This window comes from Sphingobium xenophagum NBRC 107872 (genome assembly GCF_000367345.1).
GTDB classification, from domain to species: Bacteria; Pseudomonadota; Alphaproteobacteria; order Sphingomonadales; family Sphingomonadaceae; genus Sphingobium; species Sphingobium xenophagum.
In genome coordinates this window covers 1-54579 of record NZ_BARE01000001.1, presented here as the reverse complement: position 1 = coordinate 54579, position 54579 = coordinate 1, and the positions used below count along the sequence as shown (strand labels likewise).

The following is a 54579-nucleotide window of genomic DNA, read 5'->3' as shown; positions in this document are numbered from 1 at the left end:
CGCGGGCGGGGCGTCCGGGTCGGGCGGCCCAGCTGCGGGACCATACGCTGATCGGCTATGTACCCGAATTCATCTTCTCGCCCGAACTGGATTATCTGGACGAGGTGGAGGCGGGGCTGGAGGCGACATTGCGATCGACCAGCATCATCATGCAGCAGCGGATGATCGCCGAAGGGGCGGGGATCGGCGTTTTGCCCGACTTTATCGGGCGGCGCGACCCGGCGCTGGTGCAGTTGATGCCCGATCAGGTGGAGATCGTCCGCAGTTTCTGGCTGGTCATGCATGGCGACCTGCGCAAGCTGGCGCGGATCGCGGCGGTGGCGCAATGGCTGCAGGAGCGCATCGACACATTGTCCGGCCATCGCGATGGACATTCGCTGGGCTGAAGGTTCCCGACCGGCGGGCGACACCACCGGGCGGAAATCGCTCATAAAGCCAATCGACGGCGCGGCTCTGGCTCGTTAAGGGAGTCGGGATGGATAGAGAGCGGTCGCATTTCGCCCATGCAGCATAAGCCCAAGCGGAGCCGGGCAATCGCGTTGCCGCGCGCGGAGTTTCGCGCCCGCGCCACCGAATATCTCGATTTTCTGGCGGCCTGGGTGCAAAAGCCGCGCCAGACCGCTTCGGTCGTGCCGAGCAGCCGCTATCTGGCGCGCTTGATGGTGGCGCAGATCGACCCGACCGATGGCCGGGTACTGGAGCTGGGCGGGGGCACGGGCGTGTTTACGCGCGCGATATTGGGGACCGGCCTGCCGCCCGAAAAGCTGGAGGTTGTGGAGATCAACCCGGCCTTCGCGCGCGGTTTGCGGCGGCATTTTCCCAATGTTTCGGTGCTGGAAACCCCCGCGCAGATCGTGTCGACGGCGGCGGCGGGAGAACCGGGCACCTATCAGACGGTGGTGAGCGGCCTGCCGCTGCTGGCGATGGACCGGCACGTGCATTACGACATTTTGTCCGAATCCTTCCGCATGTTGCAGCCGGGCGGCAGTTTCGTGCAATTTACCTATTCGATGCGCCCGCCGGTGAGCCGCGACGTGATCGACGCGCTGGACCTGGATGTCGAGCGCGCCGGACAGACGGTACGCAACTTTCCGCCCGCAACGGTATTCCGGTTCACGCGCCGCGACGCATAGAGGGTGGTAGATAGGTTGCGTTTGGCAATCGGCTTCCTATCTTTGCCGCAACGCAAAAGGGGCAAAGCCACCCATGGCATCCATCATTGAAATTGAAGGCCTGACCAAATCCTATGCGTCGGGCTTCAAGGCGCTCAACGGCGTCGACCTGACCATCGAGGAAGGCGAGATTTTCGCGCTGCTGGGGCCGAACGGCGCGGGCAAGACGACCATGATCTCCATCATCTGCGGCATCGCGCGGGCGAGCAGCGGCAGCGTGAAGGTGGCCGGGCATGACATCGTGCGCGACTATCGCGGCGCGCGCGCGGCCATCGGGCTGGTGCCGCAGGAATTGTCCACCGACCAGTTCGAGCGGGTAATCGACACGGTGACGTTCAGTCGGGGATTGTTCGGCAAGCCGCGCAATCCGGCCCATGTCGAGAAAATATTGCGCGACCTGTCGCTGTGGGACAAGCGCAACGCCAAGATATTGGAACTGTCGGGCGGCATGAAGCGCCGGGTGATGATCGCCAAGGCGCTGAGCCATGAGCCGCGCGTGCTGTTTCTGGACGAGCCGACCGCGGGCGTGGACGTGGAGTTGCGCCGCGACATGTGGAAGCTGATCGGCCAGTTGCGCGAAACCGGCGTCACCATCATCCTGACCACCCATTATATCGAGGAGGCCGAGGAAATGGCCGACCGGGTGGGGGTGATCAACCGGGGCGAGTTGATGCTGGTCGAGGACAAGACCGCGCTGATGAAGAAGCTGGGCAAGAAAACGCTGACCGTCGTGCTGGCCGAGCGGCTGGACGCGGTGCCGGCCGAACTGGCGGAGTGGCAGGTGACGCTGAAAGGGGACGGCCAGGAGATCGAATATATTTTCGATACGCAGGCGGAGCGGACCGGCGTGTCGTCGCTGCTGCGGCGGCTGGGCGACCTGGGCATCGGGTACAAGGATCTGAATACGGCGCAGAGCAGCCTGGAGGATATATTCGTGGCGTTGGTGCATCGGGAGAAAGCGGCATGAGCCTGTCCAACCTGCGCGCCATTGCCGCCATCTACAAATTCGAGCTGCACCGTTTCCGTCGGACGCTGCTGACCGGGCTGCTGGTGCCGGTGATCACGACGACGCTCTATTTCGTGGTGTTCGGCGGGGCGATCGGGTCGCGAATGACGGAGGTGGACGGCATTCCCTATGCCGCCTTCATCGTGCCCGGCCTGATCATGATGGCGATGTTCACCGAAAGCATCTTCAACGCGAGTTTCGGCATCTACATGCCCAAATTCACCGGCACCATCTATGAATTGCTGTCCGCGCCCGTATCCGCGACCGAGACGATCATCGCCTATGTGGGGGCCGCGGCGACGAAGTCGCTGATCATCGGCACCATCATCTTCCTGACGGCCCATCTGTTCGTCGACGTGCCGGTGGCGCACCCGTTGGCGATGGTGGGCTTCATGATCCTGATCGCCGTCAGCTTCTGCCTGTTCGGCTTCATATTGGGCATATGGGCGCAGAGTTTCGAGCAGTTGCAGGTGATCCCGATGCTGCTGATCATGCCGATGACGTTTCTGGGCGGCGCCTTTTATTCCGTGCAGATGCTGGCCGAGCCGTGGCGCACCATCACCCTGTTCAACCCGATCGTCTATCTGATCTCAGGGTTCCGCTGGACCTTTTTTGGCAAGGGCGATGTGGGAATCGAGTTCAGCCTGATCTTCGTCGCGGGGATGCTGACCATCTGCCTGGGGATTATCGGCTGGATGTTCAGGACGGGGTATCGCCTGAAGAAGTGAGGGGGACACACCCACCCGTTCGTTTCGAGCGAAGTCGAGAAACCTGCGTGCAATGTTTCTCGACTTCGCTCGAAACGAACGGTGTGGAGTGGGCAACCGCCCGCCAATCAGGCGGCGGCGCTCTCCGGCGCGACGGCGAACAGGGTGACGCCCCGATATTTGTCGTCATTCTGGTCGTAGAGGCCGTGCATCGCCTCAAACGGTTCGTCCAGCACCTTGATGTCGGACAGACCCACCAGCTTGAAGGTGCCGAGTTTGAGTTCGCGCGGTGGCCTGCCGTCACGGTCCACGGTCACGGCGTCGATGAACATTTCATCATGGCGCGTGTAGAGGATGTGCGGGGCCAGGGTGACGACCATCTTGTTGTAGGTCACCAGCAGGCACTTCTGGAGCGCGATCGCTTCGAAAATCTCGGTCGGGGCTTGCATAATGACGCATATCTGACCGATTTGTCCGATTCGATCAATTGCTTTGTGCGCTGCACCATTGTCCTGCAACGCAATCCTGTCCGCTTTACACCAGCCCCAGTCGCTCGCGCAGGCTCCAGCGCGTGACCAGCAGGATGGCGACGGACCCCAGACCGGCGGCCAGGCCCAGCCAGATGCCCAGCCCAGCCATCCGCAGCGGAAAGGCAAGGATAGCGCCAACGCCAATGCCGACGAGCCAATAGCCGATCATCGCGAAGATCATCGGCACTCTGGTGTCCTGCACCCCGCGCAACACGCCAGCGCCCACCGCCTGCGCCGCGTCGACCAGTTGGAATAATGCGGCGACTGCGAGGAAGCTGACAGCGAGCTGGACGGTGCGGGCATTGGCGGGATCTCGCAGGTCGAGAAAGGCCGAGACGAGCGTGCGGGGTATGAGGATGAGGGCAAGCGCGGCGCAGCAGGCAAAGCCGGTGCCAAGGAAGAGGGCGAGCCAGCCCGCCCGGCCGACGCCCGCGCGATCGTGGCGGCCATAGGCAAGGCCGACGCGGATCGTCGCTGCCTGGCCGATGCCCATGGGGACCATGAACACCAGCGCCGCGATCTGGATCGCCACGGCATGGGCGGCGAGCGAATCGCGGTCGATCAGGCCCATGAGCAGGGCCGATGCATTGAACACGGTGGTTTCAAAGCCCAGCGTAATGGCAATGGGCATGCCCAGCGCCCAGACCTGCCGGTGGCGTTCGCGGTCGCGCGACCAGAAGCGGCCGACCAGCCAGTAGCGGCGAAAGCGGCGGTCGATCAGGATGACCGCGAGCAAGCCGAAGAAGAGGAAGCAGGAGGAGGCGGTGCTGGCCAGCCCGGCGCCGAACAGGCCGAGCGGGGGAAAGCCCAGATGACCGAAGATGAGCGCCCAGCCCGCCAGGATGTTGAACGGGATGGCGGCCAGCATGATCAGCAGGCCCCAGACCGGGCGCTCCAGCGCGGCGATGAAGGTGCGCAGCGTGGTAAAGCCCAGAAAAGGCAGCAGCGCCCATTGCAGGCCGCGCATCAACCGGCCCGCGCCATGGGCAAGATCCGCGTCCTGCCCCATGGCGAGCAGGATCGCCTCGCTCTGCCACAATATCGCCCAGGCGGGGATGACGAACAGCGTGGCGGCGCGCAGCGTTTGATGAACGGTGCGGCGCACGTCGCGCACCGAATGGCGGCGGCGACCCCGTTCGCTGGCGATCAATGGCGATGCGGCAGTGACCAGCCCCATGCCGAACAGCAGCAGCGCATGAAACAGGTTGATGGCGAGCGCGCCCGCCGCGACGGCCTCCGCCCCCAGGCGGCCCAGCAGCAACAGATCCGTCGCGGCAATCGCCGACCAGGCGATATTGCCCGCGATCATCGGCAGCGCGAGGGCGACAAGCGCGGCGGCTTCGATACGCCAGGGGGAGGACATGGGGGGCTTTAATGCTTCCGAGGGATGAAATGCAGCGCGGCGACGATGATGCCGCCGACGATCAGCCCGACAATCGCGCCGCCAATCGCGTTCACGGTCCAGTCGACCAGCGGGCCGACAGTGGGCAGGGCGCTGGCGGCGGCCTGCGCTGCGTGGTGAATCGTGCCGGGGATCGCATCCCAGTGGAATTCGTGCAGGCCATGGACGATCAGGCCGCCGCCGACCCACAGCATCGCGGCGGTGCCCACGACCGCCAATATGCGCATCAGGACCGGCATCGCCTTGACCAGGCCGCGCCCGATCGCACGGGACATGGCGGAGGCGCGGGTGGCCAGATGGAGGCCGATATCGTCCATCTTCACGATGAAGCCGACAACGCCATAGACGCCCGCGGTAATCAGGATGGCGACGACGACGAGGATGAGCGCCTGTTCCCAGATCGGTTCGGATGCGACGGTGCCGAGCGAAATGGCCATGATCTCGCCCGACAGGATGAAGTCAGTGCGGATCGCGCCCGACACTTTCTGGTTTTCAAGTTCGGTCGAGTTGAGGGTTTCCAGCGCTTCCTTGGCGACATCATGGCCGCCCTGCACGGCCTCCAGCAGCTTTTCCGCCGCTTCATAGCACAGGAATGCGCCGCCCAGCATGAGGAGAGGGGGCAGCAGCCAGGGCGCGACCGCGCTGATCAGCAGCGCAGCGGGCAGCAGGAAGAGCAGCTTGTTACGCAGCGATCCCTTGGCGATTTTCCAGATGATCGGCAGTTCGCGGTCGGGGGTGAGGCCCATGACATAGCGCGGGGTGACGGCGGTATCGTCGATGACCACGCCCGCGGCCTTGGTGCCCGCCTTGCCCGCGGCGGCGGCGACATCGTCCAGCGAGGTCGCGGTCAGCTTAACAATGCCCGCCACATCATCGAGCAGCGCAATCAGACCCGAAGGCATAGACAGTGATTCCCCTGTTTGGGCCGGTGCATCGACCGCCCGTCATGCCGCCTCAATAGGAGGCAGGCGGGGCAGGGGCAAGCAAGGGCGAGCGGCAGTATTTCAGCTTTTTCAATAGTTGCCCGGCGGGTCGCTGGCGGGGAAGGATTCGTCCGACTGTTCGTCGACCATGTCCCAGTCGCGCGCTGCCGTTTCCCCTTGCGGCCCGGCGTCGCGGACGACGCCCGACGAACCCACCGGCCCGCGATCGTCAAGCGGCTGCGCCGTGCCCATCCAGTCGCGCCATCCCTTTACGGCAAATGCGCCAAGCCCGGTGACGATGGCGAGTTTGAGCAGACCCTTCATGGCGCGCTCTCCTTTGGTTCTTGCAGATGGACCCAGTCGGCCCGGTTGCCACCGACCGCATCGGGGGGCAGGCGGAACTCGCCTTCCTCGTCGGCGCCGGCGGGGGGCTGATCGTCGGCGGCTGGCTGGGTGACCGTCCAGCGTTCGCGCAGCGCCGCATCGATCATGCTTTCCCACATGCCTGCGTCCCCGGCCGCGCGCATGGCGTCGTCGGGCTGTTTCAGGATCGCCAATATGCTGGCGGCATCCTCGACATGGGCGGGCCAGTCGTCCGGCGTGGTGGCGAGATGGCGGGCCAGGCGTTCGATGAGGGGGCGGTGTTCCATGACGGGGCAACGCGCCTTGTCAGCCTGCGTTCCGCGCCGTCATGACGCCAGCGCAATTATTCGCCTAGTCCGTCGAGCGCGGTGAAGCGTTGCGACCAGAGCGCACCATAGACGGCCATCCATTGCACCACCGGGGCCAGCCCCTTTGCCCTGGCGCTATACCAGGTTTCGCGGCCCGTGCGGCGGGCGGTCACGAGCGCGGCGCGCTTGAGCTTGGCCATGTGGCGCGACACCATCGGCTGGGATACGCCGGAAATGGCGGTCAGGGCGTGGACACTCTGTTCGCCTTCGCGCACCAGATATTCCAGCAGGGCGCGGCGGGTACCGTCCGACAGAGCCTTGAACTGGGCGTCGATGGTGGCGGGGGCGTTGGCGCTGTTTGTCATCATCGCGGCATAACCATAAGGTTATGAATTGGTCAAGCGGGAGGGCATTTTTGCCCATGCCGCACGCGTTAACCAAAAAAAGTCTGGCAGGCGATCGGTTGAGTCTTTTGAGTCACACTGGCCGATATTGAGTCCGATTCGTCCGCTGCGACTCAACATATAGTGGCTACCCGCTTCGTTCCGACCCATGTTAACCATTTTTAGAAAGGTTAACGCTAAGTCGCTGATCTTGACGGGAGTCTGCCGAGGACTCATCGCTGGGCCTCAGTACGAACGGGGGTTACATTATGGGTGTCATGGAACGGGTCGCGCCGCGGCGGAAAAAGGCGGTTGCGCTCGCACCAGTCACGATCGAGGCGGATCGCCTGCTGCGCGGCGACTGCATCGCCGAAATGGCCAAGCTGCCCGATGGCTGCATCGACATGATCTTTGCCGATCCGCCCTATAACCTCCAACTGGGTGGCGATCTGTTCCGGCCCGAAGGCGGGCGGGTGGACGCGGTCGATAATGACTGGGACAAGTTCGATACGCTGGGTGCCTATGACCGTTTCACCAAGGCATGGCTGGCCCAGGCACGGCGCATATTGAAGCCCAACGGCACGATCTGGGTGATCGGCAGCTATCATAATATCTTCCGCGTCGGCACCGCGTTGCAGGATGAGGGGTTCTGGATCCTGAACGACATCATCTGGCGCAAGGCCAACCCCATGCCCAATTTCAAGGGCACGCGCTTTACCAATGCGCATGAGACGCTGATCTGGGCCAGCCAGGGCGAGGACGCCAAATATACGTTCAATTACAAAGCGATGAAAACGCTGAACGATGAATTGCAGATGCGGTCCGACTGGGTATTGCCGATCTGTGGCGGACAGGAGCGACTGAAGCGCAACGGGACCAAGGCGCACCCGACGCAGAAGCCGGAATCGCTGCTCTACCGGGTGATGCTGTCCTGCACCAAGCCGGGCGATGTGGTGCTCGATCCCTTTTTCGGCACGGGCACCACGGGCGCCGTGGCCAAGCGGCTGGGGCGCAAATGGATCGGCATCGAGCGCGAGGAGAGCTATATCGAGGTCGCGCTGGAGCGGATCGAGGCGGCGCTGCCGCTCGATGAATCATCGCTCACCATCATGCAGACCGCGCGGCAGCAGCCCAAGGTGGCGTTCGGTACGCTGATCGAGACCGGCTATCTGAGCCCCGGCACGACGCTGAGCGACGTCAAGCGTCGCTGGACCGCCGTGGTCAGGGCCGACGGGTCGTTGAGCGTGGGCAGCGACACAGGCTCGATCCACAAGATGGGCGCGACCTTGCAGGGCGCGCCGAGCTGCAATGGCTGGACCTTCTGGCATGTGGAGGTTGAGGGCAAGTTGCAGCCGATCGACACGCTGCGGCAGACCTATTTGCTGGCGAACGAGCCTTAAGATGATGGGGTGCTCCCGCGCAGGCGGGAGCCCAGCCCTGCCGACAGTTCTACCCTGAAGGGTCGGAACTGGGCTCCTGCCTTCGCAGGAGCACGGGATTGCGTTAAGGGCAGGCCGCCGGACCTGTCAGAAGGATAGTTGATGCTGCCCACCATTCCCGCCGACGCCCGGCTGTACCTGCGCCCGGTCTGGTTCGTGCCGTCGCCCTTTGGCCTGCCCGATGGCGCGGCGGCGCGGATGAGCAATGGGTTGCTGTGGTTCCAGGGTTATGAACTGACCGCCCTGCGTGGTCGGGAGCGGGTGGCGCGGGTCACGGTTCCGGTCGCGGCGTTTGACGATGCCATCGCGGCCCTGCCCGAACCGCTGGCGCAGCGGGCGCGGACGCTGGCCGCCAATATCTCGGCGCAGCGCGCCCCGCTGGTGCTGGGGGAGCGGACGATCCGTTTCGACGGGCCGCAGGTGATGGCGATATTGAACATCACGCCCGACAGTTTTTCCGATGGCGGCAAGCATGTCGGCGACCCGCAGGCAGCGGCGGACGCGGGCTTTGCCATGGCGGCGGCGGGGGCGGCGCTGGTCGATGTGGGCGGGGAATCGACCCGGCCGCGCGCGGAAAAATTATGGGAGGGCGACGAGATCGCCCGTGTCGTGCCGGTCATCGAGCGGCTGGCCGCGTCTGGCGTGCCGGTGTCGATCGACACGCGCAAGGCGGCCGTCATGGAAGCGGCGCTGGGCGCTGGCGCGAAGATCGTCAATGATGTGAGCGCCCTGCAACATGATCCGCGCGCGATGGAGGTGGTCGTGGCGGCGGGCTGTCCCGTCATCCTGATGCACGCGCCATCGGCAGGCGATGATCCGCACGACAATCCTGACGGCTATGGCGATGTGGTGGCGGACGTGTTCGACCATCTGGAGGCGCGCGTTGCCGCCGCACAAGCCGCCGGGATTGCCCGCGACAGGATCATGGTCGATCCGGGGCTGGGCTTTGGCAAGGGGCTGGCGGACAATCTGGCGCTGGTCAACCGCCTTGCGACCTTTCAGGGGCTGGGCGTGCCCCTGCTGTTCGCGGGCAGTCGCAAGCGGCTAATCGGCGCGCTGTCGAACGAAGCGCCGGCGTCGGACCGGCTGGGCGGTTCGATCGCGCTGGCGTTCCGTGCGGCGGAGCAGGGCGCGCAGATGGTGCGGGTGCATGATGTGCGCGAAAGCGTACAGGCGCTGCATCTGTGGCGCGGGCTGGCCGACGCGGGGTTGAGCGCGATTTAAGTCACAGGTGGGGTTTAAGGCGCGGTCGGCTTGGCGGCTGCGCTGTTGCCCGCTTCCGCTGGAGCCGCTTCCGCTTCGTCCTTGGGCGGGAAGATGCGCATGCTGTCCAGCGTCTTGTCGACGATCGGCAGATATTGTTCGCTCAGCATTTCGGGATAGACGAAGGTGGCGGTCACGATCGAACCGTTGGGCTGCTTGAGCAGGCGGACCGCGACATTATTGCCTTCGCCGTCATTGGCAGTGCCGCGATATTCATTTTCGCCGATATAATCGCCATCGACGCCTTCGGCCCCGCTGCTGACCGCTTCGACGATCTGCTTGAGCGTTTCGTCATTGTCATTCTTTTGCCAGAATACGCGCACGTCCGCGCCCGCGCCCTTATCTTCATAGATTGCGCCGTCGGCGGTGCTGCCCTCCGCATTTTTCGTCCAGCCTTCGGGGAAGCTGATCGAAAAGCCGCGTTCCAGATTGACGTAATTGCGCGGCTCCGCCTCGTCAGCGGCCTGTTGGCTGGCCAGCGCGCTGGCAGCGGCGGCATTGGCGGCTGCGGCCAGCTCCTCCTGGCTTGGCATGTCGGCCACCGGTTCGGTGCGGCCACAGGCGGCGAGGAGCAGGATGGGCAGGCAGGCGGTGAGGGCGGCGTGTTTCATGCGCCGATCCAAAGCATAGGCAGCATGAGAATACAACGGTCGAGCGATGGGGAGCAGGCGATGGCGCGTCGGTTTACGCCGCGCTGTCGATGCCCAGTTCGGCAAGCTTGCGGTAGAGGGTCGATCGCCCGATGCCCAGGCGACGGGCCACTTCGGTCATGCGGCCGCGATAATGACCGATGGCGAGGCGAATGACGTCGGCTTCGATCTCGGCGAGCTGGCGCACATGGCCGTCGCCTTCGAACAGGGTGATGCCTGCGCCGTCGCGGTGCGGCTGGCTGGCGGCGCGCGGGCGGATGGTGAGGCGGTCGATCGGTTCGCCGGTCCTGATCTGGGCCGCGATCTGCGGAAAATCCTGCGGCGTCAGCGCGTCGCCATCGCACAGGACGGCGGCGCGGAAGAGCGCGTTCTGCAACTGGCGGACATTGCCCGGCCAGCCATGCTGCATCAGCAGCGCCAGCGCATCGTCGGTCAGGCCCAGGCTGCGCAGACCCGGCTGGGTCGCGATTCGCGCGAGGAGATGGCGGCAGAGCGCGGGAATATCCCCCATCCGTTCGCGCAGCGGCGGGATGGTCAGCTGGACGACGTTCAGGCGGTAATAGAGATCCTCGCGGAAGCGACCGGCCTCTATTTCCTCGATCAGGCGCTTGTTGGTGGCGGCGATGACGCGGACGTCGACATGGATCGGGCGGCGCGCGCCGATCGGCTGCATTTCGCCATCCTGCAGCACCCGTAACAGCTTGACCTGTGCGTCGAGCGGCATTTCGCTGACTTCATCCAGAAAGATGGTGCCGGTGTCGGCGCTGGCGAACTTGCCGACATGGCGGTCGAACGCGCCGGTAAAGGCGCCGCGTTCATGGCCGAACAGTTCGGATTCGACCAGGTTGGCGGGAATCGCGCCGCAATTGACCGTGACCATCGCCTGTTTGTGGCGGGGGGATGCCGCATGGATGGCGCGCGCGATCACATCCTTGCCGACGCCGCTTTCGCCCTCGATCAGGACCGGCACGCGGGCGCGCGCCGCCTTGGCCGCGATGGCGAGCGCGGCGCGGAATTGCGGGGCGGAGCCGACCACATCCTCGAAAGAGAGGGGGGCGGTGATCTTTTCGGTGAGCGGGCGCAGTTCGCCATGGGACGCCCCTTCGCTGATCGTCGCGTTGAGCGCCGCGAGCAGCCGTTCGGGCGCGATCGGCTTCGATAGATAATCGGTCGCCCCCGCGCGCATCGCCTCTACGGCAACGGCGACATTATTGTGGGCGGTGAGAATCAGGATGGGCAAGGCGGGGCGGCGTTCGCGAATCTCGCGGATCAGACCCGCGGGTTCATAGTCGGGGCTCCACTGGTCAAGAATGATTGCATCTAGCTGCATCCCGTCCTGGGTGCCCAATGTGGCTATTGCGGTTTCGCCGTCGCCGGCAAAGATCGTCCGCCATCCGGCACGCGCGGCCAGCGCCGAAACCAGCCGTCTTTGCGCCGGTTCGTCGTCGATCAGCATCAGCATCGGTATGCCGTCGCGCGCCATCTATACCCCTCAATAGAAACAGGTGACCTATGGTAAGGACGGGGGGTAAAGGCGGCCTTAACCGCGAAAGATTTTCTTGTGCCCGTGCGGGTTGAGGGGGTGCGCGGGACAGGATAAGAGGTTCGCCACAACCGCCACAGAAGGGGACCGGACATGGCGTCTGACGGAAATATCAAGAAAGCGACCGAAACCTATGCCGGATTTGTCGGCGTGATGAAGTGGGGCACGATCGCATCGATCGCGGTGGCCGCGCTCGTGGTGCTGCTGATCTCCAGCTAGGCCGATCACGCACGAACAGGAGGGGATGCCATAATAATGAAGATAGCGGTACTGAAGGAGCAAGCATCGGGCGAGCAGCGCGTTGCGGCGACACCGGAGACGGTGAAGAAATTTATTGGTCTTGGCGCGCAGGTTGCGGTGGAGGCAGGGGCTGGCGTGACGGCGTCTGTGGCCGATGCGGACTATGCCGCTGCCGGGGCAAGCGTTGGGGATCGGGCCGCGACGGTGGCGGGCGCGGACATAGTGCTGGGCGTGCAGGGGCCGGACGTGGCCAGCATTGCCGGCGCCGGTCCGGGTGCCTGGATCGTGGCGGGGCTCAACCCCTTTGGCGAGCGGGCGCGGGTCGATGCCTATGCGGCGGCGGGCTATGAAGCGCTGGCGATGGAATTCATGCCGCGCATCACCCGCGCGCAGTCGATGGACATATTGTCATCCCAGTCGAACCTGTCGGGCTATAAGGCGGTGCTGGATGCCGCCAGCGAATATGGCAAGGCCTTCCCGATGATGATGACGGCGGCGGGCACCGTGTCTGCCGCGCGCGCCTTCATCATGGGCGTGGGCGTGGCGGGCCTTCAGGCGATCGCCACGGCGCGCCGTCTGGGCGCGCAGGTCAGTGCGACCGACGTGCGCGCCGCGACCAGGGAGCAGATCGAATCGCTGGGTGCCAAGGCGATCTTCGTCGAGAAGGTCGCGGGCATCGAGGGCGAAGGGTCCGGCGGCTATGCGACGGAAATGTCGGATGAATATAAGGCGGCCCAGGCCGAGCTCATATCCTCGCACATCGCCAAGCAGGACATCGTCATCACCACCGCGCTCATTCCGGGCCGCCCCGCGCCGCGCCTGATCAGCGACGCGCAGATCGCGTCGATGAAGCCGGGCAGCGTGATCGTCGATCTGGCGGTCGAGCAGGGCGGCAATGTCGAGGGCGCAGTGGCGGGCGAAGTGGTGATGCGCCACGGCGTCAAGATTGTCGGCCATCGCAACGTGCCATCGCGGCTGGCCACCGATGCCTCGGCCCTCTTCTCGCGCAACCTGTTCAACTTTCTGTCCGCCTTCTGGGACAAGGACAAGGGTGCGCCGGTGCTGGACGAGGAAATCGGCAACGCCATCCGCCTGACGCAGGGCGGCAAGGTCGTGAACGAGCGGCTGCTCGGATAGGGGAATCGCCTGTTCGCGCGGCGCGCGTCCAGGCCAGCGTCCCGCAGCCAAATCGGGACGAACGGGGAGTAGGATGATGGACTTTATTTCCATCCTGTCAGTTTTCGTGCTGGCATGTTTTGTCGGCTATTATGTGGTGTGGTCGGTGACGCCGGCGCTCCATACGCCGTTGATGGCGGTTACCAACGCCATTTCGTCGGTCATCATCGTGGGCGCGCTGGTCGCGTCGGCGGAGGCGGGGAGCGCTGCGGCCAAATATCTGGGCCTGCTGGCGGTCGTCTTTGCATCGGTCAACATCTTCGGCGGCTTTGCGGTCACCGAGCGGATGCTGGCGATGTACAAGAAGAAGGAGCGCAAGTGATGCATGAGATCGCACAGATCCCATGGGGCGTGAGCCTGGCCTATCTGGCCGCGGGCGTCCTGTTCATCCTGGCGCTGCGCGGGCTGTCCAGCCCGGCGACGAGCCGTCGTGGCAATCGCATGGGCATGATCGGCATGGCGATTGCCGTCGCCACCACGCTCTACACCCATGATGTGGTGAGCCTGCCCGAAATCATCGGTGCCATCGTCATCGGCGGCGGCATCGGCTTCATCATCGCGCGGCGGATCGCGATGACGGACATGCCGCAACTGGTGGCGGCGTTCCACAGCCTCGTCGGCATGGCCGCAGTGCTGGTGGGCGCAGCCGCCTTCCTCAATCCCGGTGCCTTCGGGATTTTGGACGTAGTGACCGGCGAAATCCACAATGCCAGCCGCATCGAAATGGGGCTGGGCGTGGCGATCGGCGCGATCACCTTCTCCGGTTCGGTCATCGCCTTCCTCAAGCTCAACGGCAATATGTCGGGCAAGCCGATCATGCTGCCCGCCCGCCACCTCATCAACCTTGGCACGCTGGCCGCGATCCTGGGGCTGATCGGCTATTTCGTGACCGACCAGAGCCCGTGGATATTCTGGACGGTGACGGCGCTGAGCTTCATCATCGGCTTCCTGCTGATCATCCCGATCGGCGGGGCGGACATGCCGGTCGTTGTGTCGATGCTCAACAGCTATTCGGGCTGGGCCGCCGCCGCGATGGGCTTTACGCTGGGCAACAGCGCGATGATCATCACTGGCGCGCTGGTGGGGTCTTCGGGTGCGATCCTGTCCTACATCATGTGCAAGGCGATGAACCGCAGCTTCATCAGCGTCATCGCGGGCGGCTTTGGCGCCGATGCGGGATCGGCGGGCGCAGGCGGGCCAGTGATCGACCGCGCCTACAAGCGCGGATCGGCCGAGGACGCCGCGTTCCTGATGAAGCAGGCCGACAGCGTCATCATCGTGCCGGGTTACGGCATGGCGGTGAGCCAGGCGCAGCATGCGCTGCGCGAGATGGGCGACCTGCTGAAGGCCGAAGGGGTGAAGGTCAAATATGCGATCCACCCCGTCGCGGGCCGTATGCCGGGCCATATGAACGTGCTGCTGGCCGAAGCGAATGTCTCCTATGACGAGGTATTCGAGCTGGAGGACATCAACAGCGAGTTCGCCCAGGCCGACGTCGCCTTCGTCATCGGCGCGAACGACGTCACCAACCCGGCGGCCAAGACCGACAAATCGTCGCCCATCTACGGCATGCCCATCCTGGACGTCGCCAACGCCAAGTCGGTGCTGTTCGTCAAGCGATCCATGGGCGGGGCTGGCTATGCCGGCGTCGACAATGAAGTCTTCTACATGGACAACACCATGATGTTGCTCGCCGACGCCAAGAAAATGGTCGAGGAAATCGTCAAGGGGCTGGCGCACTGATAGCGACCTTATTTCCCGTCATTCCAGCGAAGGCTGGAATCTCTCTTTTCTTTCGCTATCAGGCAGAAGAGAATTGAGATCCCGGCTTTCGCCGGGATGACGGGATAGGGGTGACAATGCACAAACTTGGCCTGATCGGCGGTCTTAGCTGGACGTCAACCGCCCGCTATTATGAGATCATCAACCAAGCGGTGCATCGTGCGCGTGGCGGGCAGCATAGCGCGCCGCTGCTGATCGAGAGCCTGGACTTTGCGACCGTTGCGGCCTGCACCAGCGATGAGGAGTGGGACAGCGCGGCGGACGTGCTGATCGCGGCGGCGCGGCGGCTGGAGACGGCAGGCGCGGGCGCGCTGCTGATCTGCGCCAATTCGATGCACCGCGTCTATGACCGGGTGCAGGGCGCGGTGCATGTGCCCATCCTGCATATCGCCGAGCGCGTCGGCAAGAAGATGCAGGCCGACGGCGTCGAAAAAGCCGCGCTGATCGGTACGCGCAACGTGATGACCGAGAAATTCTACCGCCAGCGGCTGGTTGCGCATGGCGTGTCGCTGCTGCCCCCCGACATGGAACTGGCCGACCGGATCGACCGCATCGTCTATGACGAGCTGACTGTCGGCAAGATCAGCCGCGAATCCGAACGCTATATGAAGTCGGAAATGACCGACATCGCCAAGCAGGATGTGCAGGCGGTGGTGCTGGCCTGCACCGAGCTGGAGCTGATCGTCGACGTAAAGGCCAATGTGCTGCCGATCTACGACTGCACGTCGATCCATGCCATGGCCGGGGTCGAGTTCATCCTGGGCTAGAGGGACAGCCTTCAGTCAGGCTGTCATCCTCCAACAGTCAGATCATCGCGTCGTCGGAAACGGTAAAGACCTGGACATGAGGGTGTAGCAAGGCACTCCCTGTTGCCAGGGAGGCGCGCCAGCACTGCCTTAGCGAACCGCCGTCCATGTCTGCGTCTTGCAGAAGAAGGCGATGCAGCCCTGGACTTTCAGGGTGCCATCGGCGTTGCGGCTGATTTTGGACGTGTAGCTTTTGCCGCTTTCCGGGTCGTAGATCGTGCCTTTCCAATGACTGCCGGCGTCGCCAAAGCCGGTCAGCAGGGGCAGGCCCACCAGCGGGCGGGATCGCAGCGCCGGGTCGGCATTTTCGACATCGGTATTCGGGCGGCCCGGCGTGGGCTTAAGGATTTTTTCGATTTTGCCGCAGAGGCTTTTGCCGCACTGGGCGATGTTGACGATGGCTTTGGCCTCGACAGTGGCCCAGCGACCTATGACGGGCTGCGCGGCATAAGCGGGCAGGGTGATGGCCGTGGTCAGGGCGGCAAGGGCGATGGTGGCAGCTTTCATGCGATCCGTTTCTCCATATCTTTTGCCCGAAGATATGCCGCAAATTGCGACGCCCGCCACCGCCTTTTTTTGGCGGAAGCGGGCGTTTTGGTTGGGAACGCTACGGCAGCGGGCCGCGGCGCGCCGGAATTTTCAGAAGGCCGTGCTGATCGAGCAGGCCGCCGGACCCAGGATGACGACGAACAGGGTCGGCAGAATGAAGAGAATCAGCGGCACGGTCATGATCGCAGGCAGGCGCGCGGCCTTTTCTTCGGCGCGCATCATGCGCTCATGACGGAATTCGGCGGACAGCACGCGCAGCGCCGAAGCGAGCGGGGTGCCGTATTTTTCCGTTTGGATCATGGTGGTCACCACGCCCTTGACCGCGTCCAGCTTGACGCGGGTGGCGAGATTTTCGAACGCCATGCGCCGTTCGGTCAGGAAGCTGAGTTCAATCGCGGTCAACTGAAACTCGTCGCCAAGCTCAGGATAGGCCTTGCCCAGTTCGCGCGCCACGCGGTTGAAGGAGGCATCGACGGTCAGGCCTGCTTCGGCGCAGATGACCAGCAGATCGAGTGCGTCGGGCAATCCCTTGCGGATCGCGGCGGAGCGCTTCTGCACCTTGTTGTCGATGAAGATGTCAGGGGCTTTGTAGGAGAGCAGCAGCGCAATCGCGAAGGCGAAGAACCGCTTCACCGGCCCCCATTCCGGCTGAATGCCGACGCCATAAAGCAGCAAGGCCGCTGCGCCGCCGATGACGATCGGCATGATCATGCGGCCAAAGATGACGGCGACGGCCATGTCCTTTGACCGGATACCGGCCTGCGCCAGACGGATTTGCGCGTCCTTGAGCTGGTCGTCCTGCAGAACCTTCAGGCTCGACAGGAAGGAGCGCATATGGTCCGTCGTCTGGTTGCGCTGGACAAGCTTCGCGCGACGCTTGGCGGTCGATGCGGTTATGCCCGCCTTCAACTGTTCGCGACGATCGTTAAGCGCCTTGACCCGCTTGGCCATCGGATCGCGCACGGTCATGATCGCATAAAGGGCGAACAGCATGGCAAGCGTCGCCAGCGCGGCGAGCAAGGTGCCAAAATCGGTGGCGGTCATGCCGAAAAGTGTGCCGGCAGGGGTAGGGGCGTCCATGTCTCTTATCCCCGATCAGATTTCAAAATTGACCATCTGGGCCATGATGAAGGCGCCAATCGCCATCCAGCACATGCCCCCGATGCCGATCACCTGCATCAGCGAAAGCCCGAAAATGCCCGCCGGATCGGGCGTGAAGAAGGGGCTCATATAGTTGAAGTTGATGTAGCAGATCATGAAGAATACGAGGAAAGGCAGGCAGCCGATAATGTAGGCCGACGCCTTTGATTCCGACGACATGGCGCGGATCTTGAGTTTCATCTGCGCGCGCTGGCGCAGCACGGTGGCAAGGTTCGACAGGGTTTCAGCCAGGTTGCCGCCGGTTTCCCGCTGGATCGCGAGCGTGATGACGAAGAACTGGAATTCGGGCGTGCCGAGTCGATCGGCGGTTTCCTGAAGCGCCTGCTCCATCGTCTTGCCGATCTTGATCCGTTCGGTGATGAGCTTGAATTCCTCGCCTACTGGCCCTGGAATTTCGCTCGACACGATGCCCAGCGTTTCAGCGATGGGGAGGCCGGAGCGCAGGCCGCGCGTCAGCAGTTCAAGCGCGTCGGGGAATTTGGCGTTGAAGCGGTTGATCCGCTGCTTGATCAGGCGGCTGACCCACCAGTGCGGCAGGAACAGAGCGGCGGCCATGCCGACCATGACAGCCATGAGGAACGGAAAGCCGCGCACCATGAGGAACGCCGACAGTACCAGGAATATGCCCGCGCTGGCGGTCATATATTGGCTGAGCGTCCATTTCTTGCCGGTCATCCTGATCCGCTTGGTCAGATTTTCCGGATTGGGGATCAGCGACACCAGCATCTTGGCTTCGGCGCCAGTCGAACGGTTCGAAATGGCCTTGCGCATCCGCGCTTCCAGCAGTGCTTCTGCCGAATCGCTGTGACGGCCGCGGATCATCGCGACGCGGCGCTTGCGCGCCTTTTCCGGCGACGGACCGGCGAACGCTATGATGGCCATGCCCAACATGGTTGCCACCAAAACCGTTATCAGGATGAAATTGCCGTCCATCTGTTCGCCTATTCCCCAGTCAGCGCCGCCGCCCGGTCAGGCGGCGGACGCGATCAATCTTCCAATGCGGCCGTCTTGGCCTTGCGGCGAGAGGGCATCATGTTGCGGAAGTCGCCGATCTTGCCGAGCAGGGAGTCGCCCTTCTTGCGCGGTGCCGCAGCGCCGGTGGCGCCATCGCCCGCATCGGCCGCGCCAAGCACCTGGTCGAGCAGGGCGGTGCAGGCTGCGCCGACCTTGCTGCCCTTGGCAGCTTCGGCCAATGTCTTGCCGAGCTTTGCCGCCTGCGCGCCGACCCGCAGGTCGAACGGGATGAGGACATCGACCTTGCGTTCGATCGAGGTTTCGAAATCCTTGCGGCTGATTTCGGGCGAGCCGGGATGGACGCGGTTGGCGACCACCAGTACGCGCGATTGCGGTGCGTTGCTCTTGAGCCAGGACAGGATGCGGATCGTGTCGCGTGCCGCCGCCAGCGTCAGTTCGGTCACGACCAGCGTGACTTGCGCGTCGGTCATGAGATGCGGATGCTGGATCAGCATGTTGCGCGGCAGATCGACGACGCTGCATTCGAACACCTGCCGGAATTCTTCCAGCAGTTGATAGAAGGCGCCGCCATCGGTCATCATCGGCTGGCTGATGGGCGCTTCGGCAGACAGGATCGCCAGCGTGTCGCTCGCCCGCACCATGGCGCGTTCGATGAACAGGCCGTCGATGCGGCTGGGATTGTCGATCGCGTCGGTCAGGCCACGCCCCGGTTCCAGGTCCATCGCCAGCGCATTGGTGCCGAAATGGACGTCGAGGTCGAGCAAGGCGGTCGGACACTTCTTCTTGTCCGAGAGCATCCATGCCAGCGAGGTGGCGATGCTGGACGCGCCCACGCCGCCGCGCGTGCCGATGACCGCAACGGTCATGTGCGGGCGTTCGGGCGCAGCGTCGCGCGGGGCCATGAACACGGCCTGCGCATTGGCCAGCGCGTCGCGCAACTGGTCGGCGCCAAATGGCTTGAGCAGATAATCCTGAATGCCGCTGGCCACCAGATCGCGATAGAGGCGCACGTCATTGACCTGGCCCGCCGCGATCACGACGGTGCCGGGTTCGCACACTTCCGCCAGGCTGTTGATGTCGTTGAGCGGATCGCCGCTTTCGGACATATCGACGAACAGGATTTGCGGCGATGCAGTGATCGACAGGCTCTGGACTGCGTTGCGCATCCCGCCCTTGTTCACCTTTTCCGGTGCCCAGCCCAGTTCGGCGCAGACCGAACGGATCAGATCATAGCTGTGATCGTCGCAGACGAAGGCGTGAAACGGATCACGCTGACCAGTGAAACCGGGTTTCCATGGGGCGTTCATGTTACTGGCCTCCTGCTGACATCTGCTTGAGATCGCCAGCGCCCGTTGGCGGCTTGTCGCGATAGGTGGAAATGGCGCGGTTCGACGTGGCCGTACGCAGATTGCTGTCGGTGCCCTGACCCCGGACGAGGTCTTCGGGATTGGCGACCATCGCGGCCAGATTGCTGTTGGTGCCGCAGCCGAAATTGGACGTGGTGCCCAGATTCATGTCGGTTTCCTGCTTGCCGCTCCAGTCTGGGCAGCCAGGGACGCTGGCGGTGGCGCGGCGCACGATCAGGCGGACGCTGCCCTGGGGCGCATCGCCAGCGGCGGCGGAACTATCCTCTGCGACCAGCAGGCCGTGACGGGCGACGACATCGGCGATGCCCTCGCGAATGCCGGGGCTGTAATAGCCAGCATCCGTGACGATCGCGACCTGATCGCCATAGCCAAGCCCGATCGAGGCGAACCAGTCGTTGAGACGGCCTGCTTCATAGGCGGACAGTGAGTCGCCGCTGGCCTGCACGTCGAACGTGTAGGCGGCGTAGCTCACGACCGGCTGATGCACCGATTCGACGCTGCGATTGGGGCTGTCAGTGACACAGCCAGCGAGCGGAAGCGCCAATATGGCGAGGGCGGTGAGAGTCTTGGCGGACAGATAGGTCATGTCTTTGGTCCTTCCGTCAGAAGCTGAAACCGGGGGCGGCTTTGCCGGGCTTGCCCGGCTTTGCGACCGGCGCGGCGGCGGATGCCTGCGGGCCGGGGGTAACCGGCGTGGGCGATCCGGGCGCGCGGCGCGGCATTTCGCCCTGCTTGCCACTGATCCCGTCATTGCCCTGCTGGAGCAGCAGCCCCTGACCGATATTGGCGTTGCGGAAGCCGTCGGTCGGCAGGCGCACGTCCGATGCGTTCATCGGCTTCACCAGATAGGGGGTGACGACGATGACCAGTTCGGTTTCGCTGCGCTGGAACTGGCGCGACTTGAACAGGCTTCCCAGGATTGGCAGGTTGCCGATGCCCGGCACCTTGTTGATGCCGTTGCTGGTTTCATTGTTGAGCAGGCCCGCAATCATGAAGGCCTGACCCGAACCCAGCTCCACCGTGGTTTCGGCGGTACGGCTCTTTAGCGCAGGGACGTTGGCGTTCAGCGTGAAATCCAGGCTGGAAACGGTCGGACGGACGCGCAGCGAAATGCGGCCGTCGGCCAGCACGGTCGGCGTGAAGGCCAACTGCACGCCATATTGCTTGAATTCGATGCTGTTGCCCTGCGTGCCGTTGCTGACCGTGTAGGGATATTCGCCGCCTGCCAGGAAGCTGGCGGTTTCACCCGACAGCGCGGTCAGGTTGGGCTGCGCCAGCGTGGTGGCAAGGCCGCTCGATTCGGCGAGGTCCAGCGCACCGGCGATGTCCATGCCCAATATGCGAGCAACGCCGCCAAGGCTGTAGCTGCCGTCGCTAGGGTTGTTGAAAGTCCATGTCTGGCCTGCAGCTGTCGTGGACTGAGTAACGAAGTTGCGTGTGCCGCCTCCGATACTGCCCAGCACCTTGCCACCAGACGTATCCAGGCTGGAGAAATTCGTGCCGATCTTATGACCGACATCCTTGGCGACTTCGGAAATCTTGACCTGGAGCATCACTTGCAAGGGCGTTGCCATGCGCAGGCGGCTGACCACGGTGGTCTCCTTGCCGACGAAGGCCTGCGTCAGCCGTTCGGCTTCGGCGGCATCTTCGGGCGCCTGGATGGTGCCGGTCAGCAGGACCATGCCGTTCATCTTGTTGACCGCGATGTTCGCGCCGGGCATCGCCAGGCGGAGCATGTCATCGATGCTGGTCAGGTTGTTGCCGACGCGAACCGTGCCGGAAAACAGCACCTTGCCGTTGGGGGCGGTGGCGAACACAGTGGTTTCGCCTGCCTTCTTGGCAATCAAGTAAAGCTGGTTCTGCGAGCGGACATGAACGTCGACCACTTCGGGATTGCCGATCACCACGTCGGACATCTTGGCGCCCAGGTTGACGACACGGCTGCCGCCGACCGACATGAGGATCGCATTGTCCTGTGCGCTGGACGGCGCGGCGTTGACGGCCGTTCCGGGCACGGCGGTCATGGCGACGGCCAGGCCGAGCGCGATCGCGGGTCCGGCGACCTTGCGCCCGGACATCTGGAGCATCGACTTCATCTTACTTCCCCCCGACCGAAACTTCGGTCACGTTGGTGCCGCGGGCGACGCGGATGACCGGGCCGCTGACGGCAGCCGGTGCGGTAATCTGGGCGCCGGTGCCAGCCATCGCCACGCCGTTTTCGGCCTTGGCCGGGACCGAGCTGCGCTGGTAGCGCGACACGTCGGCGCCGGTCGAATAGGTGGAGCCGCGATCAATGGGGCGCGACGCGATCTTGGCGATAATCGCCTTTTCCGCGTTCGGGCTGGCGCCATCGGGCAGATCGACATCGGCACCGGCGATGGCAGCGTCCAGATCAGACGCGGTATCGGCGATCGAGCGCAGCGACATCGACAGGGAGCCGATGGTCTGGGCAACCGCGATCTTTTCCGCGATCTTGGGCGTCACTTCGATCGTGACGTTGGAATAGGTACGTACTTCCGGCTTGCCGTCCGCGCCCATCGCATCCATCCGCTGGTCAGTGGCAAGGACGCGCAGGTTGCGCAGGATGGTTTCGGAGACTTTGAGCGCTTCGCCATCGCCACCGCCCGCAACGCTTTGCGTCAGGACCAGGTCGATGCGGTCGCCCGGAAACACGAAGCCCGCGACCGAGCTTTGCGCCGAGACGGGAACGGTGACCGCGCGCATCCCTGCGCCAAGCGCAGCGGCCAGGAAGCCGCGATCGCCGGGCTTGACCAGGCCGCCCTGGGTCAGCGGCTGTCCGGCGGAAATGGCGGTGCGCACGACGCTGCCTGCCAGTTTCGCCGGATCGGCCTGACCCTTCAGATAATAGGCCTGTTCGATCAGATCCTTGGGCCAGGGCTGGAAGCGGAAGCTTTCAGCGTCCAGAATGGTGCCAACCGGCAAAGCCTTGGTCGCGACCAGCACATGGGGCTGATCGGCCTCCACGGGCATCGACGCAGCATTGACCTGCGGTGCGCTGGAGGAGCTCAACATGCTGCGGGCAAGCAAGGCCGTAGTGACCGCTATGATAAGCGCTCCTACCAGCAGCACGATTTTCTTGGCATCCATGACGAAATTCGCCTCCCTGTAATGGGAGCACTGCCCCCAGTGCTTCACTCATCACGTAAATTGGTTAAAATATCGTTGGCCACGGCAGCAGCCACAGCGCCGCGAGGGAAATCGCCACGCCATAGGGAATTTCAGGTTGTCCCAGCCTGTGGGTCATCTTGTGGTGGATGACGGTGACCAGCGTGACCACGCCGCCCAGCAGCGCCATCAGCACGACCAGCGACAATATCGCCTGCCACGGGAACCACAGCGCCAGCGCGGTCAGCAGCTTCACGTCGCCGCCGCCCATCATGCCGAGCGCGAACAGCGCGGCGAACAGGGTGAAGATGGCGGCGCCGACCAGCAGTTGCACCACCATGTCGGGCCAGAGCGCATAGCCGTTTGCCAGCCACCAGAGCGGCGCGAGGGCGGCGACCGCCAGATTGAGCCGGTTGGAGATGATGCGCGCACGCAAATCGGTAATCGCCGCAGCGATCAGCAGTGCGCCAAGGGCGCAGAGCAGTATGATTTTGAAATATTCCCCCGTCATGGGATTTGACCCTAGACCCGATGGCTTACCAAACCGTAACCATGGCCCGCATGGATTCGCCCCGCTTCACCACGCCATCCTTTGACCGCCGCGCCTGGCCGATGGGCGGGCGGCTGGACTATTGGAGCGCGCCCGACGGCTGGCCGATCCGTCGCTATCAACTGGGCGATGGAACGCGGGGCCGGATGCTGGTGCTGGGCGGGCGCGGCGACATGATCGAAAAATATCTGGAGGTGGTCCACCATTGGGCCGAACGCGGATGGGCGGTCACTACATTCGACTGGCGCGGGCAGGGAGGGTCAGGTCGGCTGACCGACGATCCGATGACTGGCCATATCGGCGATTTTGCCGACTGGATCACGGACCTGAAGGCGCTGGCGGCGGACTGGCGCGTGGAGGGAGACGGGCCATATGCGATGGTGGCGCACAGCATGGGCGGGCATTTGCTGCTGCGCGCTCTGGCCGAAGGGATGCCAGCGCCTGATGCGGCGGTGACGGTCGCGCCGATGCTGGACGTGCATAGCGCGCCCTTGCCGCGATGGCTGGCCGTGGCCGTGGCGCGGGCGATGCTGTGCCTGGGCCAGGGTGCGCGGCAGGCCTGGACGCAGAAGGAAGGGTCCGAACGGCAGCGACGGATACGGCAGAAGCGGCTGACCCATGACCCGGACCGCTATGCCGACGAACTATGGTGGCGTGACCATAGCCGTGACATTGCGCTGGGGCCGCCAAGCTGGACCTGGGTCAGTCAGGCGCTGGAATCGACGCGGGCATTGGCGGAGAGTGATGCATTGGCGCGGCTTGCCGTGCCGCTGCTGATATTGGCGACTCGCGCTGACCAACTGGTGTCCACCCCGGCGATCCGCCGCGTCGCCGCGCGGATTCCCGGCGCGCGACTGCATGTCTATGGGCGAGAGGCCGCGCATGAGATATTGCGCGAACTCGATCCTGTCCGGCTGGACGCGCTGCGGCGGATCGACGCCTTTCTGGACGAGATGGCGGCGTGAGCCATCCCGATATCGTTATTGTGGGCGGTGGCATGGCCGGGGCCAGCCTGGGCGCGGAACTGGCGGGAGAGGCGCGTGTCCTGCTGCTGGAGATGGAGGATCGGGCCGGCTACCACGCCACTGGCCGATCCGTGGCGTTCTGGGAAGAAACCTATGGCGGCGCGGCGGTACAGCCTTTGACGACCGCGTCGGGGCCGTTGCTGAGCGTTCCGAAACCTGATTTTCATGACGGGAGCTTCCTGTCGCCGCGGCGCACATTGCATGTCGGACGGGCCGGGGATGAAGGGCATCGCGATGCGCTGATGGCGGAATTTGCGGGCAAGGTGGTGCTGGAGCCTGTCGATCCTGCCGCGCTGGTGCCGGGGTTGCGGCCGGACTGGACCATGGGCGTCATGGAGGCGAGTTGTCAGGATATTGACGTGGCTGCGCTGCATCAGGCCTATTTGCGCCAGTTCCGGCGGCGCGGCGGCGAAGTGCGGCTGGCGACGCGGCTATGTGCGGCGCGCGCCGTGGGTGGTGGCTGGCAGGTGGAGACGCCGGACGGGGTGATCGCCTGCGCGATCCTGATCAATGCGGCGGGGGCATGGGCGGACAATGTGGCGCGCGCCAGTGGCGTCGCGCCGATCGGCTTGACCCCGTTGCGGCGGACGGTGGTGCAATTGGGCGTGCCATCCATGCCATCGCCCGACCTGCCGCTGATCATGGATCTGGCCGGGCAATTCTATTTCAAGCCGGAAGGGCAGGGGCGCGTCTGGCTGACCCCGCATGACGAGGCGCCGTCGCCCCCGTGCGACGCTGCGCCTGAAGAACTGGCGGTGGCGGAAGCGATCGCGCGGTTCGAAAAGGCGGTCGACTGGCCGATCGCGCGGGTCGAGCATGTCTGGGCGGGCCTGCGCAGCTTCGCGCCCGATCGTGCCCCGGTATATGGGTTCGACCCGGATAGGCCGGGCTTTTTCTGGTTCGCCGGGCAGGGCGGTTTCGGCATCCAGACCGCGCCCGCCGCCGCGTTGCTGGCGGCCGCCCGGCTGCGCGGGGAAGCCCCGCCGGAAAGCGTTGCAGGCATTGATGCGGATGCCTATTCTCCGACCCGGTTTCGCTGACGAAACGAATCTGGAGAACGGTACATGGCGCACAAGTTCGTGATCGAGAAGAACAAGGCCGGCGAGTTTGTCGCCAAGTTCAAATATAATAGCGAAACGATCTTCTGGACCGAAGGCTATAGCAGCAAGGCCGGCGCGAAAAACGCGATCGAGTCCGTGCTGAAGAACGGGCCGGGCGCGCCGGTCGAAGAGGCGGAATAAGGCGGCTATAAATCCGGCATCAAAAATTCTCCCCTGCAAGGGGAGGCGAATTGCACATGACCTTTCGCGGCATCTCTCCGTCATGCTGAATTTATTTCAGCATCCATTTCTCGTATCAAGCGGCGGTTTTTGGGCACGATGGATCCTGAAATAAATTCAGGATGACGTCGGGGAATAACGAAAAGTCATATGCAGTTTCCCGCCCCTGCAAGGGGAGGATGAGATTTGGTCATCGCGCCAATATCCGGTCTGTAACTGGCACGACCGCAACAAAAAAGCCGCCCGTTACGGGGCGGCTTTTCTGTTTGATCTCTTCCGAAAGCTCAGGCTTCTTCTTCGGCCGGGGCTTCTTCGGTGAGCGCGGCGAGATCGCCGGGTTCAGCGTTGGGATCATAATCTTCGGTGAAGCCGGCTTCGTCCTTTTCGAACAGGTCGGCCATGACGTCGACGCCCTGGCTTTGCAGGTCGGCCTCTTCAGGCGAACGCGCCACGTTCACCTTGATGGTGACGGCGACTTCGGGGTGCAGCGCGACCTTGACGTCGAACACGCCGAGCGTCTTGATCGGGCGTTCCAGAACGACCATCGCCTTGGTGACGTTGGTGATGCCCTGGGCCTGCAGCGCTTCGATGATGTCGCGAACCGCAACCGAACCATAGAGCGCGCCAGCGTTGGACGACTGGCGGATCAGGATGATCTGCGTGCCATCGACGTTGCCGGCGGCTGCTTCGGCGTCCGAACGGCGAGCGGCGTTGTCGGCCTCGATCTTGGCGCGGTTGGCTTCGAACAGCTTCTTGTTGGCGCTGTTGGAACGCAGCGCCTTCTTGTTGGGCAGCAGGAAGTTGCGGGCGTAGCCGTCCTTGACGGTTACGACGTCGCCGATGGCGCCGAGCTTCTCGACACGTTCGAGCAGAATGATTTCCATGGGGCTTACTCCCTTACTTCACGATGTAGGGCAGCAGGCCCAGATGACGGGCGCGCTTGATGGCCTGGGACAGTTCGCGCTGCTTCTTGGCCGAAACGGCCGTGATGCGGCTGGGGACGATCTTGCCGCGTTCGGACACGAAGCCCTGGAGCAGACGAACGTCCTTATAGTCAATCTTCGGCGCATCCTTCGCAGCGAAGGGGCAGCTCTTGCGGCGGCGGAAAAATGGGCGTGCCATGATCTAGATCTCCTTATTCGCCAGCGGCTTCTTCGCGGCGCGGGCCACGGTCGCCACGATCTTCGCGCGGACCACGATCGCCGCGGTCACCACGGGGGCCGCGATCGCCACGGTCGGGGCGGTCCTGCTTGCGCATCATGACCGACTGGCCAGCTTCCAGCTCATCGACCTTGACGGTCATGTAGCGGATGATGTCTTCGTTGATCTGCGTCTGGCGCTCCAGTTCCGCGATCACGCCGCCGGGGGCGTCGATGTTCAGCATCACATAGTGAGCCTTGCGGTTCTTGGCGATCTTGTAGGCGAGCGAACGCAGGCCCCAAGTTTCGATCTTGGTAACCTTGCCGTTATTTTCTTCCACGATCTTGGTGGCGTTTTCCGCCAGAGCGTCCACCTGCGCCTGTGCCAGATCCTGGCGCGCAAGGAACACATGCTCGTAAAGAGCCATGATGCTACCTTCTTCTGTTGGCCGATTGCTGACGCCCACCCCATGTGGAACGCCCCTCCGGCTATCGTCTTTCATGCTCCGCAAGCGGGCCGAGTCACCTCTGGTCCGATGCGAAGGCGCGCCTATGGGGCAAAGGCGGGGGAAAGGCAAGGGTGGAGGCAGATAAACACGATCCGTTCGGGCTGAGCTTGTCGAAGCCTTGTCCTTTCTTCTATCCCCGTAGAGAAGAACGACAGCACTTCGACAGGCTCAGTGCGAACGGTTGAGAGGTTAGCTTATGGCGGTCGGAATTGCAGCACTATCCCTGATCCTGCTGATGATCGCCGCCTATCGGGGGATGAGCGTCATCATCATGGCGCCATTGCTGGCGATGCTGGCGGTGTTGCTGACCGATCCCGCGGCTGTCCCCGCCGCCTTTTCCGGGCTGTTCATGGAAAAGGTGGCGAGTTTCCTCAAACTCTATTTTCCCGTGTTTCTGCTGGGCGCCTTGTTCGGCAAGCTGGTCGAGATTTCCGGCTTTTCCCGCGCGATCGTGACGGCGGTGATCGGCATTGTCGGGGCGGGGCGGGCGATTCCGGCGATCATGGCGGTCACCGCGCTGCTGACCTATGGCGGGGTGTCGGTGTTCGTCGCGGTGTTCGCCGTCTATCCCTTCGCCGCCGAAATGTTCCGCCGGGCTGACATCCCCAAGCGGCTGGTCCCGGCGACGATCGGGCTGGGGGCGATCACTTTCACCATGGATGCGCTGCCCGGCACGCCGCAGATCCAGAATATCATTCCGACCAGCTTTTTTGGCACAACCTCCTGGGCCGCGCCGGTGCTGGGGCTGATCGGGTCGGCCTGTATCGCGGCGATGGGGCTGACATATCTGGGCTGGCGGCGGCGCGCGATGATGGCGGCGGGGGAGGGCTATGGCGCGCCGGAAACGCTGGTGAACGAGCCGGAGCCGGTGGACGCTTCGGTCACGGTGCATCCGCTGGTGGCGCTGCTCCCGTTGCTGATCGTGGGGGTCGGCAATCTGCTGCTGACCATGGCGATCCCGCGCTGGGTGAGCGGTGACGTCATCACCCTGTCGCTGGTCGGCATGGCCGATCCGGTCGAGGTCAAGGTGGCGCAGGTGTCGGCGCTCTGGGCCGTCGAGGGCGCGTTGCTGATGGGCATCGCAACGATATTGGCGTTTGCCTATCGGACGGTGGCGAAGCGTTTTGCCGAAGGATCGAAGGCGGCGGTCGGCGGCGCCCTGCTGGCGGGGATGAACACGGCGGTCGAATATGGTTTTGGCGCAGTGATCGCGGCGCTGCCTGGTTTCCTGATCGTCAAGGAAGCCTTGCGCGCCATCCCCGATCCCCTGATCAACGAAGCGATTACCGTCACGTCTCTGGCGGGGATTACCGGGTCGGCGTCCGGCGGACTGTCGATCGCGCTGGCGGCGATGGCGGACCAGTTCATCGCTGCGGGCGATGCCGCGGGCATATCGCGCGAAGTGCTGCACAGGGTCGCGTCGATGGCATCGGGGGGCATGGACAGCCTGCCGCACAATGGCGCGGTCATCACCTTGCTGGCGGTGACGGGCCTGACCCATAGGCAGGCCTATAAGGATATTTTCGCGCTGACGCTGATCAAGACGGTGACGGTGTTCATCGTCATTGCGGTCTATTATCTGACCGGACTGGTCTGAACGGACTGGTCTGGCGGGGTCAGGCGGCCGGGCGATGCAGTTCGGCCGATCCCAGGAAATGGGCGCTGGTCGATGGCCCGGCGCTCGTCAGCAAGGCGGCGACCACATCCTTCAGGCTGTCGGACGGGTGGCAAGGGTCATCATAGGCCATGGCCCATTGCCCAAATTCGCGCGCCACGATCGCGCCCTCGCGCAGCTTGACCACGCCGCGATGACGGCTGTCGTCATAGATGCGGGCAAAAATGCGTTCTACCGCGTCCTTTGGACCTTCCAGTACCTGAAGGAAGCGGCGCGAGTTGAACAATAGCAGGCCGGTCACATCGTCCCGCCGATTGCGGATGGCGGCTTCGCGCGCGATGGTGGCGCAGTCGTCGGGCGTTACCGTCCCGGTGACGGTGCTGATGTACATGATCTGATATAATGACATGGCCGTTCCCGATCCGCCCTCACCCTGGGACTTGTGCCGGGCAAGCCGTTAATTTGGGGTATTTAACCTGTGTCAGGGAAAGCGGGCACGCAAAAATGCCCCAGGGGAGGAGAGATCCCTGGGGCATGAAGGGGATGGATTGGCTTAGCGGATCGCGTTGCCGATGACCGCGCCGATCAGGCCGCTGGTGATGGCGATCAGCACCGCGTCGTTACCCGACTGGACCCACTGATAGCCGCGCGGCGGGGCGTTCAGGCGATAGCCGCGATAATTGTTGATGACGCGATAGTTGGTCGCCTGGCGCCGGTCGAAACGCTGGCCCTTCGCCCAGCGATGGTGCGAGGCGGCGTAGCGGTTGTTGCGCACATCCTTGCGAACGACCGTCCGCTGCTTGACCACGGTGCGGCCATTGGGCTTCTGCTTGACGACCGTGCGGGTCTGTTCCTGACGATGCGGCTGGCCATAGGCCTGCGCCTGTGCCTGGCTGCTGATGATCGGGCTGGCGACCAGGGTGGTGGTGGCCAGCGTCATGAGGATCTTCTTGAACATGTCTTGCTCCTTTGCCGTGTTCGGGCGCCCTCTGCGGCGTCGAGAACAGAGATAGGCGGGGCTTGTCGCAGCCATGTGTCGCGGAAGGGCAAAGAGTGTCGGAAATTGTAACAGATTAAGATTAAAGATGAATGTCTGTTCATCTTTGCAGCCCGCGGCGCCCCTTTTACGGGTGGGCGCCGGTCGGGCCGGTCCGCGCTATTCGTGGCGCAGCGCGTCGATGGGGTTGAGCGCAGCGGCGCGGCGGGCAGGGAAATAGCCGAACACCACGCCAATGACGGCGGAAAAGACGAAGGCGATCAGATTGACCTTCACGTCGAACATGAAGGGCACCTGCATCAGCGGCGCTATTGACCAGGAGGCGATGAGGGCGAGGAAGAGGCCGATCACCCCGCCAAGGCAGGACAGCACGATCGCTTCGACCAGAAACTGCATCAGCACTTCGCCCGCGACCGCCCCGATGGCGAGGCGGATGCCGATTTCGCGGGTGCGCTCGGTGACGGAGACCAGCATGATGTTCATGATGCCGATACCGCCGACCAGCAGGGATATGGCCGCCACAGCGCCAACAATTTGCGTGAGGATGGTGGTGGTGCCGGTCAGCGTGTCGCTGATCTGTTTGGTGTCGAATACGTTGAAATTATCTTCGCTGCCCGCCTTGATCTGGCGTCGTTCGCGCATCAGGTCTTCCAGGCTGTTCTGTACGGTGGACGTGTCATAGGCATCGTCCACCGCGATCATGATCTGGCTGATGTCGCGATTGCCGGTGAAGCGGCGCTGCACGAATTTGATCGGCATGACGACGACGTCGTCCTGATCGCCAAAGCCGCCCTGACCGCGCGTCGCAAGCGCGCCGATCACCTGGCAGGACACGCCCTTGATCCGCATCCGCTGGCCGATGGGATCGGCATTCTGGAACAGGTTGGTGCGTACCGTATTGCCAATGATGCAGACCGGGCGACCGGCTTGTTCCTCTTCCGGCATGAACAGCCGGCCGCTGGTCAGCTTCCAGCTTTGCACCTCGAAATAGGCGGCAGTGGTGCCATAGATGGTGGTGGACCAGTTATTGCCTTCATAAATGGCGGTGCCGCTCGACTGGGCCATGGGCGCAACCGCGCGAACGCCGGTCAGCTGGTTTTCGATCGCGGTCAGATCGGCTGGCTTGAAGTCGGGCGGGCGCGGCCCGCCGCCGCCGCGGCCAAAGCCCTGGCCGGGGCGCAATTGCAGCACATTGGCGCCCAGCGAACTAATCTGTTCGCGCACGGCCGCGGTCGCGCCATTGCCCAGAGTCACCATGGTGACGACGGCGGCGACACCGATGATGATGCCCAGCGTCGTCAGGAAGCTGCGCAGCTTGTGCCGGTTGATCGCCCGGAAGGCGAGGATGACGGTGGTGCCTAGCATGACGATCCTTTCCTCTCCCCAGCGGGGCGAGGGATGCGGAGACTTGGCAGCTTGCTGCCTAGTCGTAGCTGGGAGAGGGGAAGAGCCAAAGGCTGCGTCCGGCCCCCTCTTCCAACTTCGCCTAACCCGCTGCGCGGGCAAGGCTGTGTATCCTTCTCCCCCCGGGGAGAAGGTTTGACCTGTGCGCAACTCACGCCGCCAGCCCCTTTTCGATCCGTTCGACCAGCCCGTCGCGAAAATGCACGATGGTCCGGGCAAAGGCCGCCATGTCGGGTTCGTGGGTCACCATCAGTACGGTGATACCGCTGTTCCGGTTGAGATCGGTCAGCAATTCCATGATTTCGACCGATCGTTCGGAATCGAGATTGCCGGTCGGTTCGTCGGCCAGCAGCACGTCGGGACTGGTGACGATGGCACGGGCGATGGCGACGCGCTGTTGCTGGCCGCCGGACAGTTCGGCGGGTGTATGATCCCACCATTGTTTGAGGCCGACCTTGTCGAGCGCGGCCATCCCCAGTTCGTAACGGGTCTTTTTGTCCTCGCCACGATAGAGCAGGGGCAGTTCGACATTTTCGAGCGCGCTGGTGCGGGACAGCAGGTTGAACCCCTGAAACACGAAGCCGAGATAGCGGCGGCGGAGCAGCGCGCGCTGATCGCGGTCGAGCCTTTCGACATGATGGCCCTTGAACAGGAATTCGCCGCCCGATGGCACGTCGAGGCAGCCAAGGATGTTCATCGTCGTCGATTTGCCGGAACCGGACGGCCCCATGACCGCGACAAAATCGCCCTGCGCGATGTCGAGGTCGATGCCCTTCAACGCCTGAAATTCGGTCGCACCGCTGCCGTAGATTTTGGTGACGCCGCGCAGGGTGATGATGGGGTCCGCAGGCATGGCGATCAGGGCTTGGCCGTCACGGGGGCGGTTTGCGGCGCGGCGTCTCCCGAATTGCCGAGCTTGCCCACGGTCGCGGGCGTGCCGTCGGTTGCCGGGTTGCGCGGCGCGCTGTCCTTGCGTGGCGCGCGCTGGTCCGCGCCGGTGCGCGCCTGATCTTCGGCTGGCGGTTCCTGGCCCGCCGCCAATTGCCCGGTAATGACGCGCATGCCCGGTTTCAGGTCGCCCCCGGTGATGACGGTGCGCGACCCGTCGCTGGCGCCGACGACGACCTGTATCGCCTTAGGCTTGCCGTCTTCGCCCACGACATAGACAGTCTGGCTGCTGCCCGCGCCGAAGCTGACTTCGCGGGTGGGGCGATTGCCGCGGCGGCGGGGGATGAGCGTGCTGGTGATGCCGCCACCCCGGCCTGCGCCCGCGCTTGGCTTGAAACGCAATGCGGCGTTGGGGACGAGCAGCACGTTGCGCAATTCCTGCGTCACGATGTCGGCGGTTGCCGTCATGCCTGGGCGCAGCGTTTCATCGCTGTTGTTGACGCTCAGCACGGCTGTGTAGGCGACGACGGTGCCGGACGAGCTGCTGGCCGTGCTGGTCGTGGATGACGACGCGGTGCTGGCGCTGTTCGACCCGACATTGACCCGCGTGACCTTCGCCGGGAAATTGCGGCCGGGGAAAGCGTCGACCGCGAAGGTCGCACTCTGGCCTTCCTTCACCTGACCCACATCAGCCTCATCGACCGAGACTTCGACCTCCATCTGGGTCAGGTCTTCGGCCAGGGTGAAGAGGACCGGGGCGTTGAGCGAGGCGGCGACGGTCTGGCCCGGTTCGATGTCGCGCGACAGGACGACTCCGTTCACCGGCGACACGATCTGGGCGATGGTCAGGTTGGTCTGCGCCGACGACAGCTGCGCGCGGGAGACATCCACCTGCGCCAGCGTCGATCGCAGCGTGGCCAGCGCGCCCTCATAATTGGCGCGGGCTGAATCGATTTCGGTTTTCGCGGGCACCTTGCCGCCCGACAGCTGGAACACGTTAAGCTGACGGTCCAGCGTCGCCTTGGCCAGGGCGACCTGCGCCTGCGCCTGCGAGACCTGCGCCTGCGCCGCCGCGACTTGCGCCCGGTTCTGGTTCACCGCGTCCACCAGACGCCGCGTATCGAGTTCGGCGAGACGCTGGCCCTTCACGACCCGGTCATTCACATCGACATAGACGGCGGTGATCTTGCCCGATTGTTCCGACCCGACATCGACCTGATTGACGGGACGCAGATTGCCGGTGGCCGAAACGCTGACGGTCAGGTCGCCCTGGCGCACTTCGCGCGTCGCATAGCTGGGCTGATCCTCGCCCGCGAAACAACGGCTGACAAGCAGCACGATCAGCAGCAGGCCGACGCCGATCGCACCGCGCACGGCCCATTTGCGCCATGGCCTGGCAGGCTTTGCCCCCAGAAATTCGTCCAGCGCCGGATCGGTGGTGGTGTCATTGCTCATCAGGGGCGGCTTTCCATGCTCTGCCAGCCGCCGCCCAGCGCATTGTAGAGCTGGGCGAGGGCAAGGATTTCGTCCGATTGCGCGCCAGCCAGGCTGTTGCGCGCATTCAAAAGGGTGGATTCGCTGTTGGACAAGGTCTGGAAGTCGGTGAGGCCCGCCTGATACTGGCTGCGCGCCAGGATCGCGGCATTGTTCGACGCGTCATAGGCGGTGGCGAACTCCGCCTTGCGCAGCCGTGCACTGCTGAGCGCCGCCATCGCATTTTCGACATCCTCCAGCGCGCCAAGCACGCTTTGCTTGTATGCTGCGAACGCGCCATCGGTCACCGCCTTCTGCGCCCGCACCTGGGAGGCGAGGCGGCCGCCGTCGAAAATGGTCTGCGCGACATTGGCGAACACGCCGCCCGTGATCAGGCTGAACAGATCTTTGAACGCGTTGGAGGTGGTGCCGATATTGCCGTTGATGCCAAGCGAGGGATACAGCCGCGCCTGCGCCACGCCGATCCGCGCGGTAGCGGCGGCGAGCGTGCGTTCGGCGCTGCGCACGTCGGGCCGCTGGCGCAGCGTGTCGGCGGGAATGCCGGTGGCGATGTCGATCGCGGCGGTCGGAATGGGCGCGGGCGTTTCAAGCGCGCGGGTGGTGGCGCCCGGCGCCTGCCCGGTCAGCACCGCGATGCGATTGAGGCTGCCGCGCAGGCTGGCTTCGATCTGCGGGATCGACGCGCTGGTCTGCGCCAGTTGCGCGCGCGCCTGCTGCTCGTCGAGCGAGGAGACGAGGCCCGCCTGCAACCGCCAGCGGGCAATGTCATAATTGTCCTGCTGCACCTGCCGACTGTCGCGGGCGATGCGCAGCTGTTCCTGCGCCAGCCGCGCCTGCACATAATTCGTCACCAGTTCGGAAATGATCGTCATCCGCACCGTTGCCAGGTCATAGCCCGATGCCGCCAGGTCCGCGCGCGCCGCTTGCGCACTGCGCGACAGTTCGCCGAACAGGTCGATCTGCCAACTGGCGTTCGCACCGGCCGAATAGCTGCTCGACCAGTTGCTGGACCCCAGGCTGATGACATTGCCGCTGCTGTCGGTGCGGGTGCCGCCTGCCTGACTGCGGTAATTCTTGCCGCCGCTGGCCGATCCGCTGAGTTGAGGCAGGAAGGACGCATTGGCCTGGACCAGCGATTCCCGCGCCTGCCGCAACCGGGCCTGCGCCTGCACTATGTCGAGATTGGCGGTGACGGCGGTATCGATCAGCTTGGACAAGGCAGGATCGTTCAGGCGTGTCCACCATTGGGCGAGGTCCGCGTCGTTGACGGGAGCGCCGCTGCCCTGATCATAGGTGGCGGGGATGCCGAGCGCGGCAGGTTGCGGCGCGCGATAGTCCGGTCCCGCCGCGCAGGCGGAGAGGGCAAGCGCCGTTCCCGTGATCCAGACAATGCGATATCGCACCTTTTCCTAGCACTCCGTCATCGTTAAAGGGGCCGTCGTCAGTCCCCCGTGAAGGGGGCAGGGTGTCGTATGCCTGCCTGCCGCAGACATGTGTATGCCTCAATGCTATTTATGTCACAAAGTGTAACACCATTGGAATTACGCGCTTTTTTACAGCGCTTGGGTCAGGGGATGATGAATGCGGGCTTTTCTATTTCCGGGGCAGGGCAGCCAGTCGGTCGGCATGGGCAAGGCGTTGGCCGATGCCAGCCCTGCCGCGCTTGAGCTGTTTCAGGAAGTCGATGACGCGCTGTCGCAGCATTTGTTCCGCATCATGGTCGAAGGTCCGGAAAGCGACCTGACCCTTACCGAAAACGCCCAGCCCGCGATCATGGCCAACGCGCTTGCAACGCTGCGGGTGATGCAGCGGGAGGGCGGCTTTTCGCTGAGCGACAAGGGCGATTATGTCGCGGGGCACAGTCTGGGCGAATATAGCGCGCTGTGCGCGGCGGAGGCGTTCGACATCGGCACCACCGCGCGGCTGCTCAAGCTGCGCGGTCAGGCCATGCAGGCGGCCGTGCCGGTGGGCGAAGGCGCGATGGCCGCGTTGCTGGGGGCGGATATGGAAAAGGCGCAGGCTCTGGCGGACGCTGCGGCGCAGGGTGAGGTCTGCACCGTCGCCAATGACAATGATCCCTCGCAGGTGGTCATTTCCGGTCATCGTGGCGCGATCGAGCGGGCGGTGGCGATGGTCAAGGATCATGGCATTAAGCGCGGTGTGCTGCTGCCGGTATCCGCGCCCTTCCACTGCCCGCTGATGCAGCCGGCGGCCGACGCCATGCAGGACGCGCTGGCCGGGGCGGTGATCAACGCGCCGCTGCTGCCGGTCTATGCCAATGTGCTGGCCGCGCCGATCGCCGACCCGGACGAGATTCGCGCGCGGCTGGTCGAGCAGGCGACGGGCCGGGTGCGCTGGCGCGAATCCGTTGCCGCCATGTGGGAAGCGGGCGTCACCGAATTTGTCGAACTGGGCGGCAAGGTGCTGGGACCGATGGTCAAGCGCATCGCACCGGACGCGACCGTGCGCAGCGTCGTGACGATGGATGACATAGAGGCCGCGCTGGCATCGCTATGAGCGCGGTCCTCACCCAGCGTGACGGGCCGGTGCTGACGGTCACGCTGAACCAGCCCGACCGGCGCAACCCGATTTCCGACCCGATGATGATCGACGCGCTGTGCGATCTGTTCGAAGCGGCGGATCGCGACATTTCCATCCATGTCGCGATCCTGACCGGGGCGGGAAGTGCCTTTTCGTCGGGCGGAGACCTGAACGCGATGCGGCCTGACGCTGGCGGACTGCGCGCCGAACTGCCCGCGCAGACGCGGCGCAACTATCGCGCGGGCATCCAGCGCTTGCCCCTGCTGTTTCAGGCGATCGAACTGCCGGTGATCGCGGCGGTCAACGGCCCGGCGATCGGCGCTGGACTGGACCTGGCCTGCATGTGCGACGTGCGGATTGCTGGCCAGTCGGCGCGTTTTGCCGAAAGCTTCGTGAAACTCGGCCTGGTGTCCGGCGATGGCGGCGCATGGTTGCTGCCACGCATTGTGGGCATTTCCAAGGCATCGCAATTGTCGTTGACGGGCGAGATGATCGACGCCGCCGAAGCATTGCGCATCGGCCTGGTGAGCGATGTGGTGCCGGACGAGGATTTGATGGCGACCGCGCGCCGACAGGCCGACGCCATCGCCGCCAATCCGCCCCATGCGACCCGCATGACCAAGCGCCTGCTGCGCGCGGCGCAGACGGCGGAGCTTTCACATATATTGGAAATGGCAGGCGCTATGCAGGCGCTGGCCCATGCGACGGCGGATCATGACGAGGCAATCGACGCCTTCTTCGACCGCCGCCCGCCGACATTCAAGGGAGACTGACATGTTCGATCTGACAGGCATGACCGCGCTGGTGACCGGGGCTTCGGGGGGGATTGGCTCTTCCATTGCCAAGGCGCTCGCCGCGCAGGGGGCGACGCTCGCGCTTTCGGGCAGCAATGAGGATAAGCTCAAGGCGTTTGCGGCGGAACTGGGCGGCGATCACAAAACGATCGTCTGCAACCTCAGCGACCCGGCATCGGTCGATGCGCTGGTGCCGCAGGCAGTGGAAGCGTTGGGCGGCAAGATCGACATTCTGGTCAACAATGCCGGTGTCACCCGCGACAACCTCATCCTGCGGATGAAGGATGAGGAATGGTCGAGCGTGATCGCGATCAATCTGGAGGCCGCTTTCCGCCTCTGCCGCGCGGCGGCCAAGCCGATGATGAAGGCGCGCTTTGGCCGCATCATTTCGATCACGTCGGTCGTCGGCGTCACCGGCAATCCGGGCCAGTCCAACTATTGCGCGTCGAAGGCGGGCATTATCGGCATGTCCAAGTCGCTGGGTCAGGAACTGGCCAGCCGCGGCATCACCGTCAACTGCGTCGCGCCGGGCTTCATCCGGTCAGCGATGACCGACGCGCTCAATGATGCGCAGAAGGGCGCGATCCTCCAGAAGATACCGGCGGGCGATCTGGGCGATGGCGACGATATCGGCGCGGCCGTGGTCTATCTGGCTAGCCGTGAGGCGGGCTACGTTAATGGACAAACTCTTCACGTGAACGGCGGAATGGCCATGATCTGACGTTTGCGAGCGCGCCGTCCAGCAGGATGGCGCGCCGCGTTGCCAGAGCCAGCACGGCGATGGCGGCGATCAGGTCGACCGGGATCAGCGTCATTTCAGAGACGGCCCGGCCAAACAGCGGTGCGATCCAGGCATAGGCCAGCCATGTCGGCTCCCAGCGCAGCGTGCCGCGCTTGGCCATGTCCGCCATCATGAAGGCGATGGCCACGCCCAGCAGCACGAAATCATAATCCAGCACATAGGGTGTGCAAAGCAATGCCGCGCTCAGCGCAGCCGCGCCGCGCACCGCCATAGAGCCGCGTCGGGCCACCAGCGCCGCCGCCGCGATCGCGAGGGCGGAGACGATGGCTTGCACGACATAAGCGGCCGGGATCGACCCGCCCCACTGGCGCACGGCGGCGAACGGGCTCTGGATCTTTTCCCAGCCCGTCGCGCCTGCCTCTATGATGATGTGGCGTGTCAGCGGCAGGGACTCGATGAAGGCGTGCCATACCGGCCACCCCCATATCGCCAGCGTCAGCAGGCACAGGGCCGTCGTGGTCAACCCCGCGGACAGGAAGGCGCGCAGATTGCCGCGCGCCAGGATCAGCACGGGGATCAGCACGGCAAATTGCGGCTTGTAGACCAGCGCGCCGAGCAGCATCCCCGCGATCCATGGCCGCCGATCCAGCAGCAGCATCCCGCCGCCAAGCAGGCTGGCGGTCAGAAAGGCGTTCTGCCCATGGCCCAGGCACACCAGCACCACCGGCGCGCCCAGCGCGACCAGCACCGCGTCGCGATCATCGGGCAGGATGCGCCGCACCAGCGTCACGCACAAGGTCAGGCTCAAGCCCTGCCAGATCAGCAGCGCCGCGACATAGGGAAATTGCGCCAGCAGCGTGGCGATGATCAGGAAGGGCGGGGGATAGTGCCAGCCGTAAAAGGGGATGGCGTCATCATGATGCACCTTTTTTTGTACCGCGTGCTGGGTTGGCCAGTCCCACGCCTCTGGCGCGCGGCCCTGATCGGCCATCTGCCCGGCGGTCCAGACGTTGGAAAAGTCGGTCCCCAGCGGCCGCCCCAGCGAATCCACCGTGCCATGGGCGGTCGCAAACAGGGTGCAAAGGCCGATGATCGTGGCGGCCAGAACCAGCGCCGCCGTCAGCCGGACGCGCGCGCGCGTAATGAAATGGTCGGGAGCTGACGGCATGATCATGGCCCAATCCCTCCCACAAGCCGCTGAAATTTTGGTAAATGAAGCGTTGCCAGGGCGCGATGAGCACGAATTTATTGCGGAATCATGGCCAAGCGCGAATGTGGGGGCTTGGCGGCCTTGCCTCTTGCCTGTATCGGCGCTTGGCACTAGGGCTGCCTTAACAGTTATTCAGACCCACTAACGATACCAGTCAAGAAGGACCACTCATGAGTGAGACCGCGGATCGCGTAAAGAAAATCGTCGTCGAGCATCTGGGCGTTGAAGCCGAAAAGGTGACCGAGGATGCCAGCTTCATCGACGATCTGGGCGCTGACAGCCTCGACATCGTTGAGCTGGTCATGGCGTTCGAAGAAGAATTCGGCGTCGAAATCCCGGACGATGCGGCTGAGAAGATCGGCACCGTCAAGGATGCGATCGACTATATCGACAGCAAGCAGTAAGGCGTCTTGCGGCTTGCCCCCACGGGGCGGCGGGCCGGTAATGCGTTGAGAGAAATGGCTCCTCCTGTCCGGTGATGCCGGGGTGCGGGGAGCCTTTTCGTATCTGGCGCGTCGTTCACAACTGTCGCAATTGCCGCTACAGGAACGTCAGGCGCCAACAAGGAATTTCGGAGCTAGCATATGCGTCGTGTCGTCGTAACCGGTCTTGGCATGGTGACTCCGCTTGGCGGAAATGTCGAAACCACCTGGAAGAACATCATCGCGTCCAAATCCGGCGCGGCGACGATAACCCGGTTCGACCCGACCGATTATAAGTGCCGCATCGCGTGCGAAGTGAAGCCCAAGGACCATGAATATGGCTTCGACGCCAATCTGGACGTGGACCACAAGGTCCAGCGCCAGGTCGACCTGTTCATCGTGTTCGGCATCGCGGCGGCCAGTGAGGCGCTGCGGGATGCCGGCCTGCTCGACATGAGCGAGGAAGAAAGGCTGCGCGCGGGGTGTTCGATCGGATCGGGCATTGGCGGCCTGCCGGGCATCGAAAGCGAATCGCTGGTGCTGGCGAACAAGGGGCCGGGCCGGGTCAGCCCGCATTTCGTCCATGGCCGCCTGATCAACCTGATCTCCGGCCAGGTCAGCATCAAATATGGCCTGATGGGTCCGAACCATGCCGTCGTCACCGCCTGTTCGACCGGCGCCCATTCGATCGGCGACGCGGCGCGGATGATCGCGATGGACGACGCCGACGTTATGCTGGCGGGCGGCGCGGAAAGCGCGATCTGCCCGATCGGCATCGCTGGCTTCTCGCAGGCGCGCGCGCTCAGCACCGGCTTCAACGACGATCCGACCCGCGCGAGCCGCCCCTATGACGTCAACCGCGACGGTTTCGTCATGGGCGAAGGCGCTGGCGTGGTCGTGCTGGAGGAATATGAACGGGCCAAGGCGCGCGGCGCGAAAATCTATGCCGAAGTGGTAGGCTATGGCCTGTCGGGCGACGCCTATCACGTCACCGCGCCCCATCCCGAAGGCTCCGGCGCGTTCCGCTCCATGGCGATGGCGCTCAAGAAATCGGGCCTCAGCCTTGAAGATATCGACTATGTGAACGCCCATGGCACGTCGACGCCGCTGGGTGACGAGCTGGAACTGGGGGCGGTCCGTCGTCTGTTTGGCGACCAGATCAGCGCCATGTCGATGAGCTCGACCAAATCGGCGATCGGCCATTTGCTGGGCGGCGCGGGCGCGGTGGAAAGCATTTTCTGCATCCTGGCGATGCGCGATGGCATCGTGCCGCCGACGCTGAACCTGGATGAGCCGAGTGAGAGCTGCAAGGGCGTCGATCTGGTTCCCCATGTCGCCAAGCAGCGCAAGGTGCGCGCAGTGCTGAACAATTCGTTCGGCTTTGGCGGCACCAATGCCTCGCTCATCATGAAGGCGCTTTGAGGCGGTCTTGAAATCCTCCCCTTGTAGGCAGGGGAATTGCATCTGACTTTGCGTTATCTCTTCATGACGAAGTAGAATGAGGTGCGTTCCATATGCGATAGTCCTCTCCTCGCAGGAGAGGATTTGGCGGTAGTGGATATTCTCTTGCTGCGGATTGGGCGGTTGTAATGATGGCGAGACGATCCGGCGCAAATCCGATGCAGAAGTTCGGCTGTATCATTCTGCTGATCGGCCTAGCCGTCGCTGCCTTTATCGCCTTCCGCTTCGTCGCGGGCTGGACCGAGCAAGGCCCGGCAAAACAGGATGTCAGCATCGTGGTGCCGGAGGGGGCGACGTTGTCCGACGCGGCGGTGCTGCTCAAGCGGTCGGGCGCGGTGCTGTCCGCAGACGCCTTTCTGACGCGGGCCAAGATATTTGGCGGCAGCAAGTCGATCAAGGCGGGCGAATTCGTCATCCCCGCCGGCGCCAGCAACAGCGACATCCTCTCGATCCTGCAAGGCGGCAAGACGCTGACCCGCCTGATCACCATCCCCGAAGGGATGCCGTCCATCCTGGTGCATGAGCGGCTGATGGCCAACGACCAGCTGACCGGCGACATAAAGGTGCCGGAGGAAGGCAGCGTGCTGCCCGACAGCTATGCCTTCGACAAGGGCGAAAGCCGCGCGGCGGTGCTGGCGCGGATGCAAGCGGCGATGGGCAAGGAACTGGCGAAGCTATGGGCCGAACGGGCGCCGAACACGGTCGCCAAAAGCCCGCGAGAGGCGATCATCCTGGCCAGCATCGTCGAAAAGGAAACTGCCCTGCCGTCCGAACGGCAGATGGTGGCGGGCGTCTACAGCAACCGGCTGCGCACCAACATGATGTTGCAGGCCGACCCCACGATCATCTACCCGATCACGCGCGGCAAGCCGCTGGGCCGCCGCATCCGCAAATCGGAGATTGCGGCGGTCAACGATTACAACACCTATGCGATGGTTGGCCTGCCCAAGGGACCGATCGCCAATCCGGGGCGCCTGTCGATCGCCGCCGTGCTGCATCCGGCGGAGACCAAGGCGCTCTATTTCGTCGCGGATGGCAAGGGCGGGCATATCTTCGCCGATACCTATCAGCAGCATAATGAAAATGTGCGCAAATGGTTTGAGATCAGGCGGTCGAGGGGTGAGCTATAAAGCTGCGCGGTCATCCTGACGAACGTCAGGATCCAGGGTGTCGGAAGGCCGCGCGTGGCGCTCTGGATCCCGGATCAAGTCCGGGATGACGGAGGTGCTTTACCGCAGCACCCCTCTGGCCTTCATCGCCCGCGCATAGAATAATTGCGCAACCCCGGCGACAAAGATCAAAGCAGGCACCAGCACCGCGTCCCATCCCTCCACCGCCAGCATGTCGGTCGCCAGGAAATTCTGCGCGAACAGCAGGACGATCGCCGCCAGTGACAGCGTATAGACCGGCACCGCCAGTGCCTTCTTCAACAGCAGCAAAACCGCCCCCAGCGTCCCGGCACCCACGGCGACCGCGAACACGGCCCAGACCCAGCCGGGCATCTGGCCATAGACCCGCGCCATGTCGGGCGTGGTTTTGGCCAGTTCGTGTATGTCCATCGCATATTGCGCGGCAAAGGACATGGTGCCCAGCAGGTTCCACGCCAGCGCGGCGAGACCAATGGCCAGAAAAGAACGCGGTGTCGGCATCATCCAATCCTTTTCCTGTGGCTCTCCGCACTGGCTATCGCGTCAACGCAGCACGGCTTTCCCAACCAGATGACGGGCGTAGAGCAGTTGGACGACAGCCATCACCACGATGAAGGCCGGAAATGCGATGACCGATGGTCCCTTCACTGCCAGCAGATCGGTGCCAAGGAAGGTGTAGCCGAACTGGACGACGACAGCGATCAGCGAGAGCAGGAACAGGCTCGCGGCGGTCGCCTTCTTCATCAGCAGCAGAATAGCCCCCAGCGTGCCTGCACCCACGGCGATGGCATAGGCGATCCACACCCAGGCCGGCATGGCGGCGAACGCCTGTGCGGTAACCGGATCGGACTTGGCCAATTCGGTCAGGTCAGCGGTATATTGCATGGCAAAGGCAGCCAGTCCCATCAGGTTCCACAACAAAAGGACGATGGCGATGACGATAAAATATCGCGGCATATTCATGATCCAATCCCCTCCCTCTATGACGTGTCCCGTTGCAGGGGCGTCATGGACTGATCATATACGTGTGAAGGGCCGCGCGGAAGCGGCGAGACATGGAAGGACATGAACCATGCTGGGACGATCCGTACCGAATGTAACCCTCAAGACCCGTGTGCGCGACGAAAGCGTCGAGGGACCGAATCCGTTTCGCTGGGAGGATGTGCATACCGGCGACCTTTTCGCCGGCAAGCGGGCGGTGGTGTTTTCGCTGCCCGGCGCCTTCACGCCCACCTGTTCAACCGAACAATGCCCCGCCTTCGAACGCTATTATGATGATTTCAAGGCGCTGGGCGTGGATGATGTCTATTGCGTGTCGGTCAACGATGCCTTCGTCATGTTCCAATGGGGCAAGCATCTGGGCGTCAACAATGTGAAGCTGCTGCCGGACGGATCGGGTGATTTCACGCGCCGCATGGGCATGTTGATCAAGAAAAATCATCTGGGTTTTGGTGACCGCAGCTGGCGCTATGCGATGGTCGTGGACGATGGCAAGGTCGTCGCCTGGTTCGAGGAGCCGGGGATCAACGATATGGGCGAAGATGACGATCCCTATGGCGAAACCCGGCCAGAACCCGTGCTGGACTGGCTGAAGGCGCATCCAGCCGGGTGAGCGCCCCGATTATCGTCAGCGCCCTGATGGGCGCGGCGGACTTTGCCTGGGCGGATGGATTGCGCCGCGCGCATTTTCCACCCGACCGCAATGTCCTGTCCGCGCACATCACCCTGTTCCATCATCTGCCGCCTTCCGCACTGGCGGAGGTAAGCGCGCGCATCAAGGCGCTATGCCGTGGCCCTGCGCCGGTCGCGCGACTGAGCGAGGTGATGCTGCTGGGGCAGGGGGTCGCCTTTCGGATCGACAGCCCGCAACTGTCGGCGATGCGCGACGAAATGGCCGACGCCTTCACTGGCCTGCTGACGCCGCAGGACCAGGCCCGACCGCGCCTGCATGTGACGGTGCAGAATAAGGTGAAGCCGGCAGAGGCCAAAGCGCTGGCGGAGGCCCTGCGCGCGGATTTCCAGCCGCGCCCGTTCGTCATCGCGGGCCTTGCCGCCTGGCATTATCGCGGCGGTCCGTGGGAACTGGCCATGAAGGCAAGTTTCCGGGGGTAGGGGACTTATCGCCCAATCCGTTCGGGCTGAGCCTGTCGAAGCCCAGCCCTTCTTCGCCAGGAAGAACGCCCCTTCGGCACGCTCAGGGCGAACGGATCGTTATTTCGGTAGCTGGCGTTTCAGGCCAACCCGACTTCCTTCAAAGGCACACTCGCATCCGCCAGTTGCTCCGGATCGAGCGCCGCGCCCGCCAGCACATGCGCGCGGCCCTGGACATAGTCCTTGACCATATTGACGCAATCCAGCGCGATCACCTTGCCGCCCTTGAGATATACTATCGAGAAGCTGCGCGCCGCCGGATCGCCACGCAGGATCGTCTGGTCGTAGCCGGTCGAAAGGCCGACGGTCTGGAGTTTCAGATCATATTGGTTCGACCAGAACCATGGCACCGCGTTATAGGCTTCTTCCTTGCCCATGATGTGCGCCACGGCGGTCTTGGCCTGGTCATTGGCGTTCTGCACCGATTCCACGCGCATCTGCGCGCCGCCCGCAAAGCGGTTGGCATGGGCGGCGCAATCGCCCACGGCGTAAATGTCGGTCAGGCTGGTGCGGCAATATTCGTCGACATCCACGCCATTGCCCCCCGCAGCGCCCGCCGCGATCAGCGGGCCGGTTTCGGGGATGATGCCGATGCCCACGATGACCATGTCGGTGACGATCCGCTCACCATCGGCCATCAGCACGGCCGTTGCCTTGCCGTCTGTGACTTCGATGCAATCCATCCGCGCGCCGGTGCGCAGGTCGACGCCATGGGCGCGATGTTCCGCTTCGTAAAAGCGCGACAATTCCTCGCCCGCGACCCGCGCCAGCACCCGGTCGAGCGCTTCCAGAAGCACGACCTTCTTGCCGAATTTGGACAGGACGGCCGCGGCTTCCAGCCCGATATAACCACCGCCGATGATGGTCACATGGTTGATGCTGTCGATCTTCGCCATCATCGCATCGACATCGTCGCGACGGCGCACGGCATGGACATTGGCCGCATCCGCCCCGTTGCAGGTCAACATCCGGGGATTGCCGCCGGTGCACCAGATCAGCTTGTTATAGCCGATTTCCTGATCCCCTACGGTCACGAACTTGCCAACGGGATCGACGCTCTTCACGCGGCGACCCAGCAGCATGTCGACATTGCGCTCACCCCAGAAGGCGGCGGGGCGGATCAGGATGCGGTCGAAGCTCTTGTCGCCTGCGAAATATTCCTTCGACAGCGGCGGACGTTCGTAAGGCGGGTCCTTTTCGTCGCCGATCATCGCGACGGAGCCTTCAAAGCCCGACTGACGCAGGGAAATCGCCGCCTGTGCTCCCGCATGGCCTGCGCCCACGATCAATACGTCATAATAGCTCATTGGCCCGCTATCCTCTTTATCCCCATTGCGCCGCTGATTGGCGCGCTTTGCCGGTGGTGGCAAGGGCGATGTGCGGCAATTGCGGTCAAAAGAGCGACGTCCGTGCCGCGCCCCCGCGCTGTTCCGGCTCCGAATTGTGGCGCTTTGATCGCTCCGCAAGGGCGCTAAGGCTTCGAAAATGCCCGCAGGCCAGACCCGCGCATGAAGCAGGTCATCGCGCCGATACAGAATATCAGTCGATTCGCGTTTCCACGCCTGCGGCGATTGCGCAGGGGTTGCTTTCCCGCTTAACGCGCGGCGGCGAGCATGACCCGCTGCGCCAGGTCCGATCCTTCGGGCAACTGCGCGACCAGCGCCAGGCTGCCATCGGCTTCGCGCCGTGCGACGACAATCGCCAGCCCGTCTGTGTCCATGGCCAGGGCCTGCGGATCGATGGCAGCGGCGGCTTTCATCGCGTTTCGCGCCGTTTCGCGCTTGTCGGGGCGCGGCGGCGCCTCGGCCCGGCGCAACGCCCGCTCGTCGCGCACCAGCGCCTTGAGCCCGCCTGCATAGTTTGAAAGATGGTCGGCCAGCATGCCCACGCCCAGGCCCAGGGCACGGCCATGGTCCAGAACGGTCGCATATTCGGTGATCCGCGTCTTGTCATATCCGGCGCCGAAAACCAGCTTGATGATCGCGGTCATCGGGCTGCGCGCCTGCACCTTGATGCCGCAATCGGCCAGCAGTTCGGCATAGTCGTCGGGCCGCGCCTGCGCCACCAGCGCAAAATCATAGGCCAGGCCGATCGCGCGATAGAGCGCGGCATGGCTGCGCGCTTCGCTGGTGCGGAACTGATCGGCGCCGTCGCGCGCCAGCGCCAGCCAGTCGGCGAGCGGCGCGTCGTCGGTCGGGCTTTCCATGCCGGACAGGTCCAGCGGCTCTTCATCGAGCGAAGCGACGGGCATGGGGGCGGAAGGGGCGGCGGAAGGGGGCAGGGGGGCGTCATCGACCGCGTCGCCACCCGCCGGGCCATCTGCCCATACGGGCACGTTCGTCGGCGCTGGCATGATGCTGGACAGCGCCGCGCTGACTTCCAGTTCCAGCGCCTGCCGCTCGTCACGGCTGGCCAGTTCCTTCCAGTTGATCACGCCGAACACGAAATCGATCGTCTCGTCATCGGACGAAAAGGGCATCAATATGCCGCGATATAATATCTCTGCATCGCGCTGGTTGACGAATTCGGCTTCGAACCCGATGGGCGCGGCATTGGCGATAATCTGGAGATAATGATCGGTCAGCCGCGACAGCAGCGACCGGGCGGGTACATCATTGATATAGCTGATGGACCCGTCAATTTCGCATTCCTGCCGCAAGGCGGAGCCGAGATATACGATGGCGGGATTGTCGAGCCCGGTGGAAAAATCCAGCAATACGCTGTGCGGACCGAAATCTTCCAACTGGTCAGGCGACAGATCCTCGATCGATGGCAGGGTGCGATCCCCCAGCAGCGACGCCCAGTAATTATAGGCGCGCACCTGCATCCGCCGCTCGTCCGATACCACCGTCAACGGTGCGTCGATCGCCGCATCATCGGCATAATCGAAATCGTCCTGGTCGTTGGCGACGTCATGCCCCCGCAGAGTGTCCATCCGGTCCGTCCCTATTTCAGGCAAAATTCTGCCTCTTTGGGACTCGACAGTGGCATCGGATGGTAAATTTGCCGTAAAGATGGCAGCGCCGAACGGCCATATGCCGCGCCGCCTGCAAAAAGACCGACCCGACAATGCAATTGCCCGCTTGTCCTAAGGCCCAACCACTGTTATCTGCCCGCCGCAACGCCGCTTTAGCTCAGTTGGTAGAGCATCGCATTCGTAATGCGGGGGTCACAGGTTCGAGTCCTGTAAGCGGCACCAGAACCGCCCTTTTCGAGGGGCCTGAAACCTCGAAAAACCCCTGAAAAACTGGTATAATTGGGCATCGGCTTTCCGGTGTCGTTTGCTCCTGTCCACCCTTATCCGGGTGATTTGGGGGCCTCGAATTGGGGGCCTTTTTGACATTTTTGAGTCGAGGCCCCCAGATGCTTACAACGGTTCAGATCAATGCCCTCAAACCCAGGGAGAAGCCCTACAAGGTTGCTGACGAGAAGGGTCTGTACCTGTTGGTCTCGCCATCGGGCTCCTATCTGTGGCGGGTGAAGTTCCGGTTTCACGGCATTGAGAAGAAGATGGCGCTCGGGCGCTATCCCGATGTGAGCCTGAAGGAGGCGCGCAAGAAGCGTGATGAAGCGCGCGAGCAGTTGAGCGGAGGGCAGGACCCTTTGGCGGTTCGTTTGCAGGCGAAGGTGGAGGCCGAATTGGCGGCCCGCACCACATTCCGAGTAGTGGCAGACGAGTTCATCGAAAAGATGGAGCGGGAGGCGAAGGCCCCTGCCACTCTCAAGAAGGCGCGATGGTTTCGCGACCTGCTTGATCCCTCCATCGGACATCGGCCGATAGCCGACATTACCGCCCATGAGCTTCTCCAGTCGCTCAAGCGCTTGGAGCGGAAAGGTCATCATGAATCGGCTATCCGTCTCCGTTCATTTTCCGGGCGCATTTTCCGCTATGCGGTTGCCACGCTGCGGGCTCAGCACAATCCGGCAGACATCCTGCGAGGCGCGCTCACCACGCCGAAGGTAAAGCATCACGCCGCATTGCTCGATCCGGTGAAGGTCGGCGAACTTCTCCGCGCGATCGACGGCTATGGCGGCAAGATCGAAACTCGGATTGCTCTGCAGCTTGCTCCTCATGTCTATTTGAGGCCGGGCGAGTTGCGGAAGGGAGAATGGTGCGAAATTGATTTCGAAGCCAAGGTGTGGCGCGTGCCGGGCGAGAGAACGAAGATGCGCGTGCCTCACGCCGTGCCGCTGTCCACGCAGGCGATCACCCTGCTGAAGGAGCTCAAGGCACTGGATAATCCGGGCACATTCCTGTTTCCGGCAAACAAGACGTTTCTCAAACCGATTTGCGAGAACACGCTCAATATAGCCCTTCGGCGCTTGGGCTTCACGAATGAGGAAATGACCTCGCACGGCTTCAGGTCGATCGCCAGTACGCTGCTCAACGAAAGTGGCCTCTGGCATCCCGACGCCATTGAACGGTCGCTGGCTCACCGTGAGCGCGACAGTGTCAGGGCGGCGTATCATCGCGGCGCGCATTGGGAAGAGCGGGTGCGGATGGCACAATGGTGGTCCGATCATCTTGTCAGGCTGCGTGATGGCGCGGAGGTAATCCGTCCGAAGTTCGGCACTTAACCATTTTCGGCTGCCCGAATGCCCTATCATTGCCAAATGGCATTATAAGAATTATATCATGCCAAATGGAGGTGCGTATGGCGATGTTGCAGCCGATTGACACTGTTCCGGCCCCTTTTCGGCCAGAACCGATTTCGCAGGAAGAGGGCGGCGCGTTGTTTCGTGCGGCGCTCAACCTCTTTGGTCGCTGGGGTGTCACGGATGAGCAGGCTGCTGTCCTGACCGACATGCCGGTGCGGACCTACCGTAGGTGGAAGGCGGAGGGACCGGGACGTATCTCGCGCGACGGGCTGGCCCGGCTGTCCAACCTGATGGGCATCCACAAGGCGTTGCGGATCATCTTTCAGGAGCCGCAGCGCGGATATGACTGGATCAAGGCCCCTAATGCTGCTTTTGGCGGCGCCAGCGCTTTGCAGGTGATGATTGGGGGGGAACTGACCGATATCATGCGGGTCCGCCGCTATCTCGACGCGGAGCGTGGCGGTTGGTGACGACGGCCCACGAACCGCCGGTTAGCAAGATTGAATGGCAGGGAGCGGTCAGGATCATCCGGAGCATCTATCCTCCCATCGACCTGTTCGAGGATATTGCCGATCCTGCCGACTGGACTCTTCTGCTTTCAGCGGAGCAGAAGACCAACCCGCGCATCATGGCATCCGTGGGCAATATCGATCTCGTGCCGTTGGGGCGCAGAGTTGGAGGTCTCGGTGCCTCATATCTGATGGCATCGTTCACACATGTCAGCACGGATCGGCCGAGCCGCTTCTCGAGCGGAGAATTCGGTGTCCTCTACGTGGCCCGCAGCTATGAAACCGCGCTGTTCGAGACGATCCATCACCATGCGGCCTTTATGACGAGGACTAGCGAGCCTGCGGGCTGGACGTCTCAGTTCCGCGAGATCGTGATGAAGGTCGATGCCGAGCTTCATGATCTTCGTGACGACAGGAAGGAATTCCAGGCCTGCCTTGACGCGGATAGCTATCGAGCAGGGCAGCAGCTCGCGGCGCGTCTGCGCTCCGGCGGGTCGAACGGCATTGCCTATCCAAGCGTTCGACAGGCGGGTGGGGAATGCGTTGCTCTCTTCTACCCGGATTGCGCGTCCGGACCTGTTCAGGGGCGGCATCTGGATTATCACTGGGATGGAAGGCGGGTCGATCTCGTGCGCGATGCGGGAAGCGGAACCGTTTTCAGGGTCGTTGAGGGAGCGTGAACGCCGTCAATGATCGCCATGCGCATGCGGCGGAATTGTTGAGCGCACATCCGGACTTCCGCGTGCAGCGGCGCCTCATGCCGGTCACTACCTTCCACGAGGCGGTTCCATTTGTCCCAAACCGGATTACGAAATGGATGTTGACCTTCTTCAGGCGGAAGCGATTGCCGTGCCGCAAGTGATCGAACGATTGGGAATTGACGGATGAATCTCGACGAATTTCTCGTTCAGACGCAGGATCGGGTCAGCAGTGAGCTGGCTGACCGACTGCGGGACGTCTCCGCGCCCTATCCACAGGAAGAGCTGATCTTCGCCGAAATCGTGATGAGCCACATGAATGACGTGGACCTCATCGGCGAACCCCGGTTGAGCTACTTCGCCGGTAAGGTCGGCAATGCCAATCTCCGGCTGGTCGGTTATGCAATTTCGGAGGATGCGGATACGCTGGATCTTGTCGTCAGCCTCTATGGCGGCGTCAGGGAATTGGAGGCGGTCGAGACCGCCGAGATCCGTCAGGCCGCGGACCAGTGCTTCATGTTCCTGAAGACATGCGTCGAAGGAAAGCTGGTGAAGCGTCTCGATCAGACCAGTGACGTCTTCGACATCGCGAGCGTGATCGAGCAGACCTACAATGACCTCGATCGCATCCGGATATTCGTGATCACCGATCGGCAGGCCAAGTCGGCTTCCAAGGCGTTCAAGCCGGTGGTCGTGAAGGGCAAGACCATATCCATGGAAATCATGGATATCGAACGGCTCTGGCGCCATTGGTCGGCCGGCAAGCCCCGTGATGAACTCATCGTCAACTTCCAGGAAATGTGCGGCGATGCCTTGCCATGCGTCTATGTGCCCGGGCAGGTAGCCAGCTACGATTATGCCTTGGCCGCGATTCCGGCCGAAGTCCTCCATCTTCTGTACGAGCGTTTCGGGGCTCGCCTTCTCGAAGCAAACGTCCGTTCCTTCCTCAGCGCGACCGGCAAGGTGAACCGGGGCATGCGTGACACGCTGCGGCAGGATCCCGAAGACTTCATGGCCTTCAACAACGGTATCGTCATGGTCGCCGACGAAGCCAATGTGGGGCGTGCCGCCGATGGGTCCGTGGGCCTCGTTGCGCTGAAAGGCATGCAGATCGTCAACGGTGGGCAGACAACGGCGTCCATCTATTTCACCAAGAAGAAGAATCCCGAAACGGATCTGAGCCGCGTTCGGGTCGCCGCGAAGATCATCGTGCTTCAGTCCGCCGATCCGGCGACGGAGGAACAGATGATTTCCGATATATCGAAATATGCCAACAGCCAGAACTCGGTGAAGCAGTCCGACCTGTCCGCCAACAAGCCCTTTCATATCCAGCTGGAGAAGCTTGCGAACACGACATACTGTCCCGACGGCGTCAGTCAGTGGTTCTACGAGCGGGCAGCGGGTAGCTACAATGTGAAACTGGCGCGAGAAGGGACAACACCGGCCAGGCTCAAGGCACTGAAGGCAGCCATCCCGCCCGCGCGCAAGATCGCCAAGACGGACCTTGCCAAATATCTCAATGCTTGGGGCAGGCAGCCCGATGCGGTGAGCTATGGTTCGCAGAAGAACTTCCTGCGCTTCATGGATGAGCTTTCGGAAGGGAAGCTGGATATTCCCGAACCTCTCACGGTGACCTCGTACAAGCGCATGGTCGCCCAGGCGATCATCTTCAAGGCGGCGCAGAAGCTTTCGCGAGCCCGCCATTTTGCGCAGGCGCAGGCCAATATCGCTGCCTATCTGGTATCGGTGCTGGCGGAGAAGCTTGGCGATCGGCTCGATCTGGACCGTATCTGGAACCGGCAGGAAATTTCGCCGCAGCTCCTGAGGCTCATGGAGCGCTGGGCGCTCGAAGTGGAGGGTGCACTGAGAAGCAATGCTGGTCCCAGAATGATTTCCGAGCAAGCCAAGCGGCCGGAATGCTGGGACGCCGTGCGGGCACATTCATTTTCGGAGGCGGACGCGGACATTCCCGAACTCATTTCCTGATCCGGCAAACTACCCGGTCGGGAACCGGTCGTTCCTGAACAGGCCGAAAAGGGCGGCCGTTCAGGCCGCCAACGCCTCGTCCTGCTCGCCACCCGCCAAGCTGCCGGCAACGATCTCGGCGATCCTTTTTGCCAGCAATGGCGGGACCGCATTCCCCACCTGAACGAACTGCTGCGTCCGGTTGCCCTCGAATCTGTAGTTGTCCGGGAATGTCTGAAGCCGCGCGGCTTCCCGGACCGTCAGGCTTCGGCATTGCAATGGGTCGGGGTGAATGAAGTAGTGACCATCCTTGGCGATATGGCTCGTGACCGTTGTCGATGGTTCGCCCCACACCTGTACCCTGAAGCGGTCATTGAACTTGCCGCTCTGCCAGTTCTGATGGGCGGGAGCCAGTAGTGCCGGAAAATCGCGCGCTGTCGGTGATTTGCCGACGACTTGGGCGAAGGTGGCGGCAAAGGCGTACCGCGCAAGGTCGGAGCGCATATGGCTCCTGGTTTCGTGATTGGGCAGTGCCTGCATGCGGTCGTCGACCAGCCATTCGGCCAGTTCGTTCGACCGGACGCTCCCGGGAAGCCGGGAGTTTCGCGGAAGATCGTCCGCATTCCCGACCGATACGGCATGCTCGGCAAGGCAAGCCGCCACGTCGTCCAGAATTTCGCTTTCTTCCTGATAGGCCGCATCGGCCGCGAAGAGGAATGCCTCCTTCACCGCGTTGCGCCAGTTCACTGCGTCGTCCGGTTCCCGACTGACCGCGCTGCGCAGTTTCGGCATGTCTGCAAGGACCTGATGCAATGTCGTGGTGGACGCGGGTTCGAGGCCTAGACCTCCCAATGGCAGGCCTTCCACACCATTCACCAGATCGTTCCGGATGCCGAACAGGATCACCCGATGCCTGCGTTGGGGCACGCCATATTTTTCCGATTCCAGAACGAACTCGCGGCCGTTGCGCGGTTCACCGGCAACCAGCGGACAGATCGTGTATCCCAGATCGCCCGCCTTTTCGAGATCCTGAAGCACCATGTTGAAGATGCGTTGCCCGTCGACCTTCGCGGACAGGAAACCCTTCACATTCTCCATGATGAAGGCGGAAGGTGCCAGTCGCTCGAGAATGCGGATATATTCGCGATACAGGAAATGCCGGTGATCGTCGCGCGCGACATAGTCCGTCTTGCCCATGTTGCGAGCCCGGCCGACAAGCGAATAGGCCTGACAGGGCGGGCCGCCGACCAGTATCGAATTGTCGGGATGCTCTTTCCTGATCCTGTCCAGCAGCGGATCGATCAGTTCGTTGCTGCCGGGCGATCCCAGCTCGAGATGGAGGGTTTCATCCCGGGCAGCTTCCCATTGCTCGGGAAATCGCTCGATCAGTTCACGCTTGCTGATGCCATCGGCAAGATACGCATAATAATCTTCGGGAAGATCGCGATCGAACTGACGCACGAAGCTGCGCAGACGCAATGTCTCGAAGGCCGATGCTTCCTTCTCCACCGAGAGAGCAATTTCGAACAGTCTTCTTCCGTTCTCGTCACGCACCGAAGAAAAGCCTTCGGCGAGGCCGCCCGGGCCTGCGAAGAGATCAACAACCTTGAACATCATGCTCCCTTACCCGATTTCGGGATTGCCGCCGACGATACCAGGTTGGGCATGAGCATCACAGGAAAAAGAGCATGGATATCGTCGATTCGGCAAGACGGTCAAGAATGATGGCGGGAATTCGCGGTCGTGACACGAAACCGGAAATCACGTTGCGAAGGTCACTGCACGCTCGCGGCTTCCGGTTCCGGCTTGGAAATGGAGCCTTGCCGGGTCGGCCGGATATCGTTCTGCCCCGATGGAATGCTGCGATACAGGTGCATGGCTGTTTCTGGCATCGTCATTCAGGATGTCGTTTCGCCACCGTTCCGGCGAGCAATGCAGAATTCTGGGCGACGAAGTTCGCCGCCAACGTCGAAAGGGACGCCAGAAAGCTCGACGAGCTCATGAAGCTGGGCTGGCGGGTTGCGGTGGTCTGGGAATGCGGTCTGCGCGGGAACGACCTGGATCCCACAGTCGATCCTCTGGTGGAATGGTTGCGATCCGATACGCCGTTTCTGGAGCTGCCCACGCCGTGAGCCGTTCTGAAGTCAGTTCTCCTTGATCGGCACGACGACATGAAGTTCGCCCGAAAGGCTGCGATAGATAACCATCTCGGCCGCATCGTCGTCACTGTCGATTTGCAACCATACAGGCCCCGTGCCAGGCGCCGGACTCTGATAATCCCGTGAGCGCTCGATGATCGCACGCATTTCTGTCGGCAACGGGAGAAGATGCATCGTCCTGGCGGGATGGAGCTGCGTCAGGAAGGGGAGGACGTCATGGTCCATTCGGAGACGGTCCATGACCTCTTCCAGTTCCTTGGTGCCTGAATTCATCATTTCGTCGTGGCACGCTCCTCGATCGCAAGCAACCCGCAGCGCAATCCGTGCCCTGCTCCCCTCGCACATGGCGTCCCCCTGCGGGGCCGCGCTCTATTCCGCTGTCGCTCCACCGAGCCTGCACTTTCCGGC

At 63.3% G+C, this 54579-nt stretch carries 59 protein-coding genes, 1 tRNA gene and 1 pseudogene (1 of these 61 only partly in view); 29 read left to right on the top strand and 32 right to left on the bottom strand.

The annotated features are described in order from the left end of the window. The 4 genes from SX1_RS00310 to SX1_RS00295 all read left to right on the top strand — a co-directional run. Positions 1-386, top strand: partial view of a LysR family transcriptional regulator gene (locus SX1_RS00310; protein ID WP_026149372.1) — the final stretch only. It extends 517 nt beyond the left edge of the window; only the last 386 of its 903 coding nucleotides appear in the window; the start codon falls outside the window, past its left edge; its stop codon occupies positions 384-386. Positions 387-503: 117 nt separating this feature from the next. Further along, positions 504-1133: a class I SAM-dependent methyltransferase gene (locus SX1_RS00305; protein WP_019051454.1), complete on the top strand. Its 630-nt coding sequence runs from the start codon at positions 504-506 to the stop codon at positions 1131-1133. Between the two features lie 73 nt (positions 1134-1206). Further along, the gene (locus tag SX1_RS00300) at positions 1207-2139 is read left to right on the top strand and encodes an ABC transporter ATP-binding protein (protein ID WP_019051453.1); all 933 of its coding nucleotides are present in this window, start codon (positions 1207-1209) and stop codon (positions 2137-2139) included. After that, positions 2136-2906: an ABC transporter permease gene (locus tag SX1_RS00295; protein WP_019051452.1), complete on the top strand. Its 771-nt coding sequence runs from the start codon at positions 2136-2138 to the stop codon at positions 2904-2906. The genes SX1_RS00300 and SX1_RS00295 overlap by 4 nt, the downstream gene beginning before the upstream one ends. A 107-nt stretch (positions 2907-3013) precedes the next feature. Here SX1_RS00295 and SX1_RS00290 read toward each other — a convergent pair whose 3' ends face one another. The 6 genes from SX1_RS00290 to SX1_RS00265 all read right to left on the bottom strand — a co-directional run bounded on the left by SX1_RS00290 (position 3014) and on the right by SX1_RS00265 (position 6779). Next, positions 3014-3334 carry a hypothetical protein gene (locus SX1_RS00290; RefSeq protein WP_017182045.1) on the bottom strand — a complete coding sequence of 107 codons (321 nt, stop codon included), beginning with the start codon at positions 3332-3334 and terminating at the stop codon, positions 3014-3016. A gap of 85 nt (positions 3335-3419) precedes the next feature. Then, positions 3420-4778 (bottom strand): MATE family efflux transporter, encoded by a 1359-nt coding sequence (locus tag SX1_RS00285; protein ID WP_019051450.1) that lies wholly within the window; start codon positions 4776-4778, stop codon positions 3420-3422. 8 nt (positions 4779-4786) lie between these two features. After that, positions 4787-5719 carry a DUF808 domain-containing protein gene (locus tag SX1_RS00280; protein WP_017182047.1) on the bottom strand — a complete coding sequence of 311 codons (933 nt, stop codon included), beginning with the start codon at positions 5717-5719 and terminating at the stop codon, positions 4787-4789. 111 nt (positions 5720-5830) lie between these two features. After that, a complete protein-coding gene (locus SX1_RS00275) occupies positions 5831-6064 on the bottom strand; it encodes a hypothetical protein (protein WP_017182048.1) in 234 nt (77 codons plus the stop codon). Beyond that, positions 6061-6390 (bottom strand): hypothetical protein, encoded by a 330-nt coding sequence (locus SX1_RS00270; protein WP_017182049.1) that lies wholly within the window; start codon positions 6388-6390, stop codon positions 6061-6063. Before SX1_RS00270 ends, SX1_RS00275 begins: the two co-directional genes overlap by 4 nt. Before the next feature lie 56 nt (positions 6391-6446). Then, a complete protein-coding gene (locus tag SX1_RS00265) occupies positions 6447-6779 on the bottom strand; it encodes an ArsR/SmtB family transcription factor (protein WP_019051449.1) in 333 nt (110 codons plus the stop codon). Between the two features lie 284 nt (positions 6780-7063). Here SX1_RS00265 and SX1_RS00260 point away from each other — a divergent pair, with 284 nt between their 5' ends. Both SX1_RS00260 and folP read left to right on the top strand, forming a co-directional pair. Beyond that, complete coding sequence (locus SX1_RS00260) at positions 7064-8194, top strand: site-specific DNA-methyltransferase (RefSeq protein WP_019051448.1); 1131 nt, start codon at positions 7064-7066, stop codon at positions 8192-8194. 141 nt (positions 8195-8335) lie between these two features. Further along, entirely contained in the window at positions 8336-9457 is a 1122-nt protein-coding gene (gene folP, locus SX1_RS00255) for a dihydropteroate synthase (RefSeq protein WP_019051447.1), read from the top strand. Between the two features lie 14 nt (positions 9458-9471). Here folP and SX1_RS00250 read toward each other — a convergent pair whose 3' ends face one another. Next, the gene (locus SX1_RS00250; protein ID WP_019051446.1) at positions 9472-10107 is read right to left on the bottom strand and encodes a hypothetical protein; all 636 of its coding nucleotides are present in this window, start codon (positions 10105-10107) and stop codon (positions 9472-9474) included. A gap of 73 nt (positions 10108-10180) precedes the next feature. Further along, positions 10181-11629, bottom strand: coding sequence for a sigma-54-dependent transcriptional regulator (locus tag SX1_RS00245; RefSeq protein ID WP_017182054.1), 1449 nt, complete (start codon positions 11627-11629; stop codon positions 10181-10183). 153 nt (positions 11630-11782) lie between these two features. Between SX1_RS00245 and SX1_RS00240 the strand changes: the two genes are divergently transcribed. The 5 genes from SX1_RS00240 (at position 11783) to SX1_RS00220 (ending at position 15654) form a co-directional block, all read left to right on the top strand. Next, positions 11783-11908, top strand: a complete 126-nt coding sequence (locus SX1_RS00240) for an aa3-type cytochrome c oxidase subunit IV (RefSeq protein ID WP_017182055.1) — start codon at positions 11783-11785, stop codon at positions 11906-11908. 36 nt (positions 11909-11944) lie between these two features. Next, positions 11945-13066: an NAD(P) transhydrogenase subunit alpha gene (locus SX1_RS00235; RefSeq protein WP_019051445.1), complete on the top strand. Its 1122-nt coding sequence runs from the start codon at positions 11945-11947 to the stop codon at positions 13064-13066. Positions 13067-13142: 76 nt separating this feature from the next. Beyond that, positions 13143-13427, top strand: coding sequence for a proton-translocating transhydrogenase family protein (locus tag SX1_RS00230; RefSeq protein ID WP_006950157.1), 285 nt, complete (start codon positions 13143-13145; stop codon positions 13425-13427). Then, complete coding sequence (locus tag SX1_RS00225) at positions 13427-14848, top strand: NAD(P)(+) transhydrogenase (Re/Si-specific) subunit beta (protein WP_019051443.1); 1422 nt, start codon at positions 13427-13429, stop codon at positions 14846-14848. Before SX1_RS00230 ends, SX1_RS00225 begins: the two co-directional genes overlap by 1 nt. Positions 14849-14964: 116 nt before the next feature. Further along, the gene (locus tag SX1_RS00220) at positions 14965-15654 is read left to right on the top strand and encodes an aspartate/glutamate racemase family protein (protein ID WP_017182059.1); all 690 of its coding nucleotides are present in this window, start codon (positions 14965-14967) and stop codon (positions 15652-15654) included. A 129-nt stretch (positions 15655-15783) separates the two neighbouring features. Here the strand turns inward: SX1_RS00220 and SX1_RS00215 are convergent, their stop codons facing one another. From SX1_RS00215 to SX1_RS00180, 8 genes and pseudogenes are all read right to left on the bottom strand, one after another. Further along, positions 15784-16200 carry a DUF2147 domain-containing protein gene (locus SX1_RS00215; protein ID WP_019051442.1) on the bottom strand — a complete coding sequence of 139 codons (417 nt, stop codon included), beginning with the start codon at positions 16198-16200 and terminating at the stop codon, positions 15784-15786. A 132-nt stretch (positions 16201-16332) separates the two neighbouring features. Continuing rightward, positions 16333-17322 (bottom strand): type II secretion system F family protein, encoded by a 990-nt coding sequence (locus SX1_RS00210; RefSeq protein ID WP_026002207.1) that lies wholly within the window; start codon positions 17320-17322, stop codon positions 16333-16335. Positions 17323-17337: 15 nt separating this feature from the next. Next, positions 17338-18336 (bottom strand): type II secretion system F family protein, encoded by a 999-nt coding sequence (locus SX1_RS00205; RefSeq protein WP_017182063.1) that lies wholly within the window; start codon positions 18334-18336, stop codon positions 17338-17340. Positions 18337-18389: 53 nt separating this feature from the next. Continuing rightward, on the bottom strand, positions 18390-19685 hold the full coding sequence (locus tag SX1_RS00200) for a Flp pilus assembly protein ATPase CpaE (protein WP_019051441.1): 1296 nt from the start codon (positions 19683-19685) through the stop codon (positions 18390-18392). A gap of 1 nt (position 19686) precedes the next feature. Next, positions 19687-20331, bottom strand: coding sequence for a CpaD family pilus assembly protein (locus SX1_RS00195; protein ID WP_019051440.1), 645 nt, complete (start codon positions 20329-20331; stop codon positions 19687-19689). 16 nt (positions 20332-20347) lie between these two features. Next, on the bottom strand, positions 20348-21841 hold the full coding sequence (locus SX1_RS00190; RefSeq protein ID WP_019051439.1) for a type II and III secretion system protein family protein: 1494 nt from the start codon (positions 21839-21841) through the stop codon (positions 20348-20350). A 1-nt stretch (position 21842) separates the two neighbouring features. Beyond that, positions 21843-22853: a Flp pilus assembly protein CpaB gene (cpaB, locus tag SX1_RS00185; protein ID WP_019051438.1), complete on the bottom strand. Its 1011-nt coding sequence runs from the start codon at positions 22851-22853 to the stop codon at positions 21843-21845. A 51-nt stretch (positions 22854-22904) separates the two neighbouring features. Then, positions 22905-23382 (bottom strand): annotated as a pseudogene (locus SX1_RS00180) (A24 family peptidase). Positions 23383-23423: 41 nt separating this feature from the next. On the opposite strand from SX1_RS00180, the gene SX1_RS00175 reads away from it, so the two are divergent. Genes SX1_RS00175 through SX1_RS23645 form a run of 3 tightly spaced genes read left to right on the top strand, consistent with a single transcriptional unit; the run spans position 23424 to position 25687 of the window. Beyond that, positions 23424-24386 carry an alpha/beta fold hydrolase gene (locus SX1_RS00175; RefSeq protein ID WP_019051437.1) on the top strand — a complete coding sequence of 321 codons (963 nt, stop codon included), beginning with the start codon at positions 23424-23426 and terminating at the stop codon, positions 24384-24386. Next, entirely contained in the window at positions 24383-25486 is a 1104-nt protein-coding gene (locus SX1_RS00170) for an NAD(P)/FAD-dependent oxidoreductase (RefSeq protein ID WP_019051436.1), read from the top strand. Before SX1_RS00175 ends, SX1_RS00170 begins: the two co-directional genes overlap by 4 nt. Before the next feature lie 24 nt (positions 25487-25510). After that, positions 25511-25687 carry a YegP family protein gene (locus tag SX1_RS23645; protein WP_017182070.1) on the top strand — a complete coding sequence of 59 codons (177 nt, stop codon included), beginning with the start codon at positions 25511-25513 and terminating at the stop codon, positions 25685-25687. A 323-nt stretch (positions 25688-26010) separates the two neighbouring features. Here SX1_RS23645 and rplI read toward each other — a convergent pair whose 3' ends face one another. The 3 genes from rplI to rpsF are packed head-to-tail and all read right to left on the bottom strand — an operon-like array spanning position 26011 to position 27293. Next, on the bottom strand, positions 26011-26610 hold the full coding sequence (rplI, locus tag SX1_RS00160) for a 50S ribosomal protein L9 (protein WP_017182071.1): 600 nt from the start codon (positions 26608-26610) through the stop codon (positions 26011-26013). Between the two features lie 13 nt (positions 26611-26623). Beyond that, positions 26624-26848 (bottom strand): 30S ribosomal protein S18, encoded by a 225-nt coding sequence (gene rpsR / locus SX1_RS00155; protein ID WP_006950194.1) that lies wholly within the window; start codon positions 26846-26848, stop codon positions 26624-26626. A gap of 13 nt (positions 26849-26861) precedes the next feature. Then, a complete protein-coding gene (gene rpsF, locus SX1_RS00150; protein ID WP_017182072.1) occupies positions 26862-27293 on the bottom strand; it encodes a 30S ribosomal protein S6 in 432 nt (143 codons plus the stop codon). Between the two features lie 277 nt (positions 27294-27570). Between rpsF and SX1_RS00145 the strand changes: the two genes are divergently transcribed. Continuing rightward, the gene (locus tag SX1_RS00145; RefSeq protein WP_019051434.1) at positions 27571-28971 is read left to right on the top strand and encodes a GntP family permease; all 1401 of its coding nucleotides are present in this window, start codon (positions 27571-27573) and stop codon (positions 28969-28971) included. Positions 28972-28990: 19 nt separating this feature from the next. Here SX1_RS00145 and SX1_RS00140 read toward each other — a convergent pair whose 3' ends face one another. From SX1_RS00140 to SX1_RS00115, 6 genes are all read right to left on the bottom strand, one after another. Further along, positions 28991-29398, bottom strand: a complete 408-nt coding sequence (locus SX1_RS00140) for a BLUF domain-containing protein (protein WP_255209675.1) — start codon at positions 29396-29398, stop codon at positions 28991-28993. A gap of 144 nt (positions 29399-29542) precedes the next feature. After that, the gene (locus tag SX1_RS00135) at positions 29543-29947 is read right to left on the bottom strand and encodes an RcnB family protein (RefSeq protein ID WP_017182075.1); all 405 of its coding nucleotides are present in this window, start codon (positions 29945-29947) and stop codon (positions 29543-29545) included. Positions 29948-30145: 198 nt separating this feature from the next. Continuing rightward, the gene (locus SX1_RS00130; RefSeq protein WP_017182076.1) at positions 30146-31351 is read right to left on the bottom strand and encodes an ABC transporter permease; all 1206 of its coding nucleotides are present in this window, start codon (positions 31349-31351) and stop codon (positions 30146-30148) included. 190 nt (positions 31352-31541) lie between these two features. Further along, positions 31542-32243 (bottom strand): ABC transporter ATP-binding protein, encoded by a 702-nt coding sequence (locus SX1_RS00125; RefSeq protein WP_017182077.1) that lies wholly within the window; start codon positions 32241-32243, stop codon positions 31542-31544. Positions 32244-32248: 5 nt separating this feature from the next. Next, positions 32249-33733 (bottom strand): efflux RND transporter periplasmic adaptor subunit, encoded by a 1485-nt coding sequence (locus SX1_RS00120; protein WP_019051431.1) that lies wholly within the window; start codon positions 33731-33733, stop codon positions 32249-32251. Then, positions 33733-35175 carry an efflux transporter outer membrane subunit gene (locus tag SX1_RS00115; RefSeq protein ID WP_019051430.1) on the bottom strand — a complete coding sequence of 481 codons (1443 nt, stop codon included), beginning with the start codon at positions 35173-35175 and terminating at the stop codon, positions 33733-33735. Before SX1_RS00115 ends, SX1_RS00120 begins: the two co-directional genes overlap by 1 nt. Positions 35176-35353: 178 nt before the next feature. Here SX1_RS00115 and fabD point away from each other — a divergent pair, with 178 nt between their 5' ends. Genes fabD through fabG form a run of 3 tightly spaced genes read left to right on the top strand, consistent with a single transcriptional unit; the run spans position 35354 to position 37828 of the window. Continuing rightward, entirely contained in the window at positions 35354-36289 is a 936-nt protein-coding gene (fabD, locus tag SX1_RS00110; RefSeq protein ID WP_019051429.1) for an ACP S-malonyltransferase, read from the top strand. After that, a complete protein-coding gene (locus SX1_RS00105; RefSeq protein ID WP_019051428.1) occupies positions 36286-37086 on the top strand; it encodes a crotonase/enoyl-CoA hydratase family protein in 801 nt (266 codons plus the stop codon). The genes fabD and SX1_RS00105 overlap by 4 nt, the downstream gene beginning before the upstream one ends. A 1-nt stretch (position 37087) precedes the next feature. Next, positions 37088-37828 (top strand): 3-oxoacyl-[acyl-carrier-protein] reductase, encoded by a 741-nt coding sequence (gene fabG, locus SX1_RS00100; protein WP_017182082.1) that lies wholly within the window; start codon positions 37088-37090, stop codon positions 37826-37828. Here the strand turns inward: fabG and SX1_RS00095 are convergent. Continuing rightward, positions 37782-39023 carry a glycosyltransferase family 87 protein gene (locus SX1_RS00095; protein WP_019051427.1) on the bottom strand — a complete coding sequence of 414 codons (1242 nt, stop codon included), beginning with the start codon at positions 39021-39023 and terminating at the stop codon, positions 37782-37784. The two genes, fabG and SX1_RS00095, sit on opposite strands and share 47 nt — an antisense overlap. A gap of 206 nt (positions 39024-39229) precedes the next feature. Here SX1_RS00095 and SX1_RS00090 point away from each other — a divergent pair, with 206 nt between their 5' ends. The 3 genes from SX1_RS00090 (at position 39230) to mltG (ending at position 42072) form a co-directional block, all read left to right on the top strand. Further along, positions 39230-39463: an acyl carrier protein gene (locus SX1_RS00090; RefSeq protein ID WP_006950224.1), complete on the top strand. Its 234-nt coding sequence runs from the start codon at positions 39230-39232 to the stop codon at positions 39461-39463. 180 nt (positions 39464-39643) lie between these two features. After that, positions 39644-40903, top strand: coding sequence for a beta-ketoacyl-ACP synthase II (gene fabF / locus SX1_RS00085; RefSeq protein ID WP_017182084.1), 1260 nt, complete (start codon positions 39644-39646; stop codon positions 40901-40903). A 197-nt stretch (positions 40904-41100) separates the two neighbouring features. Next, the gene (gene mltG, locus SX1_RS00080; protein WP_019051425.1) at positions 41101-42072 is read left to right on the top strand and encodes an endolytic transglycosylase MltG; all 972 of its coding nucleotides are present in this window, start codon (positions 41101-41103) and stop codon (positions 42070-42072) included. Between the two features lie 99 nt (positions 42073-42171). Here the strand turns inward: mltG and SX1_RS00075 are convergent, their stop codons facing one another. Further along, a complete protein-coding gene (locus tag SX1_RS00075) occupies positions 42172-42594 on the bottom strand; it encodes a hypothetical protein (RefSeq protein ID WP_019051424.1) in 423 nt (140 codons plus the stop codon). A gap of 39 nt (positions 42595-42633) precedes the next feature. Continuing rightward, positions 42634-43053 (bottom strand): hypothetical protein, encoded by a 420-nt coding sequence (locus SX1_RS00070; protein WP_019051423.1) that lies wholly within the window; start codon positions 43051-43053, stop codon positions 42634-42636. 109 nt (positions 43054-43162) lie between these two features. Between SX1_RS00070 and SX1_RS00065 the strand changes: the two genes are divergently transcribed. Beyond that, complete coding sequence (locus SX1_RS00065; protein WP_019051422.1) at positions 43163-43702, top strand: peroxiredoxin; 540 nt, start codon at positions 43163-43165, stop codon at positions 43700-43702. After that, positions 43699-44202 carry a 2'-5' RNA ligase family protein gene (locus tag SX1_RS00060; RefSeq protein ID WP_019051421.1) on the top strand — a complete coding sequence of 168 codons (504 nt, stop codon included), beginning with the start codon at positions 43699-43701 and terminating at the stop codon, positions 44200-44202. The genes SX1_RS00065 and SX1_RS00060 overlap by 4 nt, the downstream gene beginning before the upstream one ends. A gap of 119 nt (positions 44203-44321) precedes the next feature. Here SX1_RS00060 and SX1_RS00055 read toward each other — a convergent pair whose 3' ends face one another. Then, the gene (locus SX1_RS00055) at positions 44322-45548 is read right to left on the bottom strand and encodes an NAD(P)/FAD-dependent oxidoreductase (RefSeq protein ID WP_019051420.1); all 1227 of its coding nucleotides are present in this window, start codon (positions 45546-45548) and stop codon (positions 44322-44324) included. Between the two features lie 287 nt (positions 45549-45835). Further along, positions 45836-47176, bottom strand: a complete 1341-nt coding sequence (locus SX1_RS00050; RefSeq protein WP_019051419.1) for a PAS domain-containing protein — start codon at positions 47174-47176, stop codon at positions 45836-45838. 188 nt (positions 47177-47364) lie between these two features. On the opposite strand from SX1_RS00050, the gene SX1_RS00045 reads away from it, so the two are divergent. The 5 genes from SX1_RS00045 (at position 47365) to SX1_RS00020 (ending at position 52033) form a co-directional block, all read left to right on the top strand. Next, positions 47365-47440 (top strand) — tRNA-Thr (locus tag SX1_RS00045). A gap of 164 nt (positions 47441-47604) precedes the next feature. After that, a complete protein-coding gene (locus tag SX1_RS00040; protein WP_019051418.1) occupies positions 47605-48819 on the top strand; it encodes a tyrosine-type recombinase/integrase in 1215 nt (404 codons plus the stop codon). Positions 48820-48896: 77 nt separating this feature from the next. Continuing rightward, entirely contained in the window at positions 48897-49310 is a 414-nt protein-coding gene (locus SX1_RS00035; protein WP_026149367.1) for an MbcA/ParS/Xre antitoxin family protein, read from the top strand. Then, positions 49304-50029, top strand: a complete 726-nt coding sequence (locus tag SX1_RS00030) for an RES family NAD+ phosphorylase (protein ID WP_019051416.1) — start codon at positions 49304-49306, stop codon at positions 50027-50029. Before SX1_RS00035 ends, SX1_RS00030 begins: the two co-directional genes overlap by 7 nt. Positions 50030-50233: 204 nt before the next feature. Next, positions 50234-52033 (top strand): AIPR family protein, encoded by a 1800-nt coding sequence (locus SX1_RS00020; RefSeq protein WP_019051414.1) that lies wholly within the window; start codon positions 50234-50236, stop codon positions 52031-52033. A gap of 60 nt (positions 52034-52093) precedes the next feature. Here the strand turns inward: SX1_RS00020 and SX1_RS22255 are convergent, their stop codons facing one another. Beyond that, positions 52094-53629 carry a DNA cytosine methyltransferase gene (locus SX1_RS22255; RefSeq protein ID WP_019051413.1) on the bottom strand — a complete coding sequence of 512 codons (1536 nt, stop codon included), beginning with the start codon at positions 53627-53629 and terminating at the stop codon, positions 52094-52096. A gap of 71 nt (positions 53630-53700) precedes the next feature. Here SX1_RS22255 and SX1_RS00010 point away from each other — a divergent pair, with 71 nt between their 5' ends. Continuing rightward, positions 53701-54144, top strand: coding sequence for a very short patch repair endonuclease (locus SX1_RS00010; RefSeq protein WP_026149365.1), 444 nt, complete (start codon positions 53701-53703; stop codon positions 54142-54144). 12 nt (positions 54145-54156) lie between these two features. Here the strand turns inward: SX1_RS00010 and SX1_RS00005 are convergent, their stop codons facing one another. After that, positions 54157-54447 (bottom strand): hypothetical protein, encoded by a 291-nt coding sequence (locus SX1_RS00005; RefSeq protein ID WP_019051411.1) that lies wholly within the window; start codon positions 54445-54447, stop codon positions 54157-54159. Positions 54448-54579 lie beyond the last annotated feature (132 nt).

Bases quoted from the DNA above. Each gene is read 5' to 3' on its own strand.
- SX1_RS00050 (WP_019051419.1), bottom strand. From the start codon at position 47,176: ATGGACACTCTGCGGGGGCATGACGTCGCCAACGACCAGGACGATTTC.
- SX1_RS00065 (WP_019051422.1), top strand. From the start codon at position 43,163: ATGCTGGGACGATCCGTACCGAATGTAACCCTCAAGACCCGTGTGCGC.
- SX1_RS00295 (WP_019051452.1), top strand. From the start codon at position 2,136: ATGAGCCTGTCCAACCTGCGCGCCATTGCCGCCATCTACAAATTCGAG.
- SX1_RS22255 (WP_019051413.1), bottom strand. From the start codon at position 53,629: ATGATGTTCAAGGTTGTTGATCTCTTCGCAGGCCCGGGCGGCCTCGCC.
- fabG (WP_017182082.1), top strand. From the start codon at position 37,088: ATGTTCGATCTGACAGGCATGACCGCGCTGGTGACCGGGGCTTCGGGG.
- SX1_RS00005 (WP_019051411.1), bottom strand. From the start codon at position 54,447: ATGATGAATTCAGGCACCAAGGAACTGGAAGAGGTCATGGACCGTCTC.
- SX1_RS00135 (WP_017182075.1), bottom strand. From the start codon at position 29,947: ATGTTCAAGAAGATCCTCATGACGCTGGCCACCACCACCCTGGTCGCC.
- SX1_RS00120 (WP_019051431.1), bottom strand. From the start codon at position 33,733: ATGAGCAATGACACCACCACCGATCCGGCGCTGGACGAATTTCTGGGG.
- SX1_RS00070 (WP_019051423.1), bottom strand. From the start codon at position 43,053: ATGAATATGCCGCGATATTTTATCGTCATCGCCATCGTCCTTTTGTTG.
- SX1_RS00225 (WP_019051443.1), top strand. From the start codon at position 13,427: ATGCATGAGATCGCACAGATCCCATGGGGCGTGAGCCTGGCCTATCTG.
- SX1_RS00250 (WP_019051446.1), bottom strand. From the start codon at position 10,107: ATGAAACACGCCGCCCTCACCGCCTGCCTGCCCATCCTGCTCCTCGCC.
- SX1_RS00105 (WP_019051428.1), top strand. From the start codon at position 36,286: ATGAGCGCGGTCCTCACCCAGCGTGACGGGCCGGTGCTGACGGTCACG.
- SX1_RS00095 (WP_019051427.1), bottom strand. From the start codon at position 39,023: ATGATCATGCCGTCAGCTCCCGACCATTTCATTACGCGCGCGCGCGTC.
- rpsR (WP_006950194.1), bottom strand. From the start codon at position 26,848: ATGGCACGCCCATTTTTCCGCCGCCGCAAGAGCTGCCCCTTCGCTGCG.
- SX1_RS00125 (WP_017182077.1), bottom strand. From the start codon at position 32,243: ATGCCTGCGGACCCCATCATCACCCTGCGCGGCGTCACCAAAATCTAC.
- SX1_RS00240 (WP_017182055.1), top strand. From the start codon at position 11,783: ATGGCGTCTGACGGAAATATCAAGAAAGCGACCGAAACCTATGCCGGA.
- SX1_RS00305 (WP_019051454.1), top strand. From the start codon at position 504: ATGCAGCATAAGCCCAAGCGGAGCCGGGCAATCGCGTTGCCGCGCGCG.
- SX1_RS00200 (WP_019051441.1), bottom strand. From the start codon at position 19,685: ATGAACGCCCCATGGAAACCCGGTTTCACTGGTCAGCGTGATCCGTTT.
- SX1_RS00195 (WP_019051440.1), bottom strand. From the start codon at position 20,331: ATGACCTATCTGTCCGCCAAGACTCTCACCGCCCTCGCCATATTGGCG.
- SX1_RS00270 (WP_017182049.1), bottom strand. From the start codon at position 6,390: ATGGAACACCGCCCCCTCATCGAACGCCTGGCCCGCCATCTCGCCACC.
- SX1_RS00090 (WP_006950224.1), top strand. From the start codon at position 39,230: ATGAGTGAGACCGCGGATCGCGTAAAGAAAATCGTCGTCGAGCATCTG.
- SX1_RS00220 (WP_017182059.1), top strand. From the start codon at position 14,965: ATGCACAAACTTGGCCTGATCGGCGGTCTTAGCTGGACGTCAACCGCC.
- SX1_RS23645 (WP_017182070.1), top strand. From the start codon at position 25,511: ATGGCGCACAAGTTCGTGATCGAGAAGAACAAGGCCGGCGAGTTTGTC.
- SX1_RS00280 (WP_017182047.1), bottom strand. From the start codon at position 5,719: ATGCCTTCGGGTCTGATTGCGCTGCTCGATGATGTGGCGGGCATTGTT.
- SX1_RS00235 (WP_019051445.1), top strand. From the start codon at position 11,945: ATGAAGATAGCGGTACTGAAGGAGCAAGCATCGGGCGAGCAGCGCGTT.
- SX1_RS00260 (WP_019051448.1), top strand. From the start codon at position 7,064: ATGGGTGTCATGGAACGGGTCGCGCCGCGGCGGAAAAAGGCGGTTGCG.
- SX1_RS00245 (WP_017182054.1), bottom strand. From the start codon at position 11,629: ATGGCGCGCGACGGCATACCGATGCTGATGCTGATCGACGACGAACCG.
- mltG (WP_019051425.1), top strand. From the start codon at position 41,101: ATGCAGAAGTTCGGCTGTATCATTCTGCTGATCGGCCTAGCCGTCGCT.
- SX1_RS00265 (WP_019051449.1), bottom strand. From the start codon at position 6,779: ATGATGACAAACAGCGCCAACGCCCCCGCCACCATCGACGCCCAGTTC.
- SX1_RS00190 (WP_019051439.1), bottom strand. From the start codon at position 21,841: ATGAAGTCGATGCTCCAGATGTCCGGGCGCAAGGTCGCCGGACCCGCG.
- SX1_RS00040 (WP_019051418.1), top strand. From the start codon at position 47,605: ATGCTTACAACGGTTCAGATCAATGCCCTCAAACCCAGGGAGAAGCCC.
- cpaB (WP_019051438.1), bottom strand. From the start codon at position 22,853: ATGGATGCCAAGAAAATCGTGCTGCTGGTAGGAGCGCTTATCATAGCG.
- folP (WP_019051447.1), top strand. From the start codon at position 8,336: ATGCTGCCCACCATTCCCGCCGACGCCCGGCTGTACCTGCGCCCGGTC.
- rplI (WP_017182071.1), bottom strand. From the start codon at position 26,610: ATGGAAATCATTCTGCTCGAACGTGTCGAGAAGCTCGGCGCCATCGGC.
- SX1_RS00035 (WP_026149367.1), top strand. From the start codon at position 48,897: ATGGCGATGTTGCAGCCGATTGACACTGTTCCGGCCCCTTTTCGGCCA.
- SX1_RS00210 (WP_026002207.1), bottom strand. From the start codon at position 17,322: ATGGACGCCCCTACCCCTGCCGGCACACTTTTCGGCATGACCGCCACC.
- SX1_RS00215 (WP_019051442.1), bottom strand. From the start codon at position 16,200: ATGAAAGCTGCCACCATCGCCCTTGCCGCCCTGACCACGGCCATCACC.
- SX1_RS00140 (WP_255209675.1), bottom strand. From the start codon at position 29,398: ATGTCATTATATCAGATCATGTACATCAGCACCGTCACCGGGACGGTA.
- SX1_RS00055 (WP_019051420.1), bottom strand. From the start codon at position 45,548: ATGAGCTATTATGACGTATTGATCGTGGGCGCAGGCCATGCGGGAGCA.
- SX1_RS00230 (WP_006950157.1), top strand. From the start codon at position 13,143: ATGGACTTTATTTCCATCCTGTCAGTTTTCGTGCTGGCATGTTTTGTC.
- SX1_RS00275 (WP_017182048.1), bottom strand. From the start codon at position 6,064: ATGAAGGGTCTGCTCAAACTCGCCATCGTCACCGGGCTTGGCGCATTT.
- SX1_RS00075 (WP_019051424.1), bottom strand. From the start codon at position 42,594: ATGATGCCGACACCGCGTTCTTTTCTGGCCATTGGTCTCGCCGCGCTG.
- SX1_RS00145 (WP_019051434.1), top strand. From the start codon at position 27,571: ATGGCGGTCGGAATTGCAGCACTATCCCTGATCCTGCTGATGATCGCC.
- rpsF (WP_017182072.1), bottom strand. From the start codon at position 27,293: ATGGCTCTTTACGAGCATGTGTTCCTTGCGCGCCAGGATCTGGCACAG.
- SX1_RS00205 (WP_017182063.1), bottom strand. From the start codon at position 18,336: ATGGACGGCAATTTCATCCTGATAACGGTTTTGGTGGCAACCATGTTG.
- SX1_RS00175 (WP_019051437.1), top strand. From the start codon at position 23,424: ATGGCCCGCATGGATTCGCCCCGCTTCACCACGCCATCCTTTGACCGC.
- fabD (WP_019051429.1), top strand. From the start codon at position 35,354: ATGCGGGCTTTTCTATTTCCGGGGCAGGGCAGCCAGTCGGTCGGCATG.
- SX1_RS00010 (WP_026149365.1), top strand. From the start codon at position 53,701: ATGGATATCGTCGATTCGGCAAGACGGTCAAGAATGATGGCGGGAATT.
- SX1_RS00300 (WP_019051453.1), top strand. From the start codon at position 1,207: ATGGCATCCATCATTGAAATTGAAGGCCTGACCAAATCCTATGCGTCG.
- SX1_RS00285 (WP_019051450.1), bottom strand. From the start codon at position 4,778: ATGTCCTCCCCCTGGCGTATCGAAGCCGCCGCGCTTGTCGCCCTCGCG.
- SX1_RS00290 (WP_017182045.1), bottom strand. From the start codon at position 3,334: ATGCAAGCCCCGACCGAGATTTTCGAAGCGATCGCGCTCCAGAAGTGC.
- SX1_RS00020 (WP_019051414.1), top strand. From the start codon at position 50,234: ATGAATCTCGACGAATTTCTCGTTCAGACGCAGGATCGGGTCAGCAGT.
- SX1_RS00130 (WP_017182076.1), bottom strand. From the start codon at position 31,351: ATGCTAGGCACCACCGTCATCCTCGCCTTCCGGGCGATCAACCGGCAC.
- fabF (WP_017182084.1), top strand. From the start codon at position 39,644: ATGCGTCGTGTCGTCGTAACCGGTCTTGGCATGGTGACTCCGCTTGGC.